Below are 54,621 nucleotides of genomic sequence, written 5' to 3'. Positions count from 1 at the left end.
GTGGCACTATCGGGAAACCAGATAGCAACAGAGAATACGAAGCCTTATCTAAACTTATAGAGGAACCAGTCTACTCACAGTAAAACCCTGTGTACGGGGTTTGAAGTCCTCACGACCGAAAACGTAAGCTAAGCTAGAATTCAGTGCGAATTAAAAACAATATGGATTTTTATGTAGGTCTCATCCAAGTGCCATCGATTGGAGTAGCGTTTTTTGTACCAATCTATCCGCTTTTTAAGCTCCGGGGCATAGTGCTGGACCCAACGATAAACCGTTGTATGATCAATCGCCAACCCACGCTCAGCCATCATTTCTTCTAAATCCCTATAGCTAATGCCATATTTGCAATACCAACGTACACATTGCAAAATTAGATCTCCATTAAAGTGTCGCCATTTGAAATCAATCGGATTTTTAGACATTTGCTGCTCTATAGAAAATCGGTATTATAACCTAATCCTATTTTTTGCAACGCAGCCCCTTTTCGTTCCGATGATTGTCGCACCCGATGTTGTATCTGAGACATCATTTTTAGCTCTAGCTAAGAAATCATTGTATTTTAGAATTATTTAAGCTTTTGTTATTATTAAGTTTTTCCTCTAAGTGGGTTGGCGGTTCCATTACTCCCTTTGCCCCAGGCTGGAAAAGAGTTATAAAGAGGCTTTGGGAAATTTCGTACCTTCCTGAAAGGAACCCCTTTTACTATAAATGACTAAAACGAGACTCTATATGAATCCAAGAGCAGATAAAGGTAGTACTTCCGCTGGATCATCTAACGATATAGCCAGCGTATTTGATGATTCTTCAAATGAGCAATCTCAACCCCTTTTACCTAAAAAAACAAGCAGTCTCTTTGCTCGATTAATGGAGCGAAATGAAGAAAACGTTGAACAGTGTAAAATTGAAAATATAGCTCAGGATACAACTGAAGCATCTCAATTGAAGCTTGATAAACTTCCTGGTGAGATAATAGCACATATTCTCGGTTTTCTCTCATTAAAAGATGTGTCGAGCGCAGCTGCCACTTGTACCCGTTTTCAAGAGAATGCTCTTTCCCTAACAAATAAACTACCTATTCCTAACAATCTACAAATTGGAACAGAAGCGAACGAAAAAGGTAAGGAAACAACCGCCACTTACGCACAAATTATTGAAGCGCTACGTCCTACCATAGAACATTATCATAATGTTCAACAAAATTTAGCTGAATTAAAAGAAAAAGATAAAAAATCTCATACTGGTTGGCGAAATGTCAAAGTTGAGGACATGTTACCAATCGATCTATTTGATGATTATGATTCGCAGGCTTCGGAAAAAATATGCAATCATCGCACACTTTGTTGGACCACCTCAGGACTAATGAGTGCTATAACGAGCGCGTCGGTTGCGACAGGCACGTATCTTGGAGGAGTACAAGCTGGCACAATACTAACAGCAACTCTAGGTTCGGGAATATGCGGCTTTTTGCTTCCAAGCATTGGGTTTTTTGCCTGCACTGTCACCAAAGCAACGACAGATTGTATGAGAGCAGAAAAAATTAATCGTCTTGAAGACGAAATTAAAACTTTTGATAAGAAAAATAAATCCCCCTCTGTCGTTAAAATGGAGAGATAATATGATTATCGAGCTCCGTCCTCGGTCTTGGGCAAGAGGTACCAAAGGTTGATGCTTAAATAATATGGAGCTCATGGGGATATAGAGGTTGGCCTGGTGTAATGATGTTATTGGAGATTTTCCGATATAATTTTTTAGATTTTTGCTTCAGGGCGCAAGTTCAGGAGCGCTAGACCAGTAAGGGGAAATACCTATATTGACAGAAAGGGGAAATAACTATAGAAGTAATTTTTTGACAATTTTTGGTGCTTTTTATGAAAATTCTTAGCATTTCCGTTTGGCATAAAGAAACTGCAAGATGATATGACTATTATAGTAGCAACGCAGCAAATACAAGTAGGTCTTTTTTTCAATCAACGACCAGTATAAAACTGGCAGGTATTTTAGACAGTTGCAAAAGTATTTTATTCGGTGAAGGAGAGGTTATTGACGAGGGAGTTGAGTCAACTTCGTCCTTCTCCTATTCTTTTAAAACAAGATCGACCAAAGAGCAGAAACTAATTGTGGTGGCCAATACTAATAGGCTGATTTCTGAAGAGAAAATGGATGGATTCTGGGATATTATTTTTAATCAAGGGAAGGATCCACAGAGTATTATTGATAACAATAAAAAATACAAAAAGGTATTAGTGAAATATTTAGAAAAACAATTAGCAAGAAACGACTTACCTAAAGAATCTAGTAAGTTTACGTTTCTTAATAATATGTTGGATAAACTCAACGACGTTAATATCGATTATTCGACAGGAGAATTAAAAACACAAATCGCCGAGGCGAAAATGGTGACCTCTAAGCATAGAGAAACAGGATTAGTTGGCTTTTTTAAATTAAATTGGATTCGCAATACTCGCAGCTATAATGACTTAACAGAGCTCTTTGATGATAATAACCAGATGAGAAACAAGTAAGAGCAGGACGATGGGTTTGTAACTCAAAAAAATCAATGGGGTCAGACTCGAATGGCACTTACTTAAGCTTTTTAGAGTGTCCAAATTGTCTAATTTTCTTCTGAGCTAATGGTCTTATTTTCATTAATAGGGTTCTGCCGAAGAACCTCCAAAAAATGGGATTTCAGTTTATGGCCTACTGGAAGAAGAGGAGTTCATTTCATTAGGGGTTTGAAGTCCTCACGACCGAAAACGTACGCTAAGCAGTATCTATATGATTTATAATAAATATTGAAAATAAAAAATCATCATGAGTGCGTTATTTTAATAATTTTTATAACAGAAAAAATCCATATGGTTTTTAATTCGCACTGAATTCTAGCTTAGCGTATGTTTTCGGTCGTGAGGACTTCAAACCCCTTCATGGTTAGGAACTCCTGAATAAAATTACTCAAGTATAATTCAGTGTTTGGTTTTTGCAACGGAGCCTTGAAGAGTGCAGGCTCGGAACAGCCGATAGATTAATCCGTTTTCTTACCATAATGAGCGTCATTGCATGGAGAATTTTTTTTATCACATTAGTCGCTAGAGAAAGTCCCAATCTTCCATGTACTTTCTTACTGGCTAACGAGGAATGGAACGTCTTGTATACCAAAATACATCATACAAAACACTATCCTGAAACACCACCGACAATACGAGAAACCGTGAAATGGATAGCTCAGTTAGGAGGTTTTTTAGCCCGAAAAAACGATGGAGAACCTGGCCCTATAACATTGTGGAGAGGATGGAAAAGATTAATTGATCTTGCAGAAGGTTGGAATCTTGCTCTTTCTTAATTATGGGTAATAGTAAGGTTCTTAGGGGACGGATCACAGCAATGGGGTCTCGTTACCTACCTAATCGATGGTAAACAGTTCGGGATGGGAAAAGTCGTTTAGCTAAACTTGACCTGACAGACACTTCTACAAATTGGAAACTGTCAGATCAAGTCTGCTACTACAAATTACATAACCAAACACTTGTCTTCTTTTGAGGCTATTGATACCTCTTTATGAGAGGAAACTTGTCCTGAAATAAAGTCAAGGTTATCAACATTCATTGTTACATATTCCAAAGCACATTCCTTAGGCTCCAGCCTATAAGTTTTATAGACCAGTGGTACTATATTTTCTTTAATAATTGCACTATATACAGATTCTTTTAGATGAACTTGGAATACAGCAGGCATATGCTCTATTGTTGAGTGATTTATTGTACTTGTATCTCTAGCGTATTGCTGGGCTTCTTGTTTAGTACGAAATATTTTCACTTCTCCACTTTTTGGTATAGCATTTTTTATTTCCTTATCCCTAATGTTTTGTCGCTCTTTTCGGTAAGGAAATGATTTATCAAACGGGCTTGAAGGTTGAGTAAGCTCTACTTGGTTACCAACTGCATAGTAAGTAGAAGTAGTAGGTAATTTTTTAAATGTTTGTTGGCAAGTAGATTGAGTTGATAATAACCTTAAACTTTCATGTCTAAAAAATTGCGAAACCAGCTTGGTTGCGTGTAAATCTGTCGGTTTAAGTTTAGATAAAATTTGCGCTTGTACTTCTAAAGGTAATTCATTAAAAGTCATAATATTTCCTCATATGTATTAAGTTGGTTATATTTTGCACAATTATCCTTAAGGTAATATGAAGGAGTATTACCCCGGCATTGAATTACAAGGTAAACGCATCTAAATTTTAATCTAATTTGCTCAATCTGATAAATAAGTTATATTTGCTGCTTTTTGAAGAAGGATGCAGCATGGAAGGTATATTTGTCGAAATATTTTCTCAAATTTGGGTTTTAGTCGAGAGTTTTTCTAAGAGGAGGGTAGAAGAATTAAATTACAATAAGTCTGATTATCTAGTAATCAGACTTATTAAGGAAAATTGTAGGCTATTGCTCATTGATAGCTTAAATCCTGGAAAATATAACAGTTTGATTTTAACCCATTGCCTGTATGGACCCCGCCGGTTTTGCAAGAGGTATTTTTAAAATTTTTAGCAATGTAGGTTGAGATGCAGTCATGTATTCGGTCTCTTAATAGTGATATACGTTCACTCAGACCCTGATAGTATCTGCGCTTTTTCTCCTGATCAGTTTGACGGTCATATCTGGGCTCCGTTGCAAAAAAGAATCAACTTAAAAAATCTTAACTGTTGGATAGATCTCAGCTGCATAGGCCAAATTGTTCATTAATAAAACACACTTCAGTCCGTGTTCCATACATCCAAATATTGAACTGTCCTTTTTTAAACATTCGCATGATTTCAAATCCCTTAATAGTAGCGTAAGCAGTCTTCATAGACTGAAATCCTCTGGCTGGATTAATGAGACGTTTAAGCTTACCATGATCAGCTTCCAGGCGATTATTGCGATATTTTATTTGCAAATGATCAACATGTTCAGCAAGCGTGCCTTCGTGTTTTAACTCTTTAATGGCTTGGCCATAAGCCGGATTTTTATCGGTATTGATCACGCTGATATCACACGTTGGATTGCCTTTTATCAGTTTCTTAAGAAATCGTTTGGCAGCAATAGTATTGCGTCGATGTGATAGATAAAAATCAATCGTATTACCCCGTTCATCAACTGCACGATAAAGGTATTTCCATTCTCCTTTTATCTTGATGTACGTTTCATCCAAATGCCAACGTCTAGAATAACGTTTTCTATGCCATTCAAGTCTTTTTTTAAGCTCAGGTGCATAATGCTGAACCAACGGTACAGGGTTGTATGGTCTATTTCTAGACCACGCTCCGCCATCATGTCTTCCAAATCCCTGTAACTAATTCCGTATTTACAATACCAGCGTACACATTGCAGGATTACTTCTCCATGAAAATGACGCCATTTAAATGCTACAGGTTTTGTTGAGCGCATTTGGTTTTCCGGTTAATAGTTTACCTTGAAGTATAAACTAGCCTTCGTTTTTGCAACGGAGAGCCTTATTATCTAACATGAGAGTTTTCCTTTTGTTTTGATTTAAAGTTCGCACTTCTATCAAAACCGGAAACTCTCACTTTTTCAAGTGGTCTGTCAGATTAAGTCGAAACTAATTCATATCAGGGGCTCAGGAGGCTAAACCACTCATGCTATTGCATGGTGGTGGCGGAAATTCTACGATGTTTATTGATAATGTTGCTACTCTCTCTAAGCACTTTCGAATCTATGCAATAGATATTATTGGTGAGGCAGGTAAAAGTGCTGGCACCAGACCAACAAAGATTACGGAATATTCTTCTTGGTTAAAAGAATATTTTGATGCACTAGGTATTAGCAAAGCTGCGCTATGTAGTGCGTCTCTTGGGGGTACGCTTGCTCATCAATTTGCATTAACATTTCCTCAATACGTTGATTCGCTTATATTGCTTGCACCACCCTCGCTTTTAAAGATGCGAATCTCCTTTATATTACGCTTCCTTCTTGCCAATGTGTTACCCACAACATTTTTTGCAAGAGAATTTTTAAAATATATGTCATCACGAGGTTCCGAATTTCTAGAACAATCAGTACAAGCTTTTGTAATTCAAGTGCAAGCGTACAAACTAAATACAACTAAAATACCTATTATTTCAGATTATGATTTAGCACATCTTCCATCTCGTACATTATTACTTCTTGGCGAAGACGAAGTGCTCTATGACGCAGAAAAAGTTGCTTCTCGCGTCTGCTCAGTTGCTCCATTTGTTACAATCGTTATCATTTCAAAAGCAAAACATATGGTTTCTGTAGATCAATCTGAATTGGTAAATGAAAAAATTATTCAATTTTCAAGTTAAAAGGTGAATTGTACGGGCGATCTTACAAAAGCAGATTTAGATCAAATTTAATTGTTTTTTACGGAATAAAATTGCTCATAAATTCAGAACGCCCACTTTTGGGGGTTCTTCCACAGGACCCCCATAAGCGAGAATGGTGCGCGCATAAATTTCTGGTGTAGGTCAGTGAGCTCATCCATGATTTGATGATTTCGCTATATTGCCCAAGCGTATCGCTAATTTCTTTTCTAATAGTTCGGTCTTTAATATTGGCATAGAGCTTGGATACCGTACCAAAAGAAAATTTTAACTGCTGAATCTCTCGATGCGCGCACTATGGTTGATTGTTAGATTGGGCGTTATGCGCCCGAACTTAAAAAAACCGGCATATTAATTAGAATTTCTAATCACAAAAATAAAAAATATTAATTTCACTTATATAAGTTTATCTAATATATTTCCTGTATATCAAAAACAATTCTAATGAGGAACTCTATGAATACAACACTACTTTTTATATGGGGAGCTATTTTATTCTGTCCAACACTTAATCTGCTAGTGAACTGCCTTCGCGGAAGTAAAAGTTCAGAGTCAGCGGCTTATTTGGGAAGTTGTATTATTGGGCTAGGTTTTCTAATCGCTTTATTTTCAGTAGGTTATCTAAGCTACTTCCAAACACCAACCACTTATTTATGGATTAGTTTAAATAGCCTAAACCTGTTATTAACTACTTTAATTTTATTAGTAAGTTTTATCGCGCATCGATTTTCCCTAAGGTACATGAACGGCGATAAACTTTACTCGCGTTACTTTTGTACCTTGGCAGCGATTACACTAAGCGCAGTGGTAATGGTTCTGACTGATAACTTGATCCTTTTTTGGTGTGCCTGGTCGCTTAGTAATCTTTTCTTAATCTTGTTAATGATTCACAAGAAGGAATGGATTGCAGCAAGAAATTCAGGTTGGCTCACGCTAAAAACTTTATTTGTCGGCAGCATCAGTTTGTTAGCCGCCTTTATTTTAATTACCTTAAGCAATGACAGCGCTTCGATCCAAGCTTTAAGTGGAAAAAACTTGGCAAATTCTAGTGTTTTTGCAGCGGCGGCATTGCTTATCACGCTTACTGCATTAACTCAGTCCGCCATTTGGCCCTTTCATCGCTGGCTTATTAGCTCCTTGAATTCACCTACGCCAGTTTCAGCCTTAATGCACGCAGGTCTAGTCAATGGCGGCGGTATTCTCATTGTAAAGTTTGCCCCACTATTCGCAGCCTTTAATGGGTTGTTATCCCTCATATTTGCCCTTGGCCTTATCTCAGCTTTTCTAGGTACATTTTGGAAGCTTATGCAACATGATATCAAGCGAATGTTGGCTTGTTCAACTTTAGCGCAAATGGGATTTATGATGATGCAATGTGGTTTAGGTCTTTTTGCAGCGGCTGTCGCTCATTTGTGTTGGCATGGATTATTTAAAGCTTATCTCTTTTTAAACTCTGGCTCTGTCGTAGCGCAAAAATCTCACCAAATTAAAACTAATGCTTATAAACCTAGCCTTTTCCTAGTGGCCAACCTGGGTGGTTTTTTAGGGATGCTTGGCTTTGCTTTTATGACTAATAAGCCAATCTTATCTTTGCAAGCAACTTCCTTTTTGCTGGTATTTGCGTTCATTGCAGGAACTCAACTCATGCTGACCTTAATAAACAATGGCTTGTCTATGCAAAATATAACGCTTGGATTAGTCATGTCGTCTTTGGCCGGTTTGATTTATGGTGGAAGCATTCATCTGATTGAATTATTACTTCCTAATTTGTCCCAGTTTTATCTACAGAAGCTATCAATACTACACCTCGTTGCTTTGGTTCTACTTCTATTACCTTGGTTCGTTTTTAACCTCGGGTTAATGAAAAGAGTAAAGGAGTCGAATGTTGGGTGTTGGTTCTACATGAGCTTATTCAATCAAAGTCAACCTTCGCCTAAAACTGTAACCACATTAAGGTCTGACTATAAATACTAATTACTTTAAGGAGTAGAAAATGACTACAGAAAAAATAATATCAAACAAAGAAAAAACAATTGAATTTTCAATGAAAGCAGCTATTCCTGTTAAGACAGAAAACAGAAGGCTTAGGGTAAGCGCCTTAATCAATAATGCTGCTAAAAGAATTGCACCTGTGTGGCCCCTGGAAACTTTTATAGCATGTAACCCCTTGCAAGGCTTTGAAGAAAAACACTTTGAAGAGGCTTTAACAACAGGTGGTTTTAGGCAAAAAAAAGCCCCGCACAACAGTTCCTTAGAAAAGGTTAATTTACAAATGATTAAATGGTGTGGTAGCTTTTTTGATCTCGGACAAAGTGCTATCGAAATGCCCCATCGGGACAAAGGGTTTTATTTTGGATTTTCAAAATTAGCTTATTTTGATAAAAAACTACATCACAATAAAAAAGATTACATACAATGGCTATCCAATTTACCGAAAAACGCTGAAGAAGCTATCATTCTCTGCTTAGAAAAACTTGGAGTTTCTAAAGAAAAAGAAGAAGAATTTATTACCCAAACTTTTCTTTATTTACCAGGCTGGGCTGGCTTGGTGAAATGGAAAACCGCTTGGGATAATTCCACAGCAAAAGACAAACAGCCTATTACACTGACAGATTTTCTTGCCGTACGTCTGGTCATTACTTGCTTGCTTTGGCCAGAAGCTGCGAAAGAAAGCCAAAGAACAGAAGATAGTTCTTCGGTTCAAAAAGTTCTTAATGAATTGAAAAATAATGAAAAGAACTATCAACAAACATTGATAAGAACTGTTTTGCCTGCAGCGAATGCATTAGAAACGAAGAGTGAAAGGGCCAATGCACAGCTAGTTTTTTGTATTGATGTTCGTTCTGAGCCCATTCGTAGGGCTATAGAAAAGCTGGGAAATTACGAAACACTGGGCTTTGCAGGTTTTTTTGGTTTACCTATCCGTGTTAAAGAATTTGCAACTGGCAAGCTAAAAGACTGTTGCCCTGTATTATTAAAACCACGTTTTTACATTGATGAAAAGCCAAGCGTTAAAAACGCTCGCTCTATTAAACATCTCCAGCAAGAAAAAGTCATCAAGACTAGCTTTAGAACGATGTACCAAGAATTAAAATATAATTTTGTAACCCCTTTTGCATTAGTCGAAACATTGGGGGCCTGGTGTGGTGTAAAAATGCTATTTAAGTCGCTTGCTCCAACTTTTGCTAACCAATCAAGCGCATCTTTAAAACGTTTCATGAATCCTGAAGTTCAAACAGAACCTTTGTTTGAGCTAAATGAGGACAACTGGGAGCAGGGCATTTCTTTAAGCGAGCAGATCGATTATGCAGAAACGGTGTTGCGATTGATGGGGCTCACTTCAGGCTTTGCAAAACTTATTATTTTTTGCGGTCATGGAAGTTCGACAGAAAACAATCCTTATGCATCGGCATTGGATTGCGGTGCCTGTGGTGGAAATCATGGCGGTACCAATGCCAAACTTTTAGCTGCAATGTTAAATAAGCCAGAAGTTCGAAGAGCATTAGAAGAAAAAGGCATACATATACCGCTGGACACGCTATTTTATGCTGCACTTCATAATACAACGACCGACTCCATTGATATCTATAATTTGAAGAAGCCTAAAGTAATCTATCCACATCTCCTTACCCAATTGCGAGCTGATTTAGAGAAAGCAAAAGTTTGCACAAATCTAGAACGAGGCAAAAAATTAAATTCAATCCATGCAGAAAAAGACATCCAGCGGAGAAGTCAGGATTGGTCTGAAACACGGCCTGAATGGGGGCTTGCACGCAACGCCGCTTTTATTGTTGCGCCACGTTCTTTAACAAAAAATATTGATCTTGATGGGCGATGCTTTTTACATTCTTATGACTGGACACAAGACCCTGAAGGGAGCCTTCTTGAAACAATTTTAACTGCACCGATGGTGGTTGCCCAATGGATTAATAGTCAATATTTGTTTTCAACCCTTGATAATGTAGCTTACGGAAGTGGAAGCAAAATTACTCATAATATCACCGGTAAATTGGGTGTTATGCAGGGAAATGGCAGTGATTTAATGCACGGGCTTCCTTTGCAATCAGTAATGAGCAGCGATACATGTTCTTATCATCAACCGCAACGTTTAGTGACTTTGATTCTGGCACCTAAGAAGCTTGTGTCAAACATTATCGAACGACAAACAATTTTGAAAAAATTATTCTTCAATGAATGGGTTCATCTGATTCTAATAGACGCCAATGATGGACTGGCCTACAAATTGAATCAAAGGGGTCATTGGATTTTAGCAAACTAAAATAGGAAAAAATATGAGCACCATTAAAGTTCAAGAGCGAAAGGATACTGGTATTAACCTACATCCTATGAAAAAAATAGAAATTATTGTTTCTGGTGAGCATGAACATCTCATCACTTCGATGATGGAGGAAGCCAAGGTCACAGGTTTTACTTTATTGCGAAATATATCGGGTAAAGGTCATCATGGATTTCATGAAGGAAAAATATTATTTAACGACAGGGCGTCTCTTTTAATGTTTCTTGCAGTGGCACCAGAGGAAGTGATTGCAACCCTTGCTTTAGGAATGAAAACCCTATTTCAAAATAATTCAGGCGTTATGTTTGTCTCGGATGTTGACGTAGCGCGAATGGATTATTTTAACTCAATTGAAGAGGATTAATCATGCATTATCAGAATCGGTCAATTCTTCTTGCCTCGAAACATCAGAAGGAAAAAGCAATTGCTGATGTTTTTTTTGATAAACTGGCGTGCACACTTGATGTGCACGACTTTGATACCGACGAATTTGGTACCTTCACTGGTGAAATAGCAAGGACCACATCCCCTTATCAAACTTGTGTTTTAAAAGCACGCCATGCTGCAGAGCGCTATAAATATGAATTGGCGATTTCCAGTGAAGGAAGTTTTGGTGCGCATCCGTCTTTTCCTTTTATTCCTAGTGATCATGAAATTATGGTGTTTTTAGATAGGAAGAATAACTGGATCATTGCAGAGCAATATATTACCCCCAAGACAAATTACTGCATGATGACCATCAATCCGCAAACAGAGCTCAATGATTTTTTGAAAAGGGCAGGCTTTCCCGAACACGCACTTACCCTTCAGACCCATAGCGATAAAAAAGTAGTTGCAAAAGGAATCAGAGATATAAAAGCGCTTCAAACTGCCTTAGCATCGGGTTTTAAACTAGAAAAAGAGCTCTTTCTCGCAACCGATATGAGAGCAATGATGAACCCAACGAGGATGCAGGCAATCGCTGTGCTCGCCGAAAAACTAGTCAATCGCATCCGATGCTGCTGCCCTTTATGCAGTGCTCCTGGCTTTGGGTTTAAAAAGACCGAAGGAAGTCTTCTTTGCCGCCAATGCGCATCCCTTACTTCCTTATACCAGCAAGAAATTTGGGGTTGTATTCAATGTGATTATTTTGAAAAATATTCAAGGAAAGATGGCTTAATTGAAGCAGAACCTCAATACTGTAATTATTGTAATCCTTAAAAAAATAAGTATAGGAGTAATGAAGATGCAAGAAAATCCTCTTGTTGGTATTGTAATGGGCTCTCAAAGTGATTGGACGATACTTAGTGAATGCGCAAGAACATTAAAGGACTTTAAAATTTCTTTTGAAGCAGAGATTGTCTCCGCTCATCGAACACCAGACAAGCTCTATAATTATGCGCAAAATGCCGCTGAGCGGGGAATACAAATTATTATTGCAGGCGCAGGTGGTGCCGCCCATCTTCCTGGGATGATGGCTGCAATGACGAGGCTCCCAGTTTTGGGTGTGCCAATTCCATCTTCCTTACTCGATGGTTTAGATTCATTGCTTTCGATCGTTCAAATGCCCACGGGGGTTCCCGTTGGTACTCTAGCTGTGGGCAAAGCGGGAGCTATCAACGCTGCAATTTTAGCAGCAGCAATCCTTGCTAACAACAATGTTGAGATTTGTGAACGGTTAAATCAATACCGAAAGCAACAAACTCAAAAAGTTCTTGAGAACCAATCCCCATTGGAGTTATTATGAAACTTGGCATCTTAGGTGCTGGGCAATTAGCAAAAATGCTGGCTATTGCTGGGCACTACCTTGGAATTCGCACTCTGTGCTTTGCACCCGATACAAATCCATGCGCATCCGATGTAACTCGTATCATCTCAGGCTCTTTCTCTGACGAAAAGTTAATTACGGCTTTTTGTAACGAATTGGATTGTGTTACTTTTGAAACGGAAAATATACCATTAGCTTGTGCTAATACAATCGGAGAAAAAGTTTTATTTTATCCCCCTATTAAAGCTCTGAAAATTAGTCAAGATCGCTTGTTAGAAAAAAAATTTCTAAACTCATTAGCTATCAAAACCGCACGTTTTGTTGCAATTGAAACTCTCGATCAGCTATCCGATATTTTTATAAGTTGGAAGAATAGCCCTGCCGTTTTGAAAACAAGACGATTGGGTTATGATGGTAAGGGACAATATGTGCTTCATCAGCTTTCTGATATAGAAAAAGCATGGAAACTGATGCAGTCTAATGATTTAATTTTGGAACAATTTGTTCCTTATGAAGGGGAACTATCACTTATTGCTGTGAGGAATAAACAAGGAGAAACACGATTTTATCCTCTTATTAAAAATCAACATTACAATGGTATACTCCACTGGTCTGAAGCTTCATTAGCTAATAACTTGTTGCAACAGAAAGCCGAAAGCATTGTTAAAAAAATTATGGATGCTTTGGAATATGTAGGGGTAATGACCGTCGAATTTTTTCACCACAATGGCGATCTCATCGTCAATGAAATAGCTCCCAGAGTTCATAATTCGGGTCATTTAACGATTGAAGGGGCAATGACTAGTCAGTTTGAAAATCATTTACGCGCAATTTTTTCTTTACCCTTAGGCAATACAGAATTTCTTAGTAATTGCTTTTTAGTAAATTGTCTTGGCAATATGTTTCCCATAGAAGATTGTCTAAACATTCCAGGAGTTCATTATCATAATTACGGTAAAAAATCTTATCCTAATCGGAAGGTAGGACATATAACTTTATTCGACCACGACCTTAATCGATATGAAGAGAGTAAGCTTAAACTTATGAAAATGATAAACGATTCAATCCTTCCTGTGAAAAGTTGATTCATATCCTTGTACATAGTTTATAAGAGTAGAAAATATTTTATCCAGTGGCCTGGATTGATAAAAGATGGAAGTAAAGTATGTTCAAAAAGTTATAAATTAATTTTGATGTTACTTATTTAGATTCACCTTAATTAATTTATAAATTTGATACTATTATTCGACCATCATCCCTTAGGACTTTCCTTTGGTCGAAAGGCCTTAACTGATATTTTCACAACTCCACTGAATATGAACTCTAGATCTATTTATATCTTGAAAAGAGCAAGAAACCGCTTTAGTTGAAATAGTCAAGTTAATATTAACAATGATGTGTTTATTGTTAATTTAATTTAGTCCTTATAACTGAAGCAATAGCTCCCCGCCGGGTCTTATTAATTTTAAGTATTTTCTCTGTTGAAGAGAAAAATTGAACTAAATCATTAAGTTGTTGCAAACTTATTTTAGCATTGATTAAATCCAATCGTACCTGGGTTGTATTTTGCTCTCGCTGATTAACTAAAAAAAGTGTGCTATCCCCTTGATAAAATTTTTTCATCTCTCCATGCTCTACTTTTTTTGCCAAGTGCAAAGAATGAGTCAGTAAATTAATTTGCTGATTGTAAATTCTGATTGCTATAAAAAAATTAGCTAATTGATTACTTAATTTTTCATAGATAAATTTTTTTTTAGTTTTAATTTGTTTAAGTTCACTGGTGCTGCTTAGGAGTCTCCCTTTTGCCTCGCGTTGGCAAAACGGAAATTTAAATGAAATTCCCACCAGTGCTGCCTGGGGGATTAGCCTAGGGTATCCTCCGTTTCCATATTGTTTCGAGGTATAAGCCATCGCATCCAAGTTAGGTAGTAAATCATTACGAGCTAAATTCTGTTTCATTTTAACGATATGATAATAACTTTCCATTTTACGAAGTTCTGGATGATCTTTTAATCTGTCAAAAATAGTCGATACTGTAATCCGTTTTGCTTTTATTAAATGGGGTAATTGAGAGGTTTTTGGTTTCAGTCTTCGCCCTCTTGAATCTCGATAATAAATTGAAAGGTTTACTGCCGCCTGCTCTAGCATCATCTTACCTTGATTTACAAATTGTTGGCGTTGGATCATCATTTGTAAATTTTCCGCTATAGCCAGTTTAGCCAACTCACCTTGATTTGCTTGCTTTATGATAGCATCTTGTCTTTTCTTTGCTAAAAAAAGCAAATGCCTGAAAGCCTTCACTTGAAAGCCTGCTTCAACCCATTGCCAATAGGCTTTAATGGCTTCTTGATATATTTTTATTTTCGTTGATGAGGCATTTTGATTGTTTAAGTGAATTATTTCTGCCTGGGTAAACAAAGCAGTTCGCTCTTTATCAATTGCTCTATTTCTGAGCAAAGGGAAAGATAAGCCCACACGGTATTCACCGCCAGAATTAGTAAGGTAATTTTGATAATATATAGGCCAATCACCACGTCCAATCCGGTATCCACCAAAGAGTTTTAGACCATTTTTTAGGGTAGGGACAACCAATTCATTATCGATATGTGTATTAACATAGCCTCCAAAAGGTTGGGAGCGGCTGTTAATATTCAAGGTAGGATCAAAATTCCCGAGTGCGCTGATATAATCACCTTGAGCTTTACTTATTTCTAAATAAGCAATTATAACTTGTGGATAAAATTGATCGACTTTCTCAAGGATATCCACTAGCTTCAATGGCTCATTAATTCTGCAAAAGCTTTCTGAAGAACTCAAAAGAAACAAAATTAGGAGTATTACATTAATAAAAGCCTTAGATCGGTAAACTAATTGGTTGATCATAACTTTTTATACTCATCATCGCTTTCAGGAGGAAAACCATTAAATTGACGCCAAAGTTCGTACCATAACGGCACTTTACCTAATTGGACCCAACCATGAACTAAAACTCCCTGTCTTAAAAAACGAGTGTTAGGCCATGGCTCATTGGGGACAATGACCACTCGAAAGAGACCTCGACCATTATCAGTCGGATCGATGAATGCAACAGTGCCCCTAAACGTTCCTACTGCAATTTCAGGCCATCCGCGAAATTGAATAGCAGGCCAACCTTCGAATTGGAGCTGAGCCTTTTGATGTAAGCGGACAAAAGGTATATCATTTCCATCAATCCAGAGTTCTACTGCGCGTGACTTAGTATTCGGAATAATTTGCGCTAATACCTGACCTGCACTAACAACGACGCTTTGTTCTCCGGTTAATCGCTTAAAAATAGTACCTGCTACGTGTGCTTTTATAAGTTGAGTTTGTTGTCTGGCAATCCGTATATCAATATCAACTTTATTGATATTAGCTTGAGCAAGATCATTTTGATATTTAGCATACTCAATCTGTGCAAGTTCATACTGACGCTTTGAGTTGATGCCCTCCTCATATAGTTTCTTCTGCCTAATGACATTTGATTTTCCTGCCGCTATAGCCTGTTTGGCTGCTTCGATTCTGAGGAGAATTGCTTTTTTTTCTAGCTCCAAGCGCGATAAAAGCTCAGGATCATTATCCGACACATCTACTAAAGGATCACCTGGCTTTACTATCATTCCTTCATCAACATACCATTTTTTTATTCGTCCACTAATAGGGGAATTAACAGTATGTAGACGCTCTGTTGGTGAAAAAGCGATTACTCGGCCATTTCCTAATGCAAATTGTTGCCAAGGCGTCAATAAAAGAATAAGCACCATGCCTAAAAAAATCGGTAAAGTAATGAATAAAACTGTTTTCGGTTTAGGTAGCTTTTTTAGAATTGTATAAGAATAAAGTTTCATAAATTCACATTTGAAAAGTGAGGGAATAATGACAAGTCTGATCGGTTACTCAGGATAATTATTAGCGTGCTATCTAAATTTTTTAATAAAACTAGTATTTCTTCTAGGGTTTGTGAGTCAAATAAATCAAGGCTTCTATCGATAACCAATAGCTGAGGCTTTAAGAAGAAAGCACGTGCTATCATTAGCTTTGTTAAATCTTCCTCAGTAAATACAGTTTGCCAATCATAAATCAAAGTGTGAAGGTCTTCAGGCAGCTTTCTAATTTTAGCTATTAAGCCTAATTTCTCAAGTAGGACATAGACATCTACATTTGTACTGTTTTTGCGTTTTAAAAATAAATTGTCGTATATACTGCCTGAGAACCATTGAATCCCACTGACAAGAAGGCTGTGATGACGGAGAAGAATACGATGCTTTTCATCACAAGATATTCCATTTATGTCAATCTCCAAAAAATTATGTTTTGCAAAACCAAACAAATCCTCAACAAAATATTTACATAATTCAGAGCTGGTAGTTTTAATGATAAGAGGCTGGTTTTGTGAAAGAACTACTTGATCTTTATCATGAATACGTAATCGGAAATAATTTTGCGATGAAAAAAAATTTAGGGCTTTTTGAGTTTGTTCGGTAGGTAAATTCATAAGTGCATCAATTTTGTCAGAAGATGCCCTTAAGTCATAATAGTTTTCTAATAGTGTACCAAATCGTTTGAACGCATAAATAAACGACCCTAATATTATCTCAGAGGCGACTAATTGGCCTAAACTTAATTGATTGTTGATAACAAGATAGCCTCCTAAACCAAGTAGAAGACTGGTTGCAAAGGCGGATAAAATATAAAAACCAGTTTGCTGCTTAATCAGTTCTTTGAAATGTTGATTTCTCACTTTCAGAAATTCAACTAACCTGCGATCTGTTTCTTGAAGAACGAACCGATCATAAAAATTAAATTTAAATAAAAAATGGTTGATTAAAATTTCCTCGAGCCATGAGCCAATTTTATGTTTTTTAGCACATTCTTTTTTCGCTGAATCGATAGCTTTACGATAAGGAACAAATACAATAAGTAGGATGCTTATTACAATAAAACTATCAAAGAAAATAAAAAGAGGATGATAGGCTAAAAGCAAAATTAAACCAAAAAATACTTGCAGACCAAGATTTATTCCGTAAATCAATAAGCTGGCAAGTGATTTTTTTATAGTCACAATTTCAAAAAAGCGATTAACCAACTCAGGCCCAGAGTGGGTTGAAAAACTCTCAATAGATAGATGGGTGAGTTGTTCTGTTAAATTTAAACTAACTTTTACCATCAGTTTCTGTTGAATTGTCTCAATGATAATAAGCTGCCAAACACTGAGGGCGCCTAAACTTACCATTAAAATGAAAACCATGATACTTAGAGTCAATACAGGTTGTAATAATTTACCAAATGCAATTAAATTAACTAATGTTTGAGCGGCTATTGGAACAATTAGAGATAGGATACTGACTAACATACTAATAATAACAATTGAAAAAATGGTTGATCTATCTAGTGCTCCTGCTGTAAGAGAAACTCTTCTCTTCATCTTCATATCCCTATCTAATGAAATAGTTTATCAATTGCAATTGGTAAATATTAACCCATTGATATCAAAGTATATTCAATGTAAACACCCCATTATTCACTCACTAATTTTGATTATCCTTTTCATCAAGGATGATATGAATTTTATTTTAAAATACTAATAAAATAATTCTGAGTCATCAATTTATAGAAAATTAAATTGCTTATTGCTACCTTCCCTTTGCCTGTACCATATAAGACATTGATTGGTATCTGCGCCTTATTGATGGTAACCATTTCCTTCATATTGCTAGGCAATATAGAGACTATCATTTGATGCAACGCAAAAGTCTTAGCTCGCATGATTGCCCAAGATTCATCGTCAAAACCTTTTAGCAAGGGGTACAATCATAGAAGTATACTAATCTATTTAGAAGTCGTTTAAAACTTTTCTCTCATAGGATTATCATTCCCTAAATCGGACTCTAAAAAATTTAAGAGTTTTTGCTAGTCGTCGCAACTGTCATTTCCATTTTATCTTGCCGAGCAAAATTTTCTCTAATTTGTGCGAGTTGTAGCTTGTGAAGCGGTGTCATGATAGTTAATCTTCCAAGTTGCTCTAATGCTTTATCTGTTTCACCTGCTGACAATGTCTTTTGAGCCTGCCGCAATGCCGAGATATCACGACCGTAGTTGTAAATTCCTATGAAGCCGGTTGATCTAAGAGAAAGCACAGACTTTGCTTCAGCAATGAGTCTTCTTACTATAGCTTGTTTATCAAAGTGCACGGGTTGCAAAAAAGTGTCGCTCTTAAGTGCTTTAAGAATGTCTCGATTTTCTGCTAATTGGGGTAAATCCTTTTTTTTGGATAAAAGTCTCGCATCCGTAGAAAAACCAGTTTTCTTATGCTCGATAGCGAGGTTAGCTGTTTTACCCGTACCTTTTACTATCTTTTCTCCCGTATGTGCTGCCTCAGATGTTTCGAGAGTTTGTCCTTTTTTATTAATCACTTGACTTTTTAAATGGTCTGGCAGTGATGCAAAAGAAGTTTTGGATTGGGAATCCCGATATAAAAAAGCGAATTCTTTTGGCATGTTACTCGCATCAAATGATTTCACCTGTTTACTAAAATTATATTCGCTAAAGTCATTTTCCTTAGCCTCAAGCAGAGCAAAGGAATCTATGTTATTTAAATGAAATAAATGATCGAGTGTAAAACGAGAGCAGCTTTCATTGTCATATTGAATTCCTTGTACTTTATCATCTGCCCCCCTTATAGTGCCGTGCTTTAACCACCTAAATTTGAACTCGGGAGAGTCTGTTGAGTAATTCGGATATTTTTCTGCAAGTTTCAAAAATATATCGAGTGCAGCAGTGATTCCAGATTCGTCACCCAATGCATCTATGTTTAACATTTTGACGCTTTTATTAGATACCTCCATATCCACGGCAGTCCAGTGAACGTCATTGACTTTAATTGCTACCTGGAAGCGAAGTGTTTCATTGTCTTTTAGGTGCGCTGCTTTTTCATAGATAGAATCTACAAAGCTAGTGATATTATCTTCGTTATATTTTTCATTAGGCATATCGTCACGTGGGTCAATGTCCAAAGAATAACAATTTAATACCAAGCCTTTTACTGCTAGCTTTTCTGCTTTTGCAGCAAGAACCGCATTGACTGAATTTTGAGACCATTTATCAGTATCTAAGCCGCTTAAAACGTCGTCTTCAGTTTTCATCACCTACCACCGAAAACCTCTATATCATTTAATATAGCAGTTTTCTGCGATCTGATTGGCACTGAGGCGTCAGAGCGAAAATTAGCAGGGTAAAAAACCAATTGCTTGCTCTTTATGGTCAAATACTAGTCAATCATAATAGTTAGCAGTATTGTCAAACAAGATTGTGAGAATATAAAAGATTTTTTGGCTGGAGTGGAAAGAGAGGTCATGCCCCTACTTGTCTATCTAATAGAAAATCAAAAGTTTTTCCCTCGGCAATTAGATAATTAAGCTTTTGCAATTACTGATGAGATCACTAAGCTGATTCATACTCGCGTTCAAATTCAGCAGGAAGCAAAAAATTCCAAAAATAGACCATCCTGCAGAATGGTCTAGATTTTTTATCTTGTATATGGGGCTTCAAATCCTTCCATGTCAAATTCATGTAACTCAGTTTCGCTCTCCCCTGATTTTGCAGAAGAAGGAGGTTGAGGAGCTGCTTTAAAAAATGTATTCGGATAGGGAGGAGGAACCCAATCGTTAGTAATAAGTAAATCAACAAAGCTTTCGCTTTGGGGATTAAGCTCTGGAATATCTGCGAGTGTCCAATTGTTGTTCATAACTGACTCAATGAACACATTGAAATCCTCATCAGGTTGATCAGTCATCGTTATGTTGCTGCCATTCGGTGGTGGAGTTTGAGAATAAGAAGGCCCTGTGGTTAACTCAAGGGGAATAATCGCTTCTTCTAAGCGACTCTCGGTTAAATCCTCACCAGGTTGATCAGTCATCGTTATGCTGCCATTCGGTGGTAGAATTTGAGAATAAGTAGGCGCTGCGGTTAATTCAGGGGGAATAATCGCTTCTTCTAAGTCAATCCCGGTTAAATCCTCATCAGATAGATCAGCCATAGTTATGCTGTTGTCATTATTCGGTGATGGAGCTTGAGCATCAGAAGGCGCTGTGGTTAACTCAGGGTTAATCGACGCTTCTTCTGAGCTCTTCTCGGTGGAACAGTCAATCGTTGTTGGCAAAGAATCTTGCTCAGTTCTTTTTTGTCGTTTTTTAGACCTCGCAGACTGCCCTTCGTTTTCTGCGCGGCGCTTTATACTTGCTTGGCGAGTAAACGGAGTCTCTTGCTTTGGGGTCATTTCGGAAGCGTGTTGCTTGTCCCAATTAGCAAAGCTTTCTTGACTAGTGATGCAACGATCTAGGTACTCGCGCACTTTTCGAGAATGCTTGGCAATGAGGGCGATGATGCGATTTGTATCGGATTTTTGCAGTTTTAAAGCGGCTGCTTTCTCAACCACGAAGTTAAACGTGGTAGAGCTTCCTGGGCGTGATAAAATTCGTATCACCTGATTCATTTCAAAGACAGAGTTAGCTATAAACCCCGTGCTGTAAGCGCGACGTAAACTTTCCAAACATTTTGCGCCACCTATATGACCGATTATCTGTTTGAGGGCTTCTTTTTCAATACCCCATTGCTCAAGTTCTTCCTTCTTCACTGTGAAGAGGGCATTTAAATTACTAATACCCCCACTACATTTAGCAACCTCAAATAAATCAGTCAAATTTAGATCTAATTCTTTAAGTCGTTCATCATCAGTAGAGATATTTTCAATGTATTTGCAAATCTTTTCTCCACCATTATGCCTACTTAATTGATGCTTTTCCTCAGGACTCAGCAGAAATTTATTTTGCCCAGACGTTTTTTGCTCACTGCTCTTCTGGGCCGCTAATTCTGCTAAAAAGTTATTTATTTTTTTATAACCATGGTTACAGTTCAGTAAGTCTACAACCATTTGACGCTCTACTCCTAACGAATCAAGGTAGTCCTTACTAAGATTTGCGAGACAGGTTAGGTTACGCGCTCCGCCGAGATGGCTGGCAACGTTTACTAGGTCAGTGGGGCTTAGTTTTAACTCTTGCATCACTCGTTGATGAAGATCAAACTTTAAAAGGGTTTCAGCATTTAAATAGCCATAATGATGACTAATCAGGTTGATTAATTGAGTTTTATCTAACTGAAAATCCTTGAAATCGGAGGGTTCATATTGCAAAAAGATCTTTAAATTTTTATAGCCATAGATGTGACTAGCAAGTTTTATAGCCTCATTAGCTGATAATCCACCCCAAGCCAGAACCTTTGGTGACTGGAAGTCAAAATCGAGCAGGGCGTTTAGATTTTTTTCTCCCTGAGGACGATTTAACACCGATAAAAAATATTGTTTTTTAGGAAGCCATGCCTTGATCCTCTCTGAATCAAGATCAAGTGCCAAAAGAGAAGCTAACTTCTCTTTTCCTCCATCACTGACCAAAATTGTGACAAGGGTATCAACTGATAAGTCAAGCGCAGTAAAGGCAGGATGGCCCAAATCAAGCTCAAGAAATTCAAGTAAATAGGTGGATCCTTGTCTAAAAGTTAAAAACTTTATTAAATGTTCGGCAGTTAATCTATGGTTTTTAATTTGCGGATTTCGTAAATTCACCTTTTCAAAATTCACCAAGCCCTCGGAGTGGCTCAGAATTGTTGCTAGATTTTCTATGCTTAAAATATCTGAGAGATCTTGCGATTTCTGTTGTTCTACAAGGAAATCTAAACGCTTTTGGCCCCCACGGAGCATCGCAATTTTAAAAATTACTTCTGGGGATAGATGGGGTTGCAATTGGTTATGGTAAGATAAAAAAATTTCTTTCTTATACCAGCGTGTTAACTGCATGCTTTGGCTCTGAGTATAACCATACTCGACTAATGATGTTGCTTTCTTTGCTCGAAATTGTCTGGCGGTTGAGCTGGTTGAGGAAAGGGGGGTTTTTTCTTGCATAGCTATACTCTGGATAAATCGATTTTTAATTATCTCGTTTTTTTGATTGCGATTCAACCTTTATGTTCAAAAAAACATCATTTCACCGGCGTGTAGCTTCTCTTTTCAGAAGAAAAGGACGTTGAACTTGAGCAGTGCATTTAGATTTTTTTCTTCCTCAAGATGAATTAACACAGATACCAAATATTGTTTTTAGAAGCTGTAAAAAATATTGTACTGACAAGAGAGAGCGATACTAGTAAATTAGACACACACTGGACAATACTAAAATTCCGGTTTACACCTCTTATAGGAAGATAGCGATGGCAAGGGATATATTTTTAGAGGCAGCTACTAACCATAAAAAAGAGTACGAGTTTGGCGGACCGTTAGGAGTCTTGTTCATTATTATTTTTGCGCACTTACTCGTTTATTATTTGTGGATTTCAATGACCTATTACCAAGGGGGGTTGCTGTATCCATCTTCATTAGCGGATACCTCCTTATTCTTTAGTCGTATGTGGCAACATCTCGTCGATGGTGCAGCACCTACACCCTATGCTTTTGTGGTTTATATCGGTTTTTTTTCTATCCAATTATTTTTCGCATGGTGTATGCCCGGCCTGTGGGTGAAGGGATTACCCGTGCAGTCCGAGGGTAATATCCAGTACAAATATCTCTGCAATAGTGCCGCTAGTTGGTACGCATCCCTTATTATAATCGCGCTATTACAGTTAACCGGCTTATTTAGATTGACAGAATTTGCTGATAATCTTGGGCATCTTCTTACTGCTGCTGTCATTGTTAGTGATGTTTTTTGTCTCCTATTGTATCTACTACCCTTGCTCTTAGATAAGCAAAGTCAAATATCAGGAAACCCGATTTATGATTTTTTTATGGGTACCATGCTTAATCCGCATATTGGTATTGTTGATTTGAAACTTTTTTTTGATATCCGATCTTGGATGCTACTGTTTTTCATCACCTTATCTGCTGCTGCAAAACAATATCAGCTTTATGGCTTCGTTTCCTGGCCTATGATTTTCATTGTAGTTGCCCATTTTCTTTATACCAATGCTTGTATGAAGGGCGAGGAATGCGTTCCAACTACCTGGGATATCCTTTCGGAAAAATGCGGATGGATGATTGTATTCTGGAATGGTGTGGGTGTACCGTTTATCTACTGTTTTAATGCCTTTTATATTTTAAGAAATAATCCCCAATATCCTTTTGCTTTTACGATTCTTCTTTTTGTGGTGCTATTTACCGCTTACTACATTTGGGATACAGCAAACAGCCAAAAAAATCGCTTTCGCATGCAACTTAGAGGAACCTATGTAAAACGTTACACCTTTCCTCAATTACCTTGGGGTACGCTTCATAATCCACGACATTTGCAAACAGCCTGTGGCAGTACTTTGCTAACTGATGGTTGGTATAGATACGCAAGAAAAATTCATTATACTGCCGATATCATTATGGCATTTACCTGGGGATTGTGCTGTGGATTTTCAGGTATTCTACCTTATTTTTACCCCCTATTTTTCACTGCAATCCTTATTCATCGTTATTATAGAGATTCTAAGCGTATGTCGATTAAATATGGGGAGGATTGGAAGCGGTATTGCCAAGAGGTTCCTTATAAATTTATTCCTTATGTTTTTTAAAAAAGGAATTGAATTTTATAACTCATTATCAAATAGGCGAGAGGGACCAAAGATTGAGGAAAAGCAATTAATTGACAAAGGAGCGCTTTTTTTAATTAAAAAGAGAGGTAACAATGTACTATCGATTTCATCGTTGGTTTTCTACTCTATCACAATACTGTAAAGCCCTTTACGCTTCGTTCTATTCCTCCGTGTTGTATGCTGAAGTGGTGAAGCGTTGGCAGGGATTGGGGCTAGGATACCTTTTATTCCTAATTATTTTGGGGGCCATTCCTTTATCTGGGCGGGTGATGATAGCATTTCATCATTTTTTTAAGGAGGAAGTTCTATTTCCCCTGCAGTCGCTTCCTCTACTGACCATACAAAATGGCGAGATCATTGATAAACAACCAATGCCTTATTTAATAAAAAACAACAAGGGAGAAGTGGTTTCAATAATCGACACGACAGGAAAACTGTTTGAAATGAATCAGGCATATCCTCAACTTAGCGTTTTAATTACCAAAAACAAAATGATTTTAAGACCGCCCAGTTATAAACAGTTTCTTGGTTTGGCTAAAGACAACGTCGGCAACCCCATTTATACACGTACTTTTGACAAAGGGCTTAACGGATTACTCTCTGGCGCAGAGTGGGTTCATTCCACTGGGATTTCCAGGTTAAATACACTGATGCAAATCCTTGTCTTTCCCAGCGTCACTCTATTTTATTTTAGTGTTTTTGCAGTTACTTTACTTCTACTGTCCGCATTGGTGCAGCTATACTCTGATATTTTTTTCAATCGTAAACTCTCATTCAAAGCATCATGCCGTCTATTGGCCGTAGCTGCAACGCCTACTTTGGTGCTATTCTTTTTTATGCGCGGCGCTAATTTCGCTGTGCCGGGAATGAGCTTGGTTTATGGGGTACTCATTCTTAGTTATATTTCTTATGGGTTGTATTCAGTCAAACGGTTTAGTGTTTGATTTTATATATTCTAATTGAACACAGTCCCCAACTCATTAACTCTACGCCCTGATAAATGGGCTCAAATTGTTCGTGATCGATAGTTCTCGTGGTTATAATAATTCGGCTCCCTGGTTTTAGATGGACCATCTTTGAAATTAATTCATTCCAGGTAACCTCACTAAGACAAGTGGCTGCCACGTAAAGGATATCGGCATCACTAAAATCGTAATGCAAAAAACTGTCCTTGATAAACTGAATGCGCTCCATTTGAGTTAGGTATTCTTTCTCAGCATTAGGTTGTTGAAATCGTTGAATTGCTTTTTTTAGCTGTGCATTCGATTGTTCATACAGGGGAGGTAACAACTCAATACCAATGGATTTGTTAACATTAAAAAATAATAGGGCGCTCAATACTGCTTTTCCTGACCCAGAACCTAAATCATAAAAGATATCTTGCGTGGAAGGAGAGCTTCGTTCAAGAATGGTATAAAACGACAAAAAATCGATTTCTCCATAAATAAACTCTTTATTTTGAATCAAATGCAATAATCGATACCTTATCGAAGAAGATTTCGCATGAACTTTTTTATAAACTGCCTCCAAAATATCTATCTTTTTTTCTATGTTTGGCCAATCAGCCCTCTGACTTAATTGTCTTTTTTGCTCTTTTCTCTTGAAATGGGGAACCAGTATATTGGTTAGTAGAAGTTTTAAGATAACAAATAAAAAAGGTAGGGCGATAATAAAGTAGAACATTAGCCGTCACAGTGTTTTAGGAACCATTAACATAGTATTATAGGCTCCTTAAATACTCTAGAGCTGACTTATCGTCGTGTTCTGCAACCTCTGTTTTTACCGGAGGGGATTGAGTAGGCTCCTTAGCTGTAAAGGCTAAAGCGTTTTCGGTAATATCATACATAGCGACTGAAGCAAAATGTGTTTTGTATTGATGATCAGGATCACTTAAAATCATTTTGCGATGGATTCGAGCATAGTCAAAATTCAAACATGCAGTCATGAGTTCTTTGATAACCGATTTTACTTGTTCAAGATCAGTTATCGCTTGCCCCTGGCCATACAAATTAAATAACTTAGTATTCATTACAACCGTTTGGTTCTTTTGAAATTCTGGTCTATTAAATATCCCCTCGCTTATACCTAGCCATTCATGCAAGCTATAAATCATCAGCCAGGATTGATAGAGACGCCAGTAAGTTGTTTTTCCATCTGATACTTTTTCAATAATAAAATCATGAAGTTGAATACATCGCTGATCTCTTTTCATTAAAGGGTCGCTACATTTTATTTTTATCTTAAAGTTGTAAAGCTGCTGCAAAGCTTCCGTTGAGGGTTCAAATAGTTGAGTAAATATTTTATTGCCAAAGAGACTATGAAAATGAGGGTCATTTTCATTAAGGTTTAAAAGCTGGTAATAAGTTTGATCACTCGCAATATCCTGATTATTTTTAGGCACTAACTGCGAGTATCCAATTCTCAATTTATCAGAAGGTTTGTCTATCTCCGGTACGACTAATTTTAATAACATCTTTGCTGTATCAAAACATTGGGTTTCATCAGCAAATTCTTGCTCAGCTTTTATAACTTCAATCAAATCTACTGTTCGTCGTTCTTTCACAATCTTTTTTTGCCGGAATTATTTGTGTGGCTATATTGTACAAAAATATATCAAACTTGTAAATTAATTTACAAATAACTCCTAAAAAGAATTTATTACCTATTTACTTCTCATGGTTCAAATTCAGAGTCGGATCTCATTGGGATTAAATTTGCTTGAAACTCTTCAGAAGATCTGGTTAGGGAGAAAAACTGATGCTGTCCATATTGGAAATTCATTGCGTTTTCAAAATTGTTACACATATGTTGAACTACAGCTTTCTCTTCAGATTTTTTTAAGCAGGCAAGAAGACGGGGAAAGTCTGTACTAAAATCGATAAATGCAGCAGTTTGACCTCGGCCATCTTTTAAAGCATCTGCATAAGCTTCCCGCATAAAGGTTAGCTTATTTTTTATTTGTTGCAGCAGATTAGCTGCTTTAATTGTATCATTGCAAGCAACCGCTTCATCATAAGCACCAATTAAACGGTCGGTTGATAAGAAAGCCATTCTCATGGATAACTCTACAAAATTTTCGAGAAAGCTTTGTGCTTTTTCTTCATAAGCTGGTAGGAACAAACTGTAGTCCATAAGCTCCTGTAAATTTTTTGCCGCTACAGCTAATTCTTTTTCAGCTTCTACAAATTTTCCCTCATTTAATAGATACGGAATACCAACGAGATTATTATGCAGGTCTTTAATTAATTCATTGATCATTTTGTTTTTTTAATAGTTAAATGGGGCAATAAATTAGCATAAATTTTCCCGGAAATACAGTAATAAAATTAAAAACAATTTTTTGCTAAACCATCTTTTCTAATTTCGTTTCATACTTCCAGCTAACCCAATGACCAGTGGATAAATAGTAAAGACCGCAATGGATAGGTTCCGTTGAATAGCTAGCTAACAATTGCGCGTAATGGGTGAGTTGTTGATGATGTTGCCTTTGTGTTATATCGCTTTCATTGCCAGTTTTAAAATCAATAATCCAGCGGATGCCATTGTCTATAAATGTGCGATCAATAATTTTTGTGCTTACCAAGCCTTGTTCGTTGACCAGCAATTCATATTCGTTGCGTTCTTCTTGCTGCGCTTTACTAAGCCATTGACCAGTGGGATCGCTGAACAAATGAGTGATTTGGCGGCGAAGTTCGTTAAAGGCTTCTTCCTGCTCCACTTGAGTAAACCCTAAACTTTTAAATTGTTTGACAACCATTTCCCAGGGTAATTCCTCAATGTCAGAGGGGTGATGGTTGCAAATCCATTGTAGTAATTCGTGGGCAACAATCCCAAGCTGTCTTGCAATACCATGAGAAATAACTGGCATTGAATTTTGGGGTTGAAAATCGGGAGTTGGGGGAGGATGTAGGTAAAAATCGATGGGTAAGCGATAGATTGTAGAAAAAGATTGCTCAGCTTCATTTTCTAGTTCTTCTTCATTTTGTGTTAAAAATTCTTGATTTTTTAAAAAACTGCGGAAGCTGCCTTTGCTTTCTTTTTCATTATTATCAAAAAGAAAAAGACGTTTTTTAGCTCGGGTTGCGGCAACATAAAATAAGCGTTGTAGCTCATAATGATCTTTTTCAGCATCTAATTTACAGAGATAATTATAGAGTAAACATTGTTCTTGGTGAGCTGCTTTTATAGGGGACACGAGTAGCAGCTCCTCCCTTTGTTGACTGGGTAATTTCAACCAACGCAGCAGAGGTTGATCACTAGTCTGCGATTTGGCGCTTAGGCCAGGCAAAATAACACTGTCGAATTCTAAGCCCTTCGATTTATGAATGGTCATCACTTGTAAGCGAGAAGGATTAACGCGCTGTGAATAAAGTTTATCAAATTCAATTTTAAAATAGTCAAAATCGGGGAGTTGACCTGCTGGGGTAGAGCGTTCGAGTAATAACCAGAATTGTTCTAAATCTTCCAGTTGTAAGCCATCAAGGATTTTATCACCATGTAAATTTTTAAGCGTTTGTGCTATCCAATCCACTAAGCTTTGTTGATGGCGGCAAGCAAGCGCATCATGCATGACTGCATAAATAAATTGCGCACGAATACGGCCCTCTTCTGTGAGTTGAGTTAAGCATTGTGGCTGCGATAAAGCGTAATAAATCGATTTTTTGCGATCAAAATTAGCAAGCGAATGAAGGTCGGCAAGCGAAAAACCGCCGAAAGGACTGCGCAATAAAGCAAGCCAGGCTAGGCGATTTGCAGGGAATAATAGGGCTTGGGCTAAGGACCAGAGATCACGCAAATGCGGAAGTTTTGCTAAAAGCTCAATTTCAACGCCTTGAAATGCAATGTTTTCTGCACGCAATAAATGAACGATTTCTCTTAATTGGCTGCGGGAACGCACTAAAATAGCGATTTTATCGTCGGGATAAGTTTTTAATTCTTCGGCAATGAATGCGACTAGCGCTTGAGCTTCTTGGCGGCGATTAGGAAATTGCCAGGCTTGAATGTGGCTATTATTGCTCCCAACTTGGACATGTACTGAGTGATGAAAAGAAATCGCTCCTGATTCAATATCGTCATATTGGGGAAAAATGGTTTTAAATTGCTGATTAACCCAATCGACTATGGTGGCGGTTGAGCGAAAATTGCAGCATAACTCTAAACTCTCTAAATGAATGGGGCCAATTCCAGTTTGTTTCGCTTTTAAGAAAAGACCTACCTCTGCTTGCCGGAAACGGTAAATCGATTGCATGGGATCGCCCACAACAAATAACGTGCGCCCATCATCAGGCTGCCAACCCTGTACTAGTTTACCTAGCAATTGAAATTGTTGAATTGAAGTGTCTTGAAATTCATCAATGAGCAAATGCTGAATCGTATTATCGAGATAAAGGGCTAAGTCAGTGGGTTGCTCCTCATCCCCTAAAGCTAGCAATGCTTGTTGAGAAATCGCGCTAAAATCGACTTCATTCTGTTCAGAAAAAATTAAATGCAAATGGCCTACTAATAAGGGAAGTAAAATGAATAAAGCTTGTAGAACCTGCCATTGCTCGGGATTGTAATGCGGGGAGGGTAAATTTTTAATTTTGATTAAGGCATCAAGAAATCCCTGAGTCTCCTCGAGTTTGAGCAACAGTGTTTTAGAGTTTGACTTCAGTTTATTGTACAAAACATCTTCGCAAGCTCCTCGTTTTAGCCCAACATGATGGTCAAAGCCCTTTCTTAATTTATCTTCCGAAGTGAGCAGTAGAGCAGCTAACCCTGCGGCAATTTTGCGATTGATTTGATCAAAACGGACCCAATCACGTAAACAATAACGAGAATTCTCGGGATTGGATTCCACAGAGGCCATCTGATTGGCGAGTGAGCACAATTCGCTAGCTAATTCCAAAGGAATCGTTTGTTGAAAGCGCGTTAACTCATGTTGCTCAATAAAAGCGAGCATTTGTTCATAATTAGCTTTATTTTGTTCGCGTGCTGAGTAGAGTGAGCCTAGCCATTGGTCGCGGGTGGCAAGTAATTCGCTGAATAGCTCTAGTAGTCGATCTTGACGATTATCTAAATGCGCCAACAAATGTTTTAAGGGCATATGAAGGTTTTCATCAGCAACAGCATGCGCAAGGCAAGCTTTAGCAGCAGCCCTATAATGGACGTCAAGATTGTCGCTGATTTCGGCGAAAGGGATTTGTTTTTCGGCTAAAGGAATTGCATGACAAATTGTTTGGCACAAAGAATCGATAGTAATGATGCGTAAGCGCCCAGGATAATCCAATAATTGCCAGCCAAGCTTTTCCGAACGCGCAAGCGCTTCGGCGGCATAACGATAAGTTTGTTCCTGATGTGGCGAGCTGGCTTTAGCTCCTTTAGCCACTTTTTGTAAGGCTAATAAAATGCGTTCACGCATTTCACTGGCTGCTTTGCGAGTAAAAGTGAGCGCCACAATTTGTTCAGGCGCATTCACCGTCCCTAATAGCCGCAAATAACGTTGCGTCAAAATCTCAGTTTTTCCCGATCCTGCTGGCGCTTGCACGATAAACGAGCGACGAGGATCCGTGGCTTGTGCGCGTTGTTGGCTGTCCTTGAGCATAAATTAATTAATCCATTACTATTTCTTGTGCAGGAGCTCTGAGATTATAGTTTGAACTCATGCAATGTCCGTAAGCTCCGGTATTCGCTATTAATAGAATATCTCTTTCCAGCGTTTTAGGCATCAGTCGATCGTAGCCTAAAGTATCTCCAGATTCACAAATGGGGCCCACGATGTGGGCAAAACCTATTTTCTCATCGTGTAGTCGGCTTAAATTGACAATTTCATGGTAAGCGCCGTAAAGAGCAGGGCGCAGCAAGGTATTCATGCCTGTTTCGATACCTATAAAATGTGTTTTACCTTTTTCTTTGCATTGAGTCACTTTAGCGAGAATAACACCGCTTTCAGCGACAAAGAAACGACCTGGTTCCAACCAAAAGGACAGATGGGCAAAACTAGATTTGACAGCCATCAGCGAGGCATCCAAGGCTGCTAAATCGAGTGCTTGCTGGCCGGGTTTTTCAACGATACCTAAGCCGCCGCCTAAATTAATGATGCTCACCTCAGGAAAATGAGGAAGTAGGGAGCTCAGCATAGCTGCCGTCTGTTGCCAAAGCTCAGGCGTTAAGATACCGGAGCCGGAATGTGCATGTAACCCAATGACTTTAATTTGGTTTTGTTTTACTAACTCTCTAAGTTGAGGTATATCGCTGCGTGGTATACCAAATTTTGATTCATTACCACCAGTACAGACATATTTATGATGACCAGCGCCGCTACCTGGATCAATACGCAGTAAAATGCGTTGGTTTTTAAAGAGCTCAGGCCAATTTTCCAGTGGATATAAATTATCAATCGTCACATAGCAGCCTAAAGTGAGCGCAAAAGCATATTCGTCTTTGGCCGCAAAATTAGGTGTGAAAAGGATTCGCTGTTTATCGATATTTGGAAACAGGGTTATCACATGCTGTAGCTCTTCGATAGAAACGCATTCAAAGCCAATCCCTTTTTCATCTAAAGTTTGCAAAATGGCAGGATGGGGGTTGGCTTTAATGGCATAAAATAAGGAGTCGACTGATTTTAAGTCGAGTAATTCCTGCGCTTTAGTCGCTAGGGTTTGGCGATGATAAACATAGCAGGGCGAGTTTGTGTTGGCCAGATCCAGCAAGCGCTTCTGTTCATTTTCCCACCAAGGCTTAGATTTTGCTCCGTTATTGCCAAATTCTTCTTGCCAGCTTTTAGAGTAATAAAAGCTCTGCGGATTATTTTCAATCAATAACGCATGCAGTTTTTGGCATAATTTGTCGGCTTGCCCCTCGTCCACTACAAAGGTTAGGTTCAAGTCATTGGAGGCTAAAGACATAAGATAAATTTGCTGAGCATCAAACACTTCAAGCGTCGGACCTAATTGTGGCAGAACCGTGCGAATATGATGGCCTACTAAGCTCACAGCGCTACAAGGTTCAATGAGTTTTGCCCGGCCGAAGCGATTTAGATCGGCTAATAAAGCTTCAAGGGAAGCACGATCGCGAAGTTTTGCACTACTATCCAAGGAGAGCGTCACGTTAAATTCGGAGGAAGAGAGCAGGTCAACTGAAAACCCATGCAATTTAAACGCGGCGAAGATATCTGCTAGAAAACCCACTTGCTGCCACATGTTAAGTGTATCGATCGAAATCAAAAGAATACTGTTTTTGACTTGGATGGATTTAATAGGAGGCGCTTTGTCGTCACTCTCTTTTGAAATGCGTGTCCCAGAATGTTCTGGCAGGCGAGTGAATTTAACGACCATGGGAATTCCGGCCTTACGTACCGGCGGTATGCAATTAGGATGTAAAACTTTTGCACCCATGGTGGCAATTTCCTGGGCTTCATCGTAATTTAGCTGTTTCAGAAGACGCGCATTGGGTAACTGATGGGGGTTTGCGGTATAAATTCCTGGGACATCAGTCCAAATTTCGCAAGCACTGGCTTGTAACAAGGCGGCGAGTAGACCTGCTGAGGTATCTGAGCCTCCTCGGCCTAGCAATACGGTATCGCCATGTGGATTTGCTGCGAAAAAACCCTGGGTGATGATGACTTGCGCACCGCTGGCAAGCAATTTTTTCCTAAGTGCAGGGTTTGCCTCAGGATTACAGCGTGCAGCCAAATAGTTCACGGTATCTCCACCAGGAATCGGCGTAGAAACTAAGGCTTCGCGTACATCAAACCATAGACAGTGAATTCCTTTATTGGCTATAAAAGCGTGTCCCAAGCGGGTCATCATTAATTCGCCGAGACTGAGAATTTGTGCGCGAGTTTTAGCAGGCGCTTCTTTTAAGAGAGCGATACCGGTGAGCCATTGCTTTAATTGATTTAAATCGACACTAATTAGTTCTGCCGAAACGTTTAAGGCTTCAGCGAGATCCAGATAACCTTGGGTAATTTCTTCTTCTATATTTTGATGTTGATTAAGAAGTGCTGCCTCGATTGCTTTTTCTAGTTTATTTGAAGCTTGAGTGAGTGCGGAACAGACAATAATAGGTTGTACGCCACTAGCAATATGTTGTTGCGTAATCGCAGCAATATTTTCCCAGGTTTGCAGCGAAGAGACGCTAGTTCCCCCGAATTTAGTTACAACTTGTTGCATGATAAAGCTCGAGCAAAAAAAGAACACATTACCACGGACTAGAAAGTAATTACAAGCAAGTATCCCAAAATAAAACGGTATTAAATGACCATCATGATCTAAATGTTTTCATGTTGGATTTTATATGAGTTTGCAATGATTTTATTAGCAATTTTTTTTTAATAATCAGTTGAAAAGCTATCCAATTCATTTATTATCACTGTTTGTTTTTTTGCAATATTCTGGGATGCATTTTTTAATGGTAAGGAGTCTGGAGTGAAGAGCATGCAGAGACCCATAAGAACTATCGCTAGCGCAGCCGTTTTAGCGATGATGGCAAATAGTGTCGCTAATGCAGGAAGTTTTTCCCTGTACACAGAAAGTAGCCCGGCTGCAATTGGTAATTACGGAGCAGGTCTTGCTGCGGAAGCTGCCGATGCGTCAACAGGTTGGTATAACCCAGCGGGTCTTTCTTTGCTTCACCGGCAAGAGGTGGTGACTGGTGAAGTAACTGCGTTTGTTTCAGCAAAACTATCTGGTGCAAGTACTTTTTCAACCTTAGGGTTGCCAAGTTATACGCAAACATTTTCAAACCTAAGCGGTGGTAAAATGGGTTATATCCCATCATTTCATTATGCTTTACCGTTTGGTCAAAATATGGCCTTTGGTTTGAGTTTTGTCGCGCCCTTTGGTTTAGCCACTCAGTGGGATCGTGTAGGACCTGTACGTTATGCAGCGACCACAAGTAACCTAGTTACCGCTAACCTCTCACCTGAGATAGGTGGTCGATTGACTGATCATTTTGCCTTAGGTTTGGGTATCGATCTCCAGTACGCTAGAGTAAGATTCCATAGCGTGCTTGGTGCGCCTACTTCACTTTTGCAATTTAATTTACCCTACTTCCTGGATTCATTAAGTTACAATAAAGGGCATTCGTATGGTGTGGGATTTCATGCAGGTGGTATGTTGCTGTTCCAACACGATCATACTCGTATTGGTTTAAACTACCAATCTCAAATGAGACATCGGTTCAACGGATTTAGCCGTTTACAAGGTCGCTTAGCGAGCTTAGGACCTACTCTTACACCGTCTGCAGTATTAGCAGCTGATGGTGAGGCAATCTTCTGGAGTGATACTCTAACGAGTAACAACGTTATATTCCCCGATGTAACTACCTTAAGTATTTACAAAGATATTAATAGTAGACTTGCCATTTTAGGTTCTGCTGTTTATACCGGTTGGAATTCGCTAAAGACACTGGAGTTACAACGAGTTGCTGCTTACGCGCCTCAATTAGCTCAGACTTTGGTCAATTCTGCAACGACTGAAAACTATCGGAACGTTTGGCGTTTTGCTTTAGGTGCTAATTATCAGCTGACTGATACATTAATGCTGAGAGTAGGTGGTGGTTGGGATGAAACTCCGACCAGAAATGAGTTTAGAGATGTCCGTATCCCTGATACTAACCGTTGGGCTGCTTCAGTTGGTGCGCATTATCAATTGCAACCTAATATTGGTTTCGATTTAGGTTATACTCATTTATTCTCTGCAGGTCATTACAGAATTAACCGCACTAATGCTGTGGGGGCGACTAGCACTTATAATGTTGATGCAAGCATTAATGCGCATGCCGATTTAGTGGGTGTACAAGCTGTGTGGGTTCTTGACCAACCAGCTCCTATGATTGCCCCAACCAAATAAATTGGGGGTGATTAAAAAACCACGCTGATGCGTGGTTTTTTTTTGCAAGTAGCTACACCATCCCTTATGGGAAATTTTTCGTTCTGCCAAGCCTAGTCAGAAGGAGATGCAGGAAACTATTGAAGACTTATTTGTTTAATTAGCTGAATAGCTACTTCTGTTAATGTAATTGTTAGGCAATATGAAGAATACCATTAGGGCTACTATTTCTAAGATAGTTTTTGATGTCGTTTAAAGACTCTATAATTAATAGCGCTCCAATTGTGAGCTATTCTCAGGATTCGCCGGCTATTGCCGTCCCTTCAATAATTTTGCAAGGTCCTTCGCAAAATAAGAAATAATAAGATCCGCACCAGCACGTTTAATGGCCAAAAGGCTCTCAACCATTGCTTGCTCTTCATTGATTAAACCTTGAATAGCCGCGTTTTTTATCATGGAATATTCACCACTGACTTGGTAGGCACATAAAGGTATTTCAGGAAAATGTTGTTTAATTTTGTAGATGATATCAAGGTAGATCATGGCTGGTTTTACCATGAGTAAATCCGCGCCTTCTTCTAAATCCAGGGCAGCTTCTCTCAGTGCTTCGTTTGAGTTGGCAGGATTCATTTGATAGCTTTTGCGATCACCAAATTGAGGGGCGCCTTGGGCAGCTTCACGGAAAGGGCCGTAGAAACTAGAACTGTATTTAACCGCGTAACTTAAAATGGCTGTATTTTGATGACCTGCTTTATCCAAGGCTTGACGAATGGCAGCAACCATTCCATCTGTCATACTGCTGGGTGCAACCCAATCAGCACCAGCAGCGGCATGGCTTACTGCCTGTTGAGCCAATAATTCCAAGGTTTTATCGTTATCTAAACTCTGTCCCTGTAAAGCACCGCAATGACCATGGTCAGTGTATTCGCAAAAACAAACATCAGTAATAATTAAAATATCTTTATTGACTTCACGAATGACACGTACGGCTTGTTGAATGATACCGTCAGAGTAAAGTGAAGCACTGCCAATCGCATCTTTGTGGCTAGGAATGCCAAAAAGTAAAACGGCTCTAATGCCCAATTCAGTAAGTTGATTTATTTCAGTAGGTAAGTCATTGAGACTTAATTGAAATTGTCCCGGCATGCTTTTAATTTCTTGTTTATTAGAAATTGTTTCTGAAATAAATAAGGGCGCAATAAATTGTTGCGGATCTAATCGAGTTTCCTGTATTAAAGCTCTAACAGCAGGGCTGCTGCGTAACCGTCTTAAACGTACTGGAAGGTGAAAATCAGTCATTTTGTTTCCTCTTAAGCCTTAATGTTCAAGCAACTGTTGTTGATTTATTGGGCTTTAGCCCAACCCAATCAAAACAGGTTTAACTCGCATGCTTCGAATCTTTTGCAGTATCGCGAGTATACAATAGATCGATTCCACTGGCTGTAGCACTCGCACTCACTTGAATACTGAAAAATTTATTTAATAAATAAGTTAGGGTAAATACATTCGAATCAGCTTGCGCTAAACCAAAATTATAACTCACATAAATGCGTTTAGTTATCGATTTACCGACTACTACGGTATCTGATTCGCTGATTTCATTAGTTTGTTGATTATACTTGGTATTGTTTTTTATATTCAAATCTACACCTAATGATTGTTTTAATTGCGAAAGCAGTTGTGTTCCTTTGGTTCCGGCACCTAAGTTCATTGAGCTAATCGCATTTAAAAGAAGTTGAGCTCCCGCTTGGTTTGCTTGATTGGCGGGTTTACCTAAAAAGAGCATGGATAAAATATCGGTTTGAGACAGGGTAGGGGGCTCAGAGAAAAGTTTTATTTTAGTTGCACTTAAACGTCCACTCACTTCAACCCCAACAATCATTTCACTATTAAAGTTTAAATTCTGTAAATTGGCTGATTTAAAATCAAACAATTGGTTTGAACCACTAAATGAAGTATTTCTATTATTGAAGCGACGGATGGCTCGAACATTAATACCAGGATTATCAATGGAACCGCCGGTGAAAATTAATTGCCCCTGATCAATCGTTAGCTCTTGGCCATAGACTTTATATTTTCCGTCACGTATGGTTAATTCACCACTAGCATTGAGAGGGCCTTGTGGTAATTGCAGTAAGCGGATACTTCCATCAAGAAAACCATGCAAATCTTTTACGTCGATAACAACGTTCTCTCCCATCATTAAGACTAGATCAGCATTAATATGGAAGGGGTTGGGCGTCGATTTTGCTCCAACAAAAACGGCATCCTCAGAGAGACTAGTAGTACTAGTAAAAGTCCGAGGTTTGATTTGAGCGCTAGGAATTAAGATCTGCCCCGTGATATCGATAGCATTAGGTTTGAAATAAATGATTAATTGTGGGGATAAATTGATGAGGTAATCTGCCGTATGAATTAGGGGAAAATCCTCGCCGTTGAGCGTGAACGAACCCGTGAGTTCAGGTGTAAAATCCCCCTTGCCGTTTAAAGTTAATAGTCTTCCCTGAGAAGCGAAAGAACCCTGGCTTGTCCAGTGTTTATTTCGACTTTGCAGATTAATTTGAATGGGGTCTAAATTAAGCCCTAGCTTGGGGATAACCAGTTTTGCTTTATCAAGATTGAGCGTACCTTCCATCACCGGTTTATTGATAGTTCCACTGAGGTTAATTAAGGCGTTTAATTGGCCTTCAATTTTGCTTGGTACGCTGCTAAATTTTTCGAGAAAACTAAGGGAATTCACATTTAAACTTAAATTGCCTTTGAGTGCTTGTTTTTCACTTAATCCTTGGTCTAAACGAAATTGAGGTAAATTCAGGGTCAAAGAAAGGAATTTAGACTGATCCAGGGTTAAATTTCCAATCAGATCTAAACGATTAGGCGTTAATTGGGCATTGAATTGTCCGCCAGAAAATTTTAAAACTTCTGCAGGATTTTTTTCGTCTAATTGATAATTACCTGGTGGAATAATTAACTTCAACTCGCCGTTTGTTGGACTCGTAATTGTTGCATTGGCCTTAAGCTCAGTTTGTAATAATTTCAGGCTAGGATGAAGCAAGCCAGGGTTGGGAATTGTTGCATTGAGGTTCCATTGATAGGGTAAAGAACCTTGCACTTGAAGTTCATTCGTTCCGAGTGTAGCCTGCGCTTGGATTTGGTGATTTTGATAATGAAGAGTTGCGGTTAGTAAATTGCCAAAATATTGCGTCGTTAACAGTGAATTTATTACCAAGTTAGAGAAGGAGTTACCTGTTAATTCGGTATCCAGTTTCAGTTGTTCAAAGGGGTTTTCTCCGGTTTTAACATCGAAGCCTGCTGCTTGGATTTTAGCTTGAATTTTAGGGTTTGTTTTTTCATTGTAAGCAAAATTAAGATTAACTTCTGCTTGAGCTAACTTAATCGTTCCCTGAGAGTGGATGGTTTGTTCGCTAGTCTGGCCAACAAGCTGAATATTTGCTGGTATCGGTGATAAGATAGTGGCAGCAAGACTAAGGTTTAGATTAGGAAGAGTCCCGTCGAGATGTAAGTTTCCTTCAGGACTTTCAAGCATTTGGTCTTTATCGATAGGCCAGATAAATTGCCGCCATGTCGCTAAATTGTGTATTTCCTTTCCATTTCTTAAAGTCCCATGAACTACCGTACCTTTAGGGTTAAGCATCTCTCCATGCCAATGATAGAGAGAAAAATCACCGCCTAATTTAATAAAGCCTTGGATATTGGGCTTAGAGTTTTTGGACTTAAATTCTAACTGAGCAGCTAAGGGATAAGGAAACTTAGGTTGAGCTTGTCCGTTTAAACTGAAATCCATATTATTAAAAGTTAAAAAAAGTTGGTTAATTTTCCAAAGCTGATTTTTCAGATCGGCCTGCAATTTAAGATTGGTAATTTGGTTCTTAGATTCATTATGGGTAATTTGAATTTTATCTACAGAAGCATCATTAATTTTAATGTCAATAGGTAGCTTAAAAGCAGTCGATTTAGCTGGTTTTTGTTCTTTATCTTTTAAGGATAAAGACAAATTTTTTGCATGAAGAGAGTCAATTAACAACTGATGATTAAACAATGATTTCCATTGCCAAGTTGTCATGAAATCGTTTAGTTCAACTTGAGTGTGATCGTCTTGATAATGAAGGCGAGAAAATGAAAAATGACTAATAAGCTTACCCTGCGGGTTTTCAATAATTAATTCGCCGGGCAAAATAATTTTCGTTAATTTTGTACCGAGTAGAAATCCCGATTTGGTAGTCACTATAAAAATAGAAAAGGCGATAAATAGAATAAAGAAAAATACCAAAATTTTTATAGACCATTTAAGTAAGTTGCGGATCATAAATCGGGTCCCATATTAATGACTAGTTTTGGACCTCTAGAATGGTGAGCACGAGTTCCTATAGGTTGAGCAATAGCGATTTTGATAGGTCCCATCGCTGATAGCCACATTAGCCCAATACCAATATCGTTCTTTATTTTTCTTGTATTGGGTCTATAAACATCACCACTGTCGAAAAAGCCGATTAGATACCAATTTTCTTTGGTTTCTTTTTGAATTTCTAGGCCAGCATAAGTCAAAATTTTTCCAGGACCAATGGAGTTATATTTATAGCCTTTTAAATTTTCTGCACCACCGAGTAGCAGCGCCAGAGATAAGGGTAATTGAGTAATATTATTAATTGCTGTTATGCCTTGAATAGTATGAAAATAAAAACGCGTGCGAATTTGCGGAAGAGTTAGCGCTGCTTTTGCATTAATTGACGCTTGGATGAAATTTTCATTCGAAAAAAACGCTTTACTTGCCCCTAAACCTGTTACCGTAATGTTATATCCCGAAGGCGAAAAAAGGTTATTTTTTATTTTAATCCAAGTAAAACTAGCCTTTGGAAATATTGCACGTTTATTTTCATCAGGCTTACGATAATAATGATAATCATCATAAAGACCATTGATTGATAAAACACGCTGAAAATAAGGCAAATTATGATGTTGTGCTAAAGAAATTAAAACCGATTTACTGTAGCCTGTATCATAATTCAAAGCAGCTAAATTACCGTTAATGTGGTATTGATCAACGACAGGATTTTTGCCTGGAATAATATATTGCGTTTTTAACGCAGATTGAGCAGTAGAACCCAAGGCAATAAGGTTAAATTTATGGCCAGCAGCGTTAACAGGGATAATATGATAGCCGGCACGCCCACGGATGCCGGTATCGGTACCATAGCCCACACCAAAGGAGTAGCTCGAACGAGGAACCGGTTCGAGATGAACCTGAATAGGGATATAACGTTCCTTACTGCCAATTTCGGGTTTAACTGCTACCGAGCGAAAATAACCACTACTGACTAGCTGACTATTGAAGGTCAATATTTGATCCGTAGAATAAGGTTGGCCGTAATTAAAAGGCACGTAGCGCTTTAGTAATTCGGGTGAGATATTAGTTGGATCAAATTGCACCTGGCCAAAATAGTATTGCGAACCCGTATCAAAAATCAGGTTAATCTGAGCTTTATAGCGATTAAGATCGATAAGCATTTCTGCTTTTTCAAAGGAGGAATGCAAATATCCCTGCCGTTCAGCAGCATCGGATAAGAGTTGTTTCGTTTCCTCATACTTTGCGCTATTTAAAGGCTGACCGAGAGCGATAGATAAATTGTTTAGCACCTTTTTAATCGCAGGATTATTGGCTCCCTCACCTTTAAGCTCGATATTTAACTGATTAATTATCACCAGCGGGCCAGGATTAACCTGGATTTGCAAAGGTTGTCTTCTCAAGCTAATTAGTGGGTTAAAATAGCCAAAGGGTTGCATGGCTTGCGTTATTTGTTGACGAAGCTCTTCGTCAGTTTCTCGCTCTAAAGGTCTGGTTTGCTCGATTTCCATTAAACGGGACTGGATATTAATCAATAATCTTCCCTTCACCCCGACAATATGAAAATTCATTTTAGGTGTAGCTGCGATTAATAAAGGTAGGCTTAGGAGCACCCAGAGTTGACGTATTTTCTTCATGCAAGTCCGGTCATTGCACAATTAGCCTCCATGGCTTTCAAACGATAGACTAATTCAAGTGCTTCTCGAGGCGATAAATTATCAGCATCTATTTTTGCTAATTCTTTAAGAAGCGCGGAAGGGGGTTGGTCAATCAAAAACGGCTGTTGCTGTTCTGTCTGTGTGTGGACCTGATTGAGATGTTGACTAGCAAGTTGTAAAACCTCTGTCGGGATTCCTGCTAGTTGAGCCACTTCCAAACCATAGCTGCGATTCGCTGAACCTTCTTCCACCTGATATAAAAAAACAATGCGACCGTTTGCCAGGGTCGCTTGTAAGTGGACATTTCTAATGCAGTTAAATTGTTCGGGTAACTGGGTTAGTTCAAAATAATGAGTAGAGAACAAGCTGTAAGCCTTGATGGTCTGAGCAAGGTAAATACAGGTCGCATAGGCAAGTGCCATCCCATCGTAAGTACTAGTTCCACGGCCTATTTCATCAATTAATACCAAGCTTTTATGAGTGGCTTGCCGAAGAATGTAGGCTGTTTCTGTCATTTCCACCATGAACGTGGAGCGGCCAGAGGCTAAATCATCAGAAGCACCAATGCGTGTAAAGATGCGATCAATAGGTCCTATCTTTGCCTGTTTTGCAGGGACATAGCTGCCGGTGTGAGCAAGCAATACAATCAAGGCAGTCTGTCGCATATAGGTGGATTTTCCACCCATATTAGGACCGGTGATGAGAAGCATATTTTTATTGTTATTTAAAATTAAGTCATTAGCAATGAATTGCTCCTGCAAAACTTGTTCGACAACAGGATGACGACCTTCAATAAGATAAATACCAGGTTCTAGGGTAAATTGGGGGCTAGACCAATGGAGTGCTTGAGCTCGCCCGGCGAAATTGGCCAGTACATCGAGTTGGGCAAGTGCATGAGCTAATTGACTAAGGGGTTTGATGAATTGTTGTATTTCCTCTAACAAATTATCGTAGAGCCATTTTTCTCGTGCTAAGGCTTTCACTTGAGCGGATAATACTTTTTCTTCGAATTCTTTTAATTCGGGAGTAATGTAGCGCTCAACGTTTTTTAGCGTTTGCTTCCGCTGATAATTCAAGGGTGCTTTTTCAGATTGATTACGTGATAGTTCAATGTAATAACCCTGTACGCGGTTGTAACCAAACTTTAATGTTGATAAGCCGGAGCGTTGTTTCTCGGCGGTTTCTAGTTCGATAAGCTTTTCTGTGGCATTATTGCTCAACATTCTTAATTCATCGAGTTCCTCATCAAATCCTGAGGCAATAACTCCTCCATCGCGAATCAGCATGGGTGGGTTATCAACTAGGGCATTGCATAAAAGCTCATGAAGTTCGGGTTGAAGCATTAAATGATGCTCTAATTCTTTTAGCAGCGTTGACTGATTGGCGGCAATTGCATCGCTGATCTCAGGGAGAATAGCGAGTGTTTCTCGAAGTTGAATTAGATCACGTGGTCTTGCAGATTTCAAAGCAATACGCGACACAATTCGTTCGACATCGCAGATTTGTCTTAGCAAAGGATGCATCAGCGCCGCTTGGTTTTTTTCAATGAATTCACTGACTACAGCTTGCCGTTGTAGAATTAAATTGGCTTGATTGAGAGGTCTACCTAGCCAGCGTTTAAGTAAGCGGCTACCCATGGCAGAGGCTGTGTAATCAAGCACGGATAATAAACTATTTTCTCGCCCACCTTGATTGTTTTCAAAGATTTCCAAATGCTTTTGCGTGGAGGCATCAAGTTGCAGATAGTGTTCATTTTGTTCCAAAGTAATCTGCGTTAAATGAGGTAAAGCTTGACGCTGAGTATTTTGTAGGTAGGTTAATAAACAACCTGCCGCAGGGAAGGCGATGACATAGTCTTTTTCACCAAAAGCACTTAAATTTTGTACGGCAAACTGCTCGCACAATAGTTGCTGGGCACGCTTTAAATCGAACTCCCAAGCCGGGCGGTTTTTTACCGTAAAATGAGAAAGAGGCAAGCTCTGTTGCGTTAGAATTTCTGCAGGTTGTAGGCGATTGATCTCTGCCCAAAGTTGGGCCTCATCGTTCACTTGCAACAAATGAAAACGGCCTCCACTTAAATCAACCCAAGCGAGACCAAATTGCTTATTTTGCGTGTGGATAGCAAGCAAAATATTATCTTTTTGCGCGTCAAGCAGGGCTTCGTCAGTTACTGTGCCAGGAGTGATTATGCGGGTCACTTGGCGTTCGACTGGACCCTTTGATGTGGCTGGGTCACCAATTTGCTCACAAATAGCGACGGATTCGCCTTTTCTGATTAATCGAGCTAAATAATTTTCTACTGCATGGTAGGGAACACCGGCCATGGGAATGGGTTTATCGGCAGATTGGCCGCGATGAGTTAGCGTTAAATCGAGCAGTTTGGCAGCCCGTTTCGCATCATCATAAAAAAGTTCGTAAAAATCACCCATACGATAAAGAAGTAGCATATCGGGGTATTCTGATTTGATGCGTAAATATTGCTGCATCATGGGGGTATGAGTTACAGACATAGTTTTATACGGAACAAAAAATTTTAGAGATTCTAGCAAAGGCTCTGATTTAAGTCAGTAAATTGAGTTAGGATTTGGGCAGAGATCTTTCGCCCCTTCGAATTCGTTGCAGGCCTTGCTCAGGACAAGCCCCTTCGAGAGCCTCAGGACAGGCTTCGAGACGCACGCCATGCGTGCTCCTCAGGCTGAACGGGATAAAATTAATACAAATTCCTTATTTTGTGGGGATATCTGCCGTTCGGACTCTGAGGTATCCCCACGAAAGTGTTTAGTTCATTGATTGTTATGTTTGTCCCGTTCACACTGGGGAAGCGCGCAGCGCTGTCTCGAAGTGCCGCAAAAGCCCCTTCCTTCGAGAGCCTCAGGATGGGCGCAGCCGCCAGGCCGTCTCCGAGTCTCACATCAAACCGTACGCATCAGCGACTAAAGTACCAGTTCAGCTACACTTAAAACAAGCCATTTCCTCAATAGGAATTATCATGTCAAGGACTTTAACAAATAGCGGGCGCGGGCATTTTCATCTTCTCCATAAGGGAAAATCCATTGATGATTTAATTATTCAATATATGCAGGCTAACCATATTCCTGGTTTGGCTTTATCTATCACGCAGGCACCTTATATCACGCGCGTTGTTGGCTACGGCTTAGCAGATACTGAGAGAAAACTTCTTGTTGCTTCTAATACGTTATTTTATATTGGCCAATTGAGCCAGGTATTTACGGCTGTGGGAATCCTGCAACTTAAACAGGAAGGCAAGCTTAAGTTGGATGGGCTGATCACGGCTTATTTTTCTGGCTTACCTCAAGCCTGGTCTTCGATAACCATTCGACATTTATTAACACATAGTTCTGGTTTGCCTAGTTATAAGGATGAGCCTTTTGATTGCAGTAAAGACTATTCTTTTAACGATCTGATACACTCACTAACTGATAAGCCTCTTCTATTTTCGCCGGGTTCTAAAATGAACCCTAGCGCGAGCGATTATTATATCCTTGGAAAGATCATTGAAAAAGTCAGTGGGTTGTCTTATGAGGAGCATGTGACTAAAAATCAAATTAGTCGTCTCGGTTTAAAACATACTTTTTTTGTTTCCACTGTTTCTAGCGTAAATAATGAGCTGAGTAAGGGTTCCAAGCCTTTTAAACACAGCCAATTTTTAAACAATGCGAATTTTATAAATCCTAGCGAGTTAGCCCAAGGTTATGTCGACAAAGAGGGTGATTTTGCTGCAACTGCTGCGCTAAATTGGTCTGCTAGCTATGCTGACAGTGGTATCGTTGCCTCGGCTGAAGATCTTGGTCTTTGGGATATTGCACTGGCTGGGGGGATTTTATTAAGCGATCCAGAGGATAGACAATTTGTATACCATCCGGTTAGTTTAAGTGATGGTCAAATTATCCCGGCAAATTGTGGTTGGTTCTTCCCTGGTCGTGAAGGTTTTATGGAAATTAAAGGCAATATACCTGGTTTTTCTGCGTTTTTAGGTCGTTTTAACGATTCTACAGAACCTTTAGGCATCAGTTTATTGACCAATAAGGATGGTTTGCCTGATCTGGATCTATTAGCGCGAAAAATTCTGACCGCTTTTGAGCCCAAACTGGGAGCTCCCAGCGAGGCTGCGGCCTGGTCTGAAACTTTACAAAGTCCCTATTCTGTAACACAAACCCTAAACCGGGTGATGAAGATAATAAAACGCCAAGGAGGGACTATTTTTGCTCAAATCAGTCATAGTGACGCGGCAACTAAGGCGGGGCGAACGCTTTTACCCACCGAGGTGCTTATTGTAGGCAATCCTGCAAAAGGAACCCAGCTGATGCAAACTAATCCAGCTTTTGCTTTAGATCTTCCTCTGCGTATTATGGCGACCGAAGATGAAACAGGACAAGTTTGGCTCAGTTTTACTGATCCTCTTTCGTTGGCAAAAGAATATGGCATCAGCGCGGAGCAATTGCCAGTACTGCGACAAATGTCGATTGGCATTCATAAAATTTGTGAAAAAGCGATTTCGCCTTTAACGCTAGATTAAATAAAAATTAATGTTAATTTAAGATTTGCCGATAATTCGACTATACTGACCTCAAGACGTTGATTTTTTAATTAGAATTGATAATCAGCGTTTTTAAAAGTCGTCGTCCTGAGGGATGGCCTTAAATAGCTAACAAAGCCTTAAGTTGGGACAGGGAGAATTATATTTTGCATCAATTATTTTGTAAGTCCTTCACTTAAGGTAAATTTTTGTTAGACTATTAAGGGTGTTAATGCCTATGATCAACTACGGAGAATGATTATGAAACGTTTGGCCCTTCTAGCAGTGACTGCTTTTGTAGCAGTTTTAATTTCTGCTTGTGGTGAAAATGCAGAAAAAAAATCAGAAACTGGTGCTACTAATGCTGTACAGCAACCAAGTACAACTGGTACAACTGGTACTACTGGTACTGAAACCAACCAAAGTGGTCAATAAGTTTTTTTCAAAGCCGTTTTTTAAAACCCCGCGTTGGCGGGGTTTTTTTTGACACCTCAGTTGAGATTCATAATGGATGATTTAGTGAAATTAGTGCAGAAACTGGCAGATCAACTACGCACCCACCATTTAAAAATTGCCACAGCCGAATCCTGTACCGGTGGTTTAATTGCGGGATTGTTAACTGAATTACCCGGAAGTTCCCTGTGGTTTGAGCGAGGTTTTGTTACTTATAGCAATGAAGCAAAGCAGGATATGTTGGGCGTCAAATCAGAATTAATTCAAACGCATGGTGCAGTCAGCCAATTAGTCGCCGAAGCAATGGCGTTGGGAGCACTTAATCATAGTCCTGCTCATTTTTCCTTAGCAGTCACCGGAATCGCTGGACCTGATGGTGGCTCGCTTGAGAAACCAGTGGGTACCGTTTGGTTTGCCTGGGCTAGGCTTAATCTACCTGTTCAAAGTTTACATTGCCATTTTCAGAATGCCTCACGACAGGAAGTGCGCCGACTTGCCTGCAAACAGGCATTAAAAGGAGCACTTTCTTATCTTAGCTGCTGACTTTAGATTTATTAGCTTGTTTATACCTATGAATAAGTCATGTTATAAAGTATGTGCGCTTCCTTCATCATTCGTATCTGCGCTTTCCTCCTCATTCTGCTTTATATGATTAAAAGCAAATTCTTTTTTGATAAATTCAATACGTCTTGATAATGAGCCTATTTGATTAGGAAGTGTTTCTTGTAAGCCATCTAGCCGGTTTAACAGCTCTTCTATGTTTGTAATCTTTTTGTCTTTAATTTCTTGAAGAATTTCATTGACTTTTGCAACATGATGTCTGTTCCAATGAAAACGAAGAAGACGGCTTGGGGCAGAGTAGTCTTCGAGTAAAGCCGTTGCTTGCTCTAATTCCCCTCCATTATTTTCATTGGTCTCTTGATAAATTCCTTTATAAGATTCTCTTCCTTCATGCTTCTTGACTAGATTAATAATATCTTCATTTCGAGTTCTCTCAGCTTTTTTTCTAAGATTTTGTTGCTTGATGAGATCTACGGTACAGTAAGGGCTTTTGAGAAGCGTTTCCAGTATCTCTTTATTCCCTCTATTGATCACCAGATCTAAACAAGTATTGCCTTCAGAATTTTGGGATTCTAAACAACTTGCATTGAAAGACTTACTATGAATAATTGCGTCAGCTGCAGTGGGATTATTATGTTGGATAGCTTGATCTAGCGCGGTTGCATTATTCCTTCTAAGATTTAAAAAAGAAGTATCAACCAGGTTGAGAATTAAATCTAGGATTGCTCTTGTCACTTTCTTAATAACTGAATAATGCAGAGCAGTATAGTCTGGATGAATCATCAAAAGCTCTTTATCAAAGTCTCGATGATTAAAGATTTTTTTAATTGCTTCTTCATGATTGTGGTATATCGCTAACTGAAGAGGGGTTTCATTAAGAGACGTCTCTTTTAGAAAATATTCCCTTCTGAAGTTGCGATGGTTCAATATTAAATCGAGCTTCTCTGTAGCCTTATTTCGGTCTTCAACAGCTTCATGCAAAATAGTGCGCTTTCCAGGATTTGTAGCCCATTCTAATACTTCTGGAGTACAATATGGGCTGGCCAAAAGTGCTTCAAAATAGCTTGGATCATCGTAGTAATATGCCGCTATTAAGATATTATTGCCGTTATTAGACACTTCTTGTTGCAATAATTCAGCTGAACACTCATTAGCCAAAACCTCTTTGAACCTTGCAAGATTCCTCATACGCATTAATGAATCTAGGCGCTTAGACATAATTAATTACCTTAGATAAAAGGAAGAGATTTATATTATACCTTATGCTCTTAAATTGATCAATAAGGTTGTTAATTGTTTATTTTATTCAAATAACAAGATGCATTTTATGACTGTCTTGCGCACAGAAAGACTATATGTTGAGAACGAGTCATTTCAACTCCCAATTATGAAGTTTCAAGATGGGTCCAATCGGATAAGAACAAGAATTTTTAACCGCTGCAGATAATCGCAGCTACTCATTTGCTGTAGGCCAATAACTATGTATAATTTCCGCTTTGCATACAACACGGGTGACCCTTATGGAAGACAATAAACAAAAAGCGCTAAGTGCAGCTCTCGCTCAGATTGAACGCCAGTTTGGTAAAGGCTCTGTAATGCGTATGGGCGATGGAAATATCATGCGCGATATAGAAGCCATTTCAACAGGTTCCTTAGGTCTTGATATTGCCTTAGGAATAGGTGGTTTGCCGAAAGGGCGAATTGTTGAAATCTATGGACCTGAGTCTTCCGGTAAAACAACCTTAACCTTGCAAGTTATCGCTGAATGTCAAAAAAAAGGGGGGACGGCTGCCTTCGTTGATGCGGAACATGCGCTTGATCCCAGTTATGCCGCGAAACTAGGTGTTAATGTCGATGAGTTGTTAGTTTCGCAGCCTGATACGGGAGAACAAGCTTTAGAAATTACCGACATGCTTGTCCGCTCTGCTGCTGTTGATGTCATTATTATTGACTCTGTTGCTGCCTTGACTCCTAAAGCTGAAATCGAAGGGGAAATGGGGGATACCCATGTAGGTTTACAAGCAAGATTGATGTCTCAAGCTTTACGTAAACTCACCGCCAATATCAAACGTTCCAATACTTTAGTTATTTTTATTAACCAAATTCGTATGAAAATTGGTGTGATGTTTGGTAACCCTGAAACAACGACAGGAGGGAATGCACTGAAGTTTTATTCTTCAGTTCGCCTTGACATCCGTCGTGTGGGTGCCATTAAAAAAGGTGAGGAAATTTTAGGTAACGAAACCCGAGTAAAAGTCGTTAAAAATAAAGTAGCGCCTCCCTTTAAAACCACTGATTTCGATATTTTCTATAACGAAGGGATTTCTCGTGAAAGCGAAATCATTAATTTAGGTACTCAATTAGGTCTTATTGAAAAATCAGGCGCCTGGTATTCCTACAAGCAAGAAAAAATTGGCCAGGGCAAAGACAATGTGCGTGTATACTTGAAAGAAAATCCACAAATCGCTGCCACTTTAGAGCAGCAAATCAGGGCAGAATTGTTGGTAAAAAAATTACCAACGATGGAAACTGAAGCGATTGAGGCTGTGGATGACTAAAGCCTTCGACTGTGCAATGCGCCTATTAACTAGGCGCGAGCACAGTGCCTATGAGTTGGCGGATAAATTAGCGCAAAGAGGTTACGGTTCTGAAGAGATTTCTGAAGTAATTGCCAAATGTCAGCGTCTAGGTTTCCAATCTGACGCTCGTTTTGTTGAATCCTTGTGTCATACTCGTATTCGTCAAGGTTGCGGCCCTTTAAAAATTAGCCAGGAATTACAAGCTAAGCGTATTGAGCGCGAATTGATCGACACTGCACTTGAGCGAGAACAAGAGAATTGGGTAACTTATGCCTTAGCGGTCTGGCATAAAAAATTTAAGCATCAGGACGATATACCGTATAGTGAATTACAGAAACGACAACGGTTTTTATTGTACCGTGGGTTTCCAACGGACGTTATTGCAAAGGTTATTGCTGAGATAAGTTAAGGCTTGCTTCATAGCTGTGAACCTAAGCACATTACGTAAACTATTAATGATAAGACGAATGTAAGAGCATGAAAAGTTCAGAAATTAGACAAGCATTTTTTGATTATTTTGCTGCAAGAAAGCACAAAATTGTAGAATCAAGCCCACTTATACCAGGTAATGATCCGAGCTTATTATTTACCAATGCGGGTATGGTGCAGTTTAAGGATATTTTTCTCGGTTTGGAAACTCGCTCTTACCATCGAGCAGTCAGTTCACAACGCTGTCTTCGTGCGGGCGGCAAGCATAATGATCTTGAGAACGTAGGCTACACGGCCCGGCATCATACCTTTTTCGAAATGTTGGGAAATTTTAGCTTCGGCGATTATTTTAAGCGCGAGGCAATCAATTATGCCTGGGAATTTTTGACAGAAGTCTTAAAACTACCCACAGAACGTTTATGGGTTACTGTCTATAAAGATGATGATGAGGCTGCCGATATATGGCTTAAAGAACTGGGTGTATCGCCTGAGCGTTTTTCTCGCTGTGGTGAAAAGGATAACTTCTGGTCAATGGGTGATACCGGTCCTTGCGGGCCTTGCAGCGAAATTTTTTATGATCATGGGCCAGAAATTGCCGGTGGACCTCCGGGTAGTCCTGAGGAAGATGGAGACCGGTACATTGAAATATGGAATTTAGTATTCATGCAGTTTAACCGAGATAAGTCGGGGCAGTTACATCCTTTACCTAAACCCTCTGTCGATACCGGAATGGGATTAGAGCGTATTGCCGCAGTGGTTCAAGGCGTGCATAACAATTACGATATTGATCTTTTCCAGCATTTGATTCGTTCAATTTGCAAACTTGCCCCTTCTATCGATCCTGAACATGCTTCTTTGAAAGTTATTGCCGATCATATTCGTGCTTGTGCTTTTTTGATTGCTGATGGGGTGGTTCCGAGTAATGAGGGTAGGGGCTATGTCTTGCGCCGTATTATTCGACGTGCGGTTCGGCACGGCAATAAACTAGGCTTGCCGACTCCTTTTTTCTGCAAATTAGTGCAGCCTCTTATCGAAGCGATGGGTGATGCTTATCCTGAACTGATTAGTCAGAGAGAGCAAATAGAACGCATTTTAGCTCAAGAGGAAGGACAATTTGCACGCACCTTGGAACAAGGCCTACGCTTGTTACAAGAGCAAATTCAATCCTTAAAGGGGAAAGAAATTGCCGGTGACATTGCTTTCAAACTCTACGATACTTACGGATTTCCGCTCGATCTCACTGCTGATATTGCCCGTGAACAGGGTTTAACTATTGCTATGGATAGTTTTAACGAATGCATGCAGCAGCAGCGCGAATTATCTCAGTCAGCAAGTCAATTTGCGACGGATTATTCAGCCACGACGCAGCTTGCTGAATCTTCGGAATTTCATGGTTATCAAAAAGAAAACCTGCATTCTAAAATCTTAGCGTTACTTGCTGATAATAAGAAAGCATCTAAATTAACTCAAGGCAGCAGAGGAGCGATTATTTTAGAGCACACACCGTTCTACGCTGAAAGCGGAGGTCAGGTGGGGGATCGGGGCAGGTTACTTGATGGCCGCTCTGTTTTTCGCGTGGATGATACGCAGCGAATTGGACAGGCAATCATTCACTATGGTGAAGTGCTTGAGGGAGAGTTTACGGTTAATCAAGAAGTGAAGGCGCTTATTGATGTCGGTCGACGCGATGCAATACGTCTAAATCATACCGCAACCCATCTGTTACATGCCGCTTTAAAAGCCATTGTTGGCTCCCATGTCCAACAAAAAGGTTCTTTAGTGGATGCCGAGCGTGCACGCTTTGACTTTTCTCATTTCGAAGGACTCACGCCGGCTCAATTGCGTCAATTAGAAACGTTAGTAAACGACAGAATCCGAGCAAATGATGAAGTAGTGACTGAGATTATGAGCGTCGAAGAAGCGAAGAAGTCGGGTGCTGTCGCCTTGTTTGGTGAAAAATATGGTGATTCCGTGCGAGTACTCTCCTTAGGGGAGTTTTCGAAAGAATTATGTGGTGGTACCCATGCATCACGCACAGGGGATATCGGCCTTTTTAAAATTGTTGCCGAATACGGCGTTGCCAGTGGCGTGAGGCGAATCGAAATGGTTACTGGCGCTTACGCTTTAAGCTGGGTGAATCAGCAATTAGACTATTTAGATGAGGTCGCTGCAAAACTTAAAACGAATACTGTGAACGTTTCTGAGAAATTGTCACAATTTTTGCATGATATAAAACAGCAAGAAAAAGAATTAGCGCGTTTAAATGCGAAATTAGTTGCAAAATCAGGCGCTGATTTACTGAATGAAGTAAAGAATATAAATGGTGTGAACTTGCTAGTTAAGCAATTAGAGAACATGGACAATCAGACGCTGAGAACAACTTTAGATCAATTAAAGTCTAGCTTAGATAATGCAGTAATTGTGCTAATTGCCACTAGTCAGGATAAGATGAACGTTGTTGCTGGAGTGAGTAAAAGTCTTTTAGGCCGTGTACCAACTGCTGCGATGCTCGTTAGGCATCTTTGTGGTAAAGGGGGTGGCCGAGAAGACATGGCTCAAGGTGGAGGTCGTGTTCCGGAAGATCTGGACCAAAAGATTTCACAGATTCAGACAATGATCGCTGAGCACGCAAGTTAACATTTAGACGGGGCGCTGAAAATGGCATTATTGGTGCAAAAATTCGGGGGAACGTCGCTGGCTACGCTTAAGCATATTAATCATGCGGCAGATTTGGTAGCAAAGGCAAAACAGGCAGGCCATAAAATAGTCGTGATTGTATCGGCTATGAGTGGAGAAACAGATAAACTAATCGGCCTCGCTAATACTATTAGCGAATCTCCTGATGCAAGGGAGTATGCCGCTCTTGTTGCCACAGGCGAACAAGTTTCGATGGCTTTAATGGCAATGGCTTTAATCAATCGCGGCATTAATGCCCGCTCCTATACTGGTGGACAAGCACGAATCCAAACCTGTGCCCAGTATAAGAAAGCAAGAATACAGGCTATTGATACTTCGCCTATACTCCAGGATCTGGAGCAGGGTAGGGTAGTAGTCATTGCTGGATTCCAAGGCGTCGATAAAGATGGGAATATCACAACGCTGGGTCGAGGCGGCTCGGATACTACGGCAGTTGCTATTGCTGCAGCATTAAAAGCTGATGAATGCCAAATTTATACCGATGTTGATGGCGTTTATACCACTGACCCACGAGTTGTCCCTGACGCAAAGCGCTTGGAACAGATTACCTTTGAAGAGATGTTAGAGTTTTCCAGCCTTGGAGCTAAAGTATTGCAAATCCGTGCCGTTGAATTTGCTGGCAAATACAATATTCCTCTACGTGTCCTTTCTTCCTCGCAAGAAGGTCCCGGAACCTTAATTACCTATCAACAAAAAAATAGTATGGAAGCGCCAATGGTAACCGGAATTGCGTTTAGCCGTAATGAAGCAAAAGTTACCTTGTCGGGCGTCCCCGACAAACTTGGCCTAGCTTCGGGTATTTTAACTGAGATAAGCGAAATAGGTGTAAATATTGATATGATTGTTCAGCATTTGTCTGCGAATGATAAAACTGATTTTACCTTTACAGTTCACCGTGATGAATACCAGGCTACAATGGAAAAGTTGACGCAACTAGTAAAAGATTTAGGTGCGAATGCAGTGGTTGGCTCAAATGGCTTAGCCAAATTATCACTAGTAGGTGCTGGGCTTAAAAGCCATCCTGAAGTGGCTTCTATTATGTTTAAAACCTTGGCCTCGAAGGGGATTAATATTCAATTAATTGCCACTTCCGAAATTAAAATATCAGTACTCATTGATTCTGCGATGTTGGATGAGGGCGTACGTGCCCTACACGGCATTTTCCGGCTTGAAGGTGATGATCAGGATGAATCACGTTCACCTGTGGTTGGAGAAATAGAACCGAATTATGCTGCTGTGTTAGGCAAATAATTGTTTGCTCTGATTAGGTTGAGCTCCTTCGAGCTTAGTTCTTTGAGAGCCTCAGGATACGCGAAGCCGTCAGCCGTCTCGAAGCCTTACTAATTAATCCAAATGTTAGACTTAGAGACGGCGTAAACGCCTCCTCCGAACGGGCAATCATCCCAGCCTACATTAATAAAAATTAAAAGGAGTTAATATTGATGAGCTTTTGGAGTGAATTTAAACAATTTGCCATGCGTGGTAATGTCATGGATCTTGCTGTAGCGGTTGTTATTGGTGCTGCTTTTGGCAAAATTGTCTCTTCACTTGTTGATGGGATTATAATGCCCTTGATCGGCCTTTTACTTGGTGGAATAAATATTTCGGATAAATCTTTTAAAATTGGTGCTGCAGTAGTTAAATGGGGCTCCTTTTTACAAACTATTATTGATTTCACTATCATCGCGTTTTCTATTTTTCTCGTTATTAAATTTATAAATATATTGCAACAGAAACGAGAAAAAGAACCAGAGCTCACCAAAGAAGAGACTCTGCTGACTGAAATTAGAGATCTCTTGAAAGCTAAAACTAATGAAAACAATTCTTGATTTAAATTGATCCAAGCCTGATGTATTTCTACGAATGGATGTCATTCACTAAATTCATCAGGGATGACAATACCTCAGGACAAGCCTTCGAGAGCTCAGGATGCGCGGAGCCGTTAGGCCGTTTCGAAGCTTTGCAAATGCTGGTGTGAGACTTCGAGACGGCGTAAACGCCTCCTCAGTCCGAACGGTTTCAGATAAAATAGAGAAATCTTTTTAACCTGACTCCGTTCGCACTGAGGAAGCGCGCAGCGCTGTCTCGAAGTGTCGCGAAAGGCCCCCTCCTTCTCGAGAGCCTCAGGACATGCCCCTTCGAGAACCTCACGACAGGCTTCGATACGCAGGTCGTGCGTACTCCTCAGGCTGAACGGGATAAAATGGATAGAAATTCCTTAGAATCTCATTTCGTGGGGATACCTCAGCTCGAACGGAGTAAATAAATCCTCTTATCGAAGTATGGGCTTCAACATTCTAATTAATTAATTAATGGTTTCGGCAGACTCATCCATTAAAAATTACGAGGGGCACCCGCTCCACCTGGGCCAGGTACTTCGGCTGGTCCACCAATACCGCCAACTCCTCCTGGGCCGCCAGGTCCACCTGGGATTCCTGGGCCGCCGGGTCCGCCAACTCCTACTGGTCCCCCAACTGTACCGACCCCGCCAGCGTTACCAAACCCACCAGGTTTACCG

38 protein-coding genes and 3 pseudogenes are annotated in these 54,621 nt (G+C 39.4%); 21 read left to right on the top strand and 20 right to left on the bottom strand.

The annotated features are described in order from the left end of the window. Positions 1-164 precede the first annotated feature (164 nt). Positions 165-422, bottom strand: a pseudogene (locus tag Lnau_RS03170) (IS6 family transposase); the annotation flags it as partial. Positions 423-729: 307 nt separating this feature from the next. Here Lnau_RS03170 and Lnau_RS03165 point away from each other — a divergent pair. The 3 genes and pseudogenes from Lnau_RS03165 to Lnau_RS03155 all read left to right on the top strand — a co-directional run. Continuing rightward, positions 730-1,614 (top strand): F-box protein, encoded by an 885-nt coding sequence (locus Lnau_RS03165; RefSeq protein WP_162263172.1) that lies wholly within the window; start codon positions 730-732, stop codon positions 1,612-1,614. Positions 1,615-2,156: 542 nt separating this feature from the next. After that, positions 2,157-2,522 carry a hypothetical protein gene (locus Lnau_RS03160; RefSeq protein ID WP_476630068.1) on the top strand — a complete coding sequence of 122 codons (366 nt, stop codon included), beginning with the start codon at positions 2,157-2,159 and terminating at the stop codon, positions 2,520-2,522. 467 nt (positions 2,523-2,989) lie between these two features. Further along, positions 2,990-3,340 (top strand): annotated as a pseudogene (locus Lnau_RS03155) (IS4 family transposase); the annotation flags it as partial. Between the two features lie 167 nt (positions 3,341-3,507). Here Lnau_RS03155 and Lnau_RS03150 read toward each other — a convergent pair. Both Lnau_RS03150 and Lnau_RS03145 read right to left on the bottom strand, forming a co-directional pair. After that, entirely contained in the window at positions 3,508-4,122 is a 615-nt protein-coding gene (locus Lnau_RS03150) for an F-box protein (RefSeq protein WP_058503704.1), read from the bottom strand. A 582-nt stretch (positions 4,123-4,704) separates the two neighbouring features. Continuing rightward, positions 4,705-5,417: pseudogene (locus Lnau_RS03145) on the bottom strand (IS6 family transposase). Between the two features lie 209 nt (positions 5,418-5,626). On the opposite strand from Lnau_RS03145, the gene Lnau_RS03140 reads away from it, so the two are divergent. Continuing rightward, on the top strand, positions 5,627-6,316 hold the full coding sequence (locus tag Lnau_RS03140; protein ID WP_058503703.1) for an alpha/beta fold hydrolase: 690 nt from the start codon (positions 5,627-5,629) through the stop codon (positions 6,314-6,316). A 58-nt stretch (positions 6,317-6,374) separates the two neighbouring features. On the opposite strand, the gene Lnau_RS16730 is transcribed toward Lnau_RS03140, so the two are convergent. Then, positions 6,375-6,614, bottom strand: coding sequence for an Abi family protein (locus tag Lnau_RS16730; protein ID WP_274520250.1), 240 nt, complete (start codon positions 6,612-6,614; stop codon positions 6,375-6,377). Between the two features lie 176 nt (positions 6,615-6,790). On the opposite strand from Lnau_RS16730, the gene Lnau_RS03135 reads away from it, so the two are divergent. Genes Lnau_RS03135 through Lnau_RS03110 form a run of 6 tightly spaced genes read left to right on the top strand, consistent with a single transcriptional unit; the run spans position 6,791 to position 13,463 of the window. Next, on the top strand, positions 6,791-8,308 hold the full coding sequence (locus Lnau_RS03135; protein WP_058503702.1) for a proton-conducting transporter transmembrane domain-containing protein: 1,518 nt from the start codon (positions 6,791-6,793) through the stop codon (positions 8,306-8,308). Positions 8,309-8,327: 19 nt separating this feature from the next. Next, the gene (locus tag Lnau_RS03130) at positions 8,328-10,613 is read left to right on the top strand and encodes a DUF2309 domain-containing protein (RefSeq protein WP_058503701.1); all 2,286 of its coding nucleotides are present in this window, start codon (positions 8,328-8,330) and stop codon (positions 10,611-10,613) included. A 13-nt stretch (positions 10,614-10,626) separates the two neighbouring features. Next, on the top strand, positions 10,627-10,995 hold the full coding sequence (locus Lnau_RS03125; RefSeq protein ID WP_058503700.1) for a P-II family nitrogen regulator: 369 nt from the start codon (positions 10,627-10,629) through the stop codon (positions 10,993-10,995). Positions 10,996-10,997: 2 nt separating this feature from the next. Further along, positions 10,998-11,831, top strand: coding sequence for a DUF6671 family protein (locus tag Lnau_RS03120; RefSeq protein ID WP_058503699.1), 834 nt, complete (start codon positions 10,998-11,000; stop codon positions 11,829-11,831). Between the two features lie 25 nt (positions 11,832-11,856). Then, positions 11,857-12,357 (top strand): 5-(carboxyamino)imidazole ribonucleotide mutase, encoded by a 501-nt coding sequence (gene purE, locus Lnau_RS03115; protein ID WP_058503698.1) that lies wholly within the window; start codon positions 11,857-11,859, stop codon positions 12,355-12,357. Continuing rightward, positions 12,354-13,463 (top strand): 5-(carboxyamino)imidazole ribonucleotide synthase, encoded by a 1,110-nt coding sequence (locus Lnau_RS03110; RefSeq protein ID WP_058503697.1) that lies wholly within the window; start codon positions 12,354-12,356, stop codon positions 13,461-13,463. Before purE ends, Lnau_RS03110 begins: the two co-directional genes overlap by 4 nt. Positions 13,464-13,785: 322 nt before the next feature. Here the strand turns inward: Lnau_RS03110 and Lnau_RS03105 are convergent, their stop codons facing one another. From Lnau_RS03105 to Lnau_RS03080, 5 genes are all read right to left on the bottom strand, one after another. Beyond that, a complete protein-coding gene (locus tag Lnau_RS03105) occupies positions 13,786-15,261 on the bottom strand; it encodes a TolC family protein (RefSeq protein ID WP_065240235.1) in 1,476 nt (491 codons plus the stop codon). Beyond that, positions 15,258-16,244 (bottom strand): HlyD family secretion protein, encoded by a 987-nt coding sequence (locus Lnau_RS03100; protein ID WP_058503696.1) that lies wholly within the window; start codon positions 16,242-16,244, stop codon positions 15,258-15,260. The genes Lnau_RS03105 and Lnau_RS03100 overlap by 4 nt, the downstream gene beginning before the upstream one ends. Continuing rightward, positions 16,241-17,821 carry an ABC transporter transmembrane domain-containing protein gene (locus Lnau_RS03095; RefSeq protein ID WP_058503695.1) on the bottom strand — a complete coding sequence of 527 codons (1,581 nt, stop codon included), beginning with the start codon at positions 17,819-17,821 and terminating at the stop codon, positions 16,241-16,243. The genes Lnau_RS03100 and Lnau_RS03095 overlap by 4 nt, the downstream gene beginning before the upstream one ends. A gap of 472 nt (positions 17,822-18,293) precedes the next feature. After that, a complete protein-coding gene (locus Lnau_RS03085; RefSeq protein WP_058503693.1) occupies positions 18,294-19,538 on the bottom strand; it encodes a hypothetical protein in 1,245 nt (414 codons plus the stop codon). Positions 19,539-19,921: 383 nt separating this feature from the next. Further along, positions 19,922-22,348: a hypothetical protein gene (locus Lnau_RS03080; RefSeq protein ID WP_058503692.1), complete on the bottom strand. Its 2,427-nt coding sequence runs from the start codon at positions 22,346-22,348 to the stop codon at positions 19,922-19,924. A 302-nt stretch (positions 22,349-22,650) separates the two neighbouring features. Here Lnau_RS03080 and Lnau_RS03075 point away from each other — a divergent pair, with 302 nt between their 5' ends. Next, positions 22,651-23,994 carry a phosphatidylethanolamine N-methyltransferase family domain-containing protein gene (locus tag Lnau_RS03075; RefSeq protein ID WP_058503691.1) on the top strand — a complete coding sequence of 448 codons (1,344 nt, stop codon included), beginning with the start codon at positions 22,651-22,653 and terminating at the stop codon, positions 23,992-23,994. Positions 23,995-24,107: 113 nt separating this feature from the next. Then, on the top strand, positions 24,108-24,959 hold the full coding sequence (locus tag Lnau_RS03070) for a DUF1189 family protein (protein ID WP_058503690.1): 852 nt from the start codon (positions 24,108-24,110) through the stop codon (positions 24,957-24,959). On the opposite strand, the gene Lnau_RS03065 is transcribed toward Lnau_RS03070, so the two are convergent. From Lnau_RS03065 to Lnau_RS03045, 5 genes are all read right to left on the bottom strand, one after another. Next, positions 24,949-25,698, bottom strand: a complete 750-nt coding sequence (locus Lnau_RS03065; protein WP_058503689.1) for a class I SAM-dependent methyltransferase — start codon at positions 25,696-25,698, stop codon at positions 24,949-24,951. The genes Lnau_RS03070 and Lnau_RS03065 overlap by 11 nt on opposite strands. 37 nt (positions 25,699-25,735) lie before the next feature. Further along, on the bottom strand, positions 25,736-26,578 hold the full coding sequence (locus tag Lnau_RS03060; protein WP_058503688.1) for a hypothetical protein: 843 nt from the start codon (positions 26,576-26,578) through the stop codon (positions 25,736-25,738). Positions 26,579-26,688: 110 nt separating this feature from the next. Then, positions 26,689-27,273, bottom strand: coding sequence for a hypothetical protein (locus tag Lnau_RS03055; RefSeq protein WP_058503687.1), 585 nt, complete (start codon positions 27,271-27,273; stop codon positions 26,689-26,691). Between the two features lie 85 nt (positions 27,274-27,358). Further along, complete coding sequence (locus Lnau_RS03050; protein WP_058503686.1) at positions 27,359-30,598, bottom strand: UvrD-helicase domain-containing protein; 3,240 nt, start codon at positions 30,596-30,598, stop codon at positions 27,359-27,361. Between the two features lie 7 nt (positions 30,599-30,605). Beyond that, positions 30,606-33,167, bottom strand: a complete 2,562-nt coding sequence (locus Lnau_RS03045; protein ID WP_058503685.1) for a bifunctional aspartate kinase/diaminopimelate decarboxylase — start codon at positions 33,165-33,167, stop codon at positions 30,606-30,608. Between the two features lie 255 nt (positions 33,168-33,422). Between Lnau_RS03045 and Lnau_RS03040 the strand changes: the two genes are divergently transcribed. Next, positions 33,423-34,847, top strand: a complete 1,425-nt coding sequence (locus tag Lnau_RS03040) for an OmpP1/FadL family transporter (RefSeq protein ID WP_058503684.1) — start codon at positions 33,423-33,425, stop codon at positions 34,845-34,847. 288 nt (positions 34,848-35,135) lie between these two features. On the opposite strand, the gene hemB is transcribed toward Lnau_RS03040, so the two are convergent. From hemB to mutS, 4 genes are all read right to left on the bottom strand, one after another. Beyond that, complete coding sequence (hemB, locus tag Lnau_RS03035; protein ID WP_058503683.1) at positions 35,136-36,125, bottom strand: porphobilinogen synthase; 990 nt, start codon at positions 36,123-36,125, stop codon at positions 35,136-35,138. Positions 36,126-36,204: 79 nt separating this feature from the next. Beyond that, entirely contained in the window at positions 36,205-39,153 is a 2,949-nt protein-coding gene (locus Lnau_RS03030) for a translocation/assembly module TamB domain-containing protein (protein WP_058503682.1), read from the bottom strand. Next, positions 39,150-40,826 (bottom strand): autotransporter assembly complex protein TamA, encoded by a 1,677-nt coding sequence (locus Lnau_RS03025; RefSeq protein WP_058503681.1) that lies wholly within the window; start codon positions 40,824-40,826, stop codon positions 39,150-39,152. Before Lnau_RS03025 ends, Lnau_RS03030 begins: the two co-directional genes overlap by 4 nt. Next, entirely contained in the window at positions 40,823-43,357 is a 2,535-nt protein-coding gene (gene mutS / locus Lnau_RS03020) for a DNA mismatch repair protein MutS (protein WP_058503680.1), read from the bottom strand. Before mutS ends, Lnau_RS03025 begins: the two co-directional genes overlap by 4 nt. Before the next feature lie 479 nt (positions 43,358-43,836). Between mutS and Lnau_RS03015 the strand changes: the two genes are divergently transcribed. The 3 genes from Lnau_RS03015 to Lnau_RS03010 all read left to right on the top strand — a co-directional run bounded on the left by Lnau_RS03015 (position 43,837) and on the right by Lnau_RS03010 (position 46,380). Next, positions 43,837-45,384, top strand: coding sequence for a serine hydrolase (locus Lnau_RS03015; protein ID WP_058503679.1), 1,548 nt, complete (start codon positions 43,837-43,839; stop codon positions 45,382-45,384). 261 nt (positions 45,385-45,645) lie between these two features. Then, positions 45,646-45,819 carry a hypothetical protein gene (locus tag Lnau_RS16310; protein ID WP_157070617.1) on the top strand — a complete coding sequence of 58 codons (174 nt, stop codon included), beginning with the start codon at positions 45,646-45,648 and terminating at the stop codon, positions 45,817-45,819. Positions 45,820-45,891: 72 nt separating this feature from the next. Then, positions 45,892-46,380: a CinA family protein gene (locus tag Lnau_RS03010; RefSeq protein WP_058503678.1), complete on the top strand. Its 489-nt coding sequence runs from the start codon at positions 45,892-45,894 to the stop codon at positions 46,378-46,380. A 42-nt stretch (positions 46,381-46,422) separates the two neighbouring features. On the opposite strand, the gene Lnau_RS03005 is transcribed toward Lnau_RS03010, so the two are convergent. Next, a complete protein-coding gene (locus tag Lnau_RS03005) occupies positions 46,423-47,616 on the bottom strand; it encodes a DUF5617 domain-containing protein (protein WP_058503677.1) in 1,194 nt (397 codons plus the stop codon). Positions 47,617-47,918: 302 nt separating this feature from the next. On the opposite strand from Lnau_RS03005, the gene recA reads away from it, so the two are divergent. The 5 genes from recA to mscL all read left to right on the top strand — a co-directional run bounded on the left by recA (position 47,919) and on the right by mscL (position 53,932). After that, a complete protein-coding gene (gene recA / locus Lnau_RS03000) occupies positions 47,919-48,956 on the top strand; it encodes a recombinase RecA (RefSeq protein ID WP_058503676.1) in 1,038 nt (345 codons plus the stop codon). Then, positions 48,949-49,386, top strand: a complete 438-nt coding sequence (gene recX, locus Lnau_RS02995) for a recombination regulator RecX (protein ID WP_058503675.1) — start codon at positions 48,949-48,951, stop codon at positions 49,384-49,386. The genes recA and recX overlap by 8 nt, the downstream gene beginning before the upstream one ends. 68 nt (positions 49,387-49,454) lie before the next feature. Next, positions 49,455-52,043 carry an alanine--tRNA ligase gene (gene alaS / locus Lnau_RS02990; protein ID WP_058503674.1) on the top strand — a complete coding sequence of 863 codons (2,589 nt, stop codon included), beginning with the start codon at positions 49,455-49,457 and terminating at the stop codon, positions 52,041-52,043. Between the two features lie 21 nt (positions 52,044-52,064). Further along, the gene (locus tag Lnau_RS02985) at positions 52,065-53,354 is read left to right on the top strand and encodes an aspartate kinase (protein ID WP_058503673.1); all 1,290 of its coding nucleotides are present in this window, start codon (positions 52,065-52,067) and stop codon (positions 53,352-53,354) included. A 191-nt stretch (positions 53,355-53,545) separates the two neighbouring features. Further along, positions 53,546-53,932 (top strand): large-conductance mechanosensitive channel protein MscL, encoded by a 387-nt coding sequence (mscL, locus tag Lnau_RS02980; protein ID WP_058503672.1) that lies wholly within the window; start codon positions 53,546-53,548, stop codon positions 53,930-53,932. A 505-nt stretch (positions 53,933-54,437) separates the two neighbouring features. Here mscL and Lnau_RS16515 read toward each other — a convergent pair. Further along, positions 54,438-54,621, bottom strand: a 184-nt coding sequence (locus Lnau_RS16515) for a hypothetical protein (protein ID WP_193786797.1), incomplete at its 5' end; no start/stop codon positions are given.

Origin of the sequence: Legionella nautarum (genome assembly GCF_001467895.1) — a bacterium.
GTDB lineage: Bacteria > Pseudomonadota > Gammaproteobacteria > Legionellales > Legionellaceae > Tatlockia > Tatlockia nautarum.
This window is presented reverse-complemented; position numbering and strand designations above follow the sequence as displayed.

Bases quoted from the DNA above. Each gene is read 5' to 3' on its own strand.
- Lnau_RS03085 (WP_058503693.1), bottom strand. From the start codon at position 19,538: ATGAAAACTGAAGACGACGTTTTAAGCGGCTTAGATACTGATAAATGG.
- Lnau_RS03165 (WP_162263172.1), top strand. From the start codon at position 730: ATGAATCCAAGAGCAGATAAAGGTAGTACTTCCGCTGGATCATCTAAC.
- Lnau_RS03140 (WP_058503703.1), top strand. From the start codon at position 5,627: ATGCTATTGCATGGTGGTGGCGGAAATTCTACGATGTTTATTGATAAT.
- Lnau_RS03005 (WP_058503677.1), bottom strand. From the start codon at position 47,616: ATGTCTAAGCGCCTAGATTCATTAATGCGTATGAGGAATCTTGCAAGG.
- mscL (WP_058503672.1), top strand. From the start codon at position 53,546: ATGAGCTTTTGGAGTGAATTTAAACAATTTGCCATGCGTGGTAATGTC.
- Lnau_RS03010 (WP_058503678.1), top strand. From the start codon at position 45,892: ATGGATGATTTAGTGAAATTAGTGCAGAAACTGGCAGATCAACTACGC.
- Lnau_RS03110 (WP_058503697.1), top strand. From the start codon at position 12,354: ATGAAACTTGGCATCTTAGGTGCTGGGCAATTAGCAAAAATGCTGGCT.
- purE (WP_058503698.1), top strand. From the start codon at position 11,857: ATGCAAGAAAATCCTCTTGTTGGTATTGTAATGGGCTCTCAAAGTGAT.
- mutS (WP_058503680.1), bottom strand. From the start codon at position 43,357: ATGTCTGTAACTCATACCCCCATGATGCAGCAATATTTACGCATCAAA.
- hemB (WP_058503683.1), bottom strand. From the start codon at position 36,125: ATGACTGATTTTCACCTTCCAGTACGTTTAAGACGGTTACGCAGCAGC.
- Lnau_RS03120 (WP_058503699.1), top strand. From the start codon at position 10,998: ATGCATTATCAGAATCGGTCAATTCTTCTTGCCTCGAAACATCAGAAG.
- Lnau_RS03150 (WP_058503704.1), bottom strand. From the start codon at position 4,122: ATGACTTTTAATGAATTACCTTTAGAAGTACAAGCGCAAATTTTATCT.
- Lnau_RS03055 (WP_058503687.1), bottom strand. From the start codon at position 27,273: ATGATCAATGAATTAATTAAAGACCTGCATAATAATCTCGTTGGTATT.
- Lnau_RS03100 (WP_058503696.1), bottom strand. From the start codon at position 16,244: ATGAAACTTTATTCTTATACAATTCTAAAAAAGCTACCTAAACCGAAA.
- Lnau_RS03095 (WP_058503695.1), bottom strand. From the start codon at position 17,821: ATGAAGAGAAGAGTTTCTCTTACAGCAGGAGCACTAGATAGATCAACC.
- Lnau_RS02985 (WP_058503673.1), top strand. From the start codon at position 52,065: ATGGCATTATTGGTGCAAAAATTCGGGGGAACGTCGCTGGCTACGCTT.
- Lnau_RS03105 (WP_065240235.1), bottom strand. From the start codon at position 15,261: ATGATCAACCAATTAGTTTACCGATCTAAGGCTTTTATTAATGTAATA.
- recA (WP_058503676.1), top strand. From the start codon at position 47,919: ATGGAAGACAATAAACAAAAAGCGCTAAGTGCAGCTCTCGCTCAGATT.
- Lnau_RS03075 (WP_058503691.1), top strand. From the start codon at position 22,651: ATGGCAAGGGATATATTTTTAGAGGCAGCTACTAACCATAAAAAAGAG.
- Lnau_RS03050 (WP_058503686.1), bottom strand. From the start codon at position 30,598: ATGCTCAAGGACAGCCAACAACGCGCACAAGCCACGGATCCTCGTCGC.
- Lnau_RS03025 (WP_058503681.1), bottom strand. From the start codon at position 40,826: ATGAAGAAAATACGTCAACTCTGGGTGCTCCTAAGCCTACCTTTATTA.
- Lnau_RS03065 (WP_058503689.1), bottom strand. From the start codon at position 25,698: ATGTTCTACTTTATTATCGCCCTACCTTTTTTATTTGTTATCTTAAAA.
- Lnau_RS03070 (WP_058503690.1), top strand. From the start codon at position 24,108: ATGTACTATCGATTTCATCGTTGGTTTTCTACTCTATCACAATACTGT.
- Lnau_RS03130 (WP_058503701.1), top strand. From the start codon at position 8,328: ATGACTACAGAAAAAATAATATCAAACAAAGAAAAAACAATTGAATTT.
- Lnau_RS03015 (WP_058503679.1), top strand. From the start codon at position 43,837: ATGTCAAGGACTTTAACAAATAGCGGGCGCGGGCATTTTCATCTTCTC.
- Lnau_RS03125 (WP_058503700.1), top strand. From the start codon at position 10,627: ATGAGCACCATTAAAGTTCAAGAGCGAAAGGATACTGGTATTAACCTA.
- Lnau_RS03135 (WP_058503702.1), top strand. From the start codon at position 6,791: ATGAATACAACACTACTTTTTATATGGGGAGCTATTTTATTCTGTCCA.
- alaS (WP_058503674.1), top strand. From the start codon at position 49,455: ATGAAAAGTTCAGAAATTAGACAAGCATTTTTTGATTATTTTGCTGCA.
- Lnau_RS03030 (WP_058503682.1), bottom strand. From the start codon at position 39,153: ATGATCCGCAACTTACTTAAATGGTCTATAAAAATTTTGGTATTTTTC.
- Lnau_RS16310 (WP_157070617.1), top strand. From the start codon at position 45,646: ATGAAACGTTTGGCCCTTCTAGCAGTGACTGCTTTTGTAGCAGTTTTA.
- recX (WP_058503675.1), top strand. From the start codon at position 48,949: ATGACTAAAGCCTTCGACTGTGCAATGCGCCTATTAACTAGGCGCGAG.
- Lnau_RS03080 (WP_058503692.1), bottom strand. From the start codon at position 22,348: ATGCAAGAAAAAACCCCCCTTTCCTCAACCAGCTCAACCGCCAGACAA.
- Lnau_RS03160 (WP_476630068.1), top strand. From the start codon at position 2,157: ATGGATGGATTCTGGGATATTATTTTTAATCAAGGGAAGGATCCACAG.
- Lnau_RS03045 (WP_058503685.1), bottom strand. From the start codon at position 33,167: ATGCAACAAGTTGTAACTAAATTCGGGGGAACTAGCGTCTCTTCGCTG.